The organism is Vibrio sp. CB1-14 (genome assembly GCF_040412085.2).
GTDB classification, from domain to species: Bacteria; Pseudomonadota; Gammaproteobacteria; order Enterobacterales; family Vibrionaceae; genus Vibrio; species Vibrio chaetopteri.
In genome coordinates, this window is record NZ_CP115920.1 from 1,960,830 (window position 1) to 2,018,500 (window position 57,671).

At 45.3% G+C, this 57,671-nt stretch carries 53 protein-coding genes and 2 pseudogenes (2 of these 55 cut by a window edge); 28 read left to right on the plus strand and 27 right to left on the minus strand.

Going from position 1 to position 57,671, the window contains the following annotated elements:
• The 4 genes from ttcA to PG915_RS08800 all read right to left on the minus strand — a co-directional run.
• A protein-coding gene (gene ttcA, locus PG915_RS08785; RefSeq protein ID WP_353496180.1) for a tRNA 2-thiocytidine(32) synthetase TtcA crosses the window boundary here: on the minus strand, positions 1-123 show its start. 771 nt of this gene lie to the left of the window's left edge; only the first 123 of its 894 coding nucleotides appear in the window; its start codon is at positions 121-123; the stop codon falls past the left edge of the window.
• 153 nt (positions 124-276) lie between these two features.
• Positions 277-933 carry a DUF2987 domain-containing protein gene (locus tag PG915_RS08790; protein ID WP_353496181.1) on the minus strand — a complete coding sequence of 219 codons (657 nt, stop codon included), beginning with the start codon at positions 931-933 and terminating at the stop codon, positions 277-279.
• Between the two features lie 17 nt (positions 934-950).
• A complete protein-coding gene (locus PG915_RS08795) occupies positions 951-1,745 on the minus strand; it encodes a glucosaminidase domain-containing protein (protein ID WP_353496182.1) in 795 nt (264 codons plus the stop codon).
• Positions 1,738-2,598 (minus strand): hypothetical protein, encoded by an 861-nt coding sequence (locus tag PG915_RS08800; protein ID WP_353496183.1) that lies wholly within the window; start codon positions 2,596-2,598, stop codon positions 1,738-1,740. Before PG915_RS08800 ends, PG915_RS08795 begins: the two co-directional genes overlap by 8 nt.
• 297 nt (positions 2,599-2,895) lie before the next feature.
• Between PG915_RS08800 and potA the strand changes: the two genes are divergently transcribed.
• The 5 genes from potA (at position 2,896) to PG915_RS08825 (ending at position 8,059) form a co-directional block, all read left to right on the plus strand.
• Complete coding sequence (potA, locus tag PG915_RS08805) at positions 2,896-4,041, plus strand: spermidine/putrescine ABC transporter ATP-binding protein PotA (RefSeq protein ID WP_353498694.1); 1,146 nt, start codon at positions 2,896-2,898, stop codon at positions 4,039-4,041.
• Positions 4,025-4,882 (plus strand): spermidine/putrescine ABC transporter permease PotB, encoded by an 858-nt coding sequence (gene potB, locus PG915_RS08810; RefSeq protein WP_353496184.1) that lies wholly within the window; start codon positions 4,025-4,027, stop codon positions 4,880-4,882. Before potA ends, potB begins: the two co-directional genes overlap by 17 nt.
• Complete coding sequence (potC, locus tag PG915_RS08815; RefSeq protein WP_353496185.1) at positions 4,882-5,652, plus strand: spermidine/putrescine ABC transporter permease PotC; 771 nt, start codon at positions 4,882-4,884, stop codon at positions 5,650-5,652. The genes potB and potC overlap by 1 nt, the downstream gene beginning before the upstream one ends.
• Before the next feature lie 94 nt (positions 5,653-5,746).
• Entirely contained in the window at positions 5,747-6,781 is a 1,035-nt protein-coding gene (locus tag PG915_RS08820) for an extracellular solute-binding protein (protein ID WP_353496186.1), read from the plus strand.
• 240 nt (positions 6,782-7,021) lie between these two features.
• Positions 7,022-8,059, plus strand: a complete 1,038-nt coding sequence (locus PG915_RS08825; RefSeq protein WP_353496187.1) for an extracellular solute-binding protein — start codon at positions 7,022-7,024, stop codon at positions 8,057-8,059.
• A 227-nt stretch (positions 8,060-8,286) separates the two neighbouring features.
• On the opposite strand, the gene cobB is transcribed toward PG915_RS08825, so the two are convergent.
• From cobB to PG915_RS08880, 11 genes are all read right to left on the minus strand, one after another.
• Positions 8,287-9,021 carry a Sir2 family NAD+-dependent deacetylase gene (cobB, locus tag PG915_RS08830; protein ID WP_353496188.1) on the minus strand — a complete coding sequence of 245 codons (735 nt, stop codon included), beginning with the start codon at positions 9,019-9,021 and terminating at the stop codon, positions 8,287-8,289.
• Between the two features lie 132 nt (positions 9,022-9,153).
• Positions 9,154-10,374 carry an ammonium transporter gene (locus PG915_RS08835; RefSeq protein WP_353496189.1) on the minus strand — a complete coding sequence of 407 codons (1,221 nt, stop codon included), beginning with the start codon at positions 10,372-10,374 and terminating at the stop codon, positions 9,154-9,156.
• Between the two features lie 352 nt (positions 10,375-10,726).
• Positions 10,727-11,158 carry a hypothetical protein gene (locus PG915_RS08840; RefSeq protein ID WP_353496190.1) on the minus strand — a complete coding sequence of 144 codons (432 nt, stop codon included), beginning with the start codon at positions 11,156-11,158 and terminating at the stop codon, positions 10,727-10,729.
• A 16-nt stretch (positions 11,159-11,174) separates the two neighbouring features.
• A complete protein-coding gene (locus PG915_RS08845) occupies positions 11,175-12,251 on the minus strand; it encodes a formate dehydrogenase subunit gamma (protein WP_353496191.1) in 1,077 nt (358 codons plus the stop codon).
• An 11-nt stretch (positions 12,252-12,262) separates the two neighbouring features.
• The gene (gene fdh3B / locus PG915_RS08850; protein ID WP_042501521.1) at positions 12,263-12,871 is read right to left on the minus strand and encodes a formate dehydrogenase FDH3 subunit beta; all 609 of its coding nucleotides are present in this window, start codon (positions 12,869-12,871) and stop codon (positions 12,263-12,265) included.
• Between the two features lie 11 nt (positions 12,872-12,882).
• On the minus strand, positions 12,883-15,738 hold the full coding sequence (locus tag PG915_RS08855; protein ID WP_353496192.1) for a formate dehydrogenase subunit alpha: 2,856 nt from the start codon (positions 15,736-15,738) through the stop codon (positions 12,883-12,885).
• A gap of 9 nt (positions 15,739-15,747) precedes the next feature.
• Positions 15,748-15,966, minus strand: coding sequence for a twin-arginine translocation signal domain-containing protein (locus PG915_RS08860; RefSeq protein WP_353496193.1), 219 nt, complete (start codon positions 15,964-15,966; stop codon positions 15,748-15,750).
• A 57-nt stretch (positions 15,967-16,023) separates the two neighbouring features.
• Positions 16,024-16,647 (minus strand): TorD/DmsD family molecular chaperone, encoded by a 624-nt coding sequence (locus tag PG915_RS08865; RefSeq protein ID WP_353496194.1) that lies wholly within the window; start codon positions 16,645-16,647, stop codon positions 16,024-16,026.
• Between the two features lie 12 nt (positions 16,648-16,659).
• Positions 16,660-18,321, minus strand: coding sequence for a 4Fe-4S dicluster domain-containing protein (locus PG915_RS08870; protein WP_353496195.1), 1,662 nt, complete (start codon positions 18,319-18,321; stop codon positions 16,660-16,662).
• 254 nt (positions 18,322-18,575) lie between these two features.
• Complete coding sequence (locus PG915_RS08875) at positions 18,576-19,187, minus strand: DUF3306 domain-containing protein (protein ID WP_353496196.1); 612 nt, start codon at positions 19,185-19,187, stop codon at positions 18,576-18,578.
• Positions 19,177-19,668 (minus strand): DUF3305 domain-containing protein, encoded by a 492-nt coding sequence (locus PG915_RS08880; RefSeq protein WP_353496197.1) that lies wholly within the window; start codon positions 19,666-19,668, stop codon positions 19,177-19,179. Before PG915_RS08880 ends, PG915_RS08875 begins: the two co-directional genes overlap by 11 nt.
• A gap of 134 nt (positions 19,669-19,802) precedes the next feature.
• Between PG915_RS08880 and PG915_RS08885 the strand changes: the two genes are divergently transcribed.
• The 3 genes from PG915_RS08885 (at position 19,803) to PG915_RS08895 (ending at position 21,496) form a co-directional block, all read left to right on the plus strand.
• The gene (locus PG915_RS08885; protein ID WP_353496198.1) at positions 19,803-20,627 is read left to right on the plus strand and encodes a formate dehydrogenase accessory sulfurtransferase FdhD; all 825 of its coding nucleotides are present in this window, start codon (positions 19,803-19,805) and stop codon (positions 20,625-20,627) included.
• A gap of 156 nt (positions 20,628-20,783) precedes the next feature.
• Positions 20,784-21,140 carry an acyl-CoA synthetase gene (locus tag PG915_RS08890; RefSeq protein ID WP_353496199.1) on the plus strand — a complete coding sequence of 119 codons (357 nt, stop codon included), beginning with the start codon at positions 20,784-20,786 and terminating at the stop codon, positions 21,138-21,140.
• A gap of 8 nt (positions 21,141-21,148) precedes the next feature.
• Positions 21,149-21,496 (plus strand): GlpM family protein, encoded by a 348-nt coding sequence (locus tag PG915_RS08895; RefSeq protein ID WP_353496200.1) that lies wholly within the window; start codon positions 21,149-21,151, stop codon positions 21,494-21,496.
• Between the two features lie 113 nt (positions 21,497-21,609).
• Here PG915_RS08895 and PG915_RS08900 read toward each other — a convergent pair.
• Both PG915_RS08900 and PG915_RS08905 read right to left on the minus strand, forming a co-directional pair.
• A pseudogene (locus PG915_RS08900) lies at positions 21,610-22,768 on the minus strand (IS3 family transposase).
• 210 nt (positions 22,769-22,978) lie between these two features.
• Positions 22,979-24,571, minus strand: coding sequence for an ABC-F family ATPase (locus PG915_RS08905; RefSeq protein ID WP_353496201.1), 1,593 nt, complete (start codon positions 24,569-24,571; stop codon positions 22,979-22,981).
• Between the two features lie 187 nt (positions 24,572-24,758).
• Here PG915_RS08905 and PG915_RS08910 point away from each other — a divergent pair, with 187 nt between their 5' ends.
• A complete protein-coding gene (locus PG915_RS08910) occupies positions 24,759-27,101 on the plus strand; it encodes an ATP-binding protein (protein WP_353496202.1) in 2,343 nt (780 codons plus the stop codon).
• A gap of 23 nt (positions 27,102-27,124) precedes the next feature.
• Complete coding sequence (locus PG915_RS08915; protein ID WP_353498695.1) at positions 27,125-28,003, plus strand: mechanosensitive ion channel family protein; 879 nt, start codon at positions 27,125-27,127, stop codon at positions 28,001-28,003.
• A gap of 36 nt (positions 28,004-28,039) precedes the next feature.
• Here PG915_RS08915 and PG915_RS08920 read toward each other — a convergent pair whose 3' ends face one another.
• Complete coding sequence (locus PG915_RS08920) at positions 28,040-28,285, minus strand: Rho-binding antiterminator (protein ID WP_353496203.1); 246 nt, start codon at positions 28,283-28,285, stop codon at positions 28,040-28,042.
• Between the two features lie 32 nt (positions 28,286-28,317).
• A complete protein-coding gene (locus PG915_RS08925; RefSeq protein ID WP_353496204.1) occupies positions 28,318-28,764 on the minus strand; it encodes a YHS domain-containing (seleno)protein in 447 nt (148 codons plus the stop codon).
• A gap of 116 nt (positions 28,765-28,880) precedes the next feature.
• On the opposite strand from PG915_RS08925, the gene PG915_RS08930 reads away from it, so the two are divergent.
• Together PG915_RS08930 and PG915_RS08935 are read left to right on the plus strand one after the other, a co-directional pair.
• Positions 28,881-29,060 (plus strand): hypothetical protein, encoded by a 180-nt coding sequence (locus tag PG915_RS08930; RefSeq protein WP_353496205.1) that lies wholly within the window; start codon positions 28,881-28,883, stop codon positions 29,058-29,060.
• A gap of 192 nt (positions 29,061-29,252) precedes the next feature.
• Positions 29,253-29,627 carry a thiamine-phosphate diphosphorylase gene (locus PG915_RS08935; RefSeq protein WP_353496206.1) on the plus strand — a complete coding sequence of 125 codons (375 nt, stop codon included), beginning with the start codon at positions 29,253-29,255 and terminating at the stop codon, positions 29,625-29,627.
• A 62-nt stretch (positions 29,628-29,689) separates the two neighbouring features.
• Here PG915_RS08935 and PG915_RS08940 read toward each other — a convergent pair whose 3' ends face one another.
• Together PG915_RS08940 and PG915_RS08945 are read right to left on the minus strand one after the other, a co-directional pair.
• The gene (locus PG915_RS08940; protein ID WP_353496207.1) at positions 29,690-31,705 is read right to left on the minus strand and encodes a sensor histidine kinase; all 2,016 of its coding nucleotides are present in this window, start codon (positions 31,703-31,705) and stop codon (positions 29,690-29,692) included.
• Positions 31,698-33,152, minus strand: coding sequence for a sigma-54-dependent transcriptional regulator (locus PG915_RS08945; protein WP_353496208.1), 1,455 nt, complete (start codon positions 33,150-33,152; stop codon positions 31,698-31,700). The genes PG915_RS08940 and PG915_RS08945 overlap by 8 nt, the downstream gene beginning before the upstream one ends.
• A gap of 305 nt (positions 33,153-33,457) precedes the next feature.
• Here PG915_RS08945 and PG915_RS08950 point away from each other — a divergent pair, with 305 nt between their 5' ends.
• From PG915_RS08950 to PG915_RS08985, 8 genes are all read left to right on the plus strand, one after another.
• A complete protein-coding gene (locus tag PG915_RS08950; RefSeq protein WP_418642279.1) occupies positions 33,458-34,249 on the plus strand; it encodes a substrate-binding domain-containing protein in 792 nt (263 codons plus the stop codon).
• Positions 34,249-34,947 carry an ABC transporter permease gene (locus PG915_RS08955; protein ID WP_353496210.1) on the plus strand — a complete coding sequence of 233 codons (699 nt, stop codon included), beginning with the start codon at positions 34,249-34,251 and terminating at the stop codon, positions 34,945-34,947. The genes PG915_RS08950 and PG915_RS08955 overlap by 1 nt, the downstream gene beginning before the upstream one ends.
• Before the next feature lie 102 nt (positions 34,948-35,049).
• On the plus strand, positions 35,050-35,772 hold the full coding sequence (locus PG915_RS08960) for an energy-coupling factor ABC transporter ATP-binding protein (RefSeq protein WP_353496211.1): 723 nt from the start codon (positions 35,050-35,052) through the stop codon (positions 35,770-35,772).
• Entirely contained in the window at positions 35,750-36,343 is a 594-nt protein-coding gene (mobA, locus tag PG915_RS08965; RefSeq protein WP_353496212.1) for a molybdenum cofactor guanylyltransferase MobA, read from the plus strand. Before PG915_RS08960 ends, mobA begins: the two co-directional genes overlap by 23 nt.
• 16 nt (positions 36,344-36,359) lie before the next feature.
• Positions 36,360-38,132: a bifunctional molybdopterin-guanine dinucleotide biosynthesis adaptor protein MobB/molybdopterin molybdotransferase MoeA gene (locus tag PG915_RS08970; RefSeq protein WP_353498696.1), complete on the plus strand. Its 1,773-nt coding sequence runs from the start codon at positions 36,360-36,362 to the stop codon at positions 38,130-38,132.
• 41 nt (positions 38,133-38,173) lie between these two features.
• A complete protein-coding gene (locus tag PG915_RS08975; RefSeq protein WP_353496213.1) occupies positions 38,174-38,449 on the plus strand; it encodes a DUF2960 domain-containing protein in 276 nt (91 codons plus the stop codon).
• 140 nt (positions 38,450-38,589) lie between these two features.
• Positions 38,590-39,606 (plus strand): DUF2817 domain-containing protein, encoded by a 1,017-nt coding sequence (locus PG915_RS08980; protein ID WP_353496214.1) that lies wholly within the window; start codon positions 38,590-38,592, stop codon positions 39,604-39,606.
• A complete protein-coding gene (locus PG915_RS08985) occupies positions 39,588-40,334 on the plus strand; it encodes an alpha/beta fold hydrolase (protein ID WP_353496215.1) in 747 nt (248 codons plus the stop codon). The genes PG915_RS08980 and PG915_RS08985 overlap by 19 nt, the downstream gene beginning before the upstream one ends.
• A 363-nt stretch (positions 40,335-40,697) precedes the next feature.
• On the opposite strand, the gene PG915_RS08990 is transcribed toward PG915_RS08985, so the two are convergent.
• A complete protein-coding gene (locus tag PG915_RS08990; RefSeq protein WP_353496216.1) occupies positions 40,698-41,333 on the minus strand; it encodes a LysE family translocator in 636 nt (211 codons plus the stop codon).
• A 151-nt stretch (positions 41,334-41,484) separates the two neighbouring features.
• Between PG915_RS08990 and PG915_RS08995 the strand changes: the two genes are divergently transcribed.
• From PG915_RS08995 to PG915_RS09005, 3 genes are all read left to right on the plus strand, one after another.
• Positions 41,485-42,966 carry a carboxypeptidase M32 gene (locus tag PG915_RS08995; RefSeq protein WP_353496217.1) on the plus strand — a complete coding sequence of 494 codons (1,482 nt, stop codon included), beginning with the start codon at positions 41,485-41,487 and terminating at the stop codon, positions 42,964-42,966.
• 219 nt (positions 42,967-43,185) lie between these two features.
• A complete protein-coding gene (locus tag PG915_RS09000; protein ID WP_353496218.1) occupies positions 43,186-43,641 on the plus strand; it encodes an outer membrane beta-barrel protein in 456 nt (151 codons plus the stop codon).
• 12 nt (positions 43,642-43,653) lie between these two features.
• Positions 43,654-44,442 (plus strand): hypothetical protein, encoded by a 789-nt coding sequence (locus PG915_RS09005; protein WP_353496219.1) that lies wholly within the window; start codon positions 43,654-43,656, stop codon positions 44,440-44,442.
• Positions 44,443-44,508: 66 nt separating this feature from the next.
• Here the strand turns inward: PG915_RS09005 and PG915_RS09010 are convergent, their stop codons facing one another.
• From PG915_RS09010 to PG915_RS09020, 3 genes are all read right to left on the minus strand, one after another.
• Positions 44,509-45,024, minus strand: coding sequence for a porin family protein (locus tag PG915_RS09010; RefSeq protein WP_353496220.1), 516 nt, complete (start codon positions 45,022-45,024; stop codon positions 44,509-44,511).
• Between the two features lie 173 nt (positions 45,025-45,197).
• On the minus strand, positions 45,198-49,118 hold the full coding sequence (gene hrpA, locus PG915_RS09015; protein WP_353496221.1) for an ATP-dependent RNA helicase HrpA: 3,921 nt from the start codon (positions 49,116-49,118) through the stop codon (positions 45,198-45,200).
• A 160-nt stretch (positions 49,119-49,278) separates the two neighbouring features.
• Positions 49,279-50,610 carry a MipA/OmpV family protein gene (locus PG915_RS09020; protein ID WP_353496222.1) on the minus strand — a complete coding sequence of 444 codons (1,332 nt, stop codon included), beginning with the start codon at positions 50,608-50,610 and terminating at the stop codon, positions 49,279-49,281.
• Between the two features lie 274 nt (positions 50,611-50,884).
• On the opposite strand from PG915_RS09020, the gene PG915_RS09025 reads away from it, so the two are divergent.
• From PG915_RS09025 to PG915_RS09035, 3 genes and pseudogenes are all read left to right on the plus strand, one after another.
• Positions 50,885-51,259, plus strand: a complete 375-nt coding sequence (locus PG915_RS09025) for a hypothetical protein (protein ID WP_353496223.1) — start codon at positions 50,885-50,887, stop codon at positions 51,257-51,259.
• 30 nt (positions 51,260-51,289) lie between these two features.
• A pseudogene (locus PG915_RS09030) lies at positions 51,290-53,211 on the plus strand (alkaline phosphatase D family protein).
• Positions 53,212-53,348: 137 nt separating this feature from the next.
• The gene (locus PG915_RS09035) at positions 53,349-53,795 is read left to right on the plus strand and encodes a TerB family tellurite resistance protein (protein WP_353496224.1); all 447 of its coding nucleotides are present in this window, start codon (positions 53,349-53,351) and stop codon (positions 53,793-53,795) included.
• A gap of 92 nt (positions 53,796-53,887) precedes the next feature.
• Here PG915_RS09035 and PG915_RS09040 read toward each other — a convergent pair whose 3' ends face one another.
• Both PG915_RS09040 and PG915_RS09045 read right to left on the minus strand, forming a co-directional pair.
• Positions 53,888-54,418 carry a 3'-5' exonuclease gene (locus PG915_RS09040; protein ID WP_353496225.1) on the minus strand — a complete coding sequence of 177 codons (531 nt, stop codon included), beginning with the start codon at positions 54,416-54,418 and terminating at the stop codon, positions 53,888-53,890.
• An 88-nt stretch (positions 54,419-54,506) separates the two neighbouring features.
• Positions 54,507-56,081, minus strand: a complete 1,575-nt coding sequence (locus PG915_RS09045; protein WP_353496226.1) for a sensor domain-containing diguanylate cyclase — start codon at positions 56,079-56,081, stop codon at positions 54,507-54,509.
• A 284-nt stretch (positions 56,082-56,365) separates the two neighbouring features.
• On the opposite strand from PG915_RS09045, the gene PG915_RS09050 reads away from it, so the two are divergent.
• Entirely contained in the window at positions 56,366-56,998 is a 633-nt protein-coding gene (locus tag PG915_RS09050) for a DUF2760 domain-containing protein (protein WP_353496227.1), read from the plus strand.
• Positions 56,998-57,671, plus strand: partial view of an Hsp70 family protein gene (locus PG915_RS09055; protein ID WP_353496228.1) — the 5' portion only. Its footprint extends 1,207 nt past the window's final position; 674 of the gene's 1,881 nt are visible here — the first part of the coding sequence; its start codon is at positions 56,998-57,000; the stop codon falls past the right edge of the window. The genes PG915_RS09050 and PG915_RS09055 overlap by 1 nt, the downstream gene beginning before the upstream one ends.

The window sequence follows — 57,671 nt, forward strand, 5'->3', positions numbered from 1 at the left end:
CATCACCACATCATTTTCTTCAATCATGTTGTAGTCGATAATTGCGTTGCCAACATTTCTTCTAAGACGCTTTTGAAGTTTGTTGAACTCTAGGGTTTCTTTTCTTGTATCTGTCTGATTCATCACGTGCTCTCACATTGCCGACAATGTCGACGATAGGATTTCCTACTGGGAATAATCTGGGGCGTGGATTATACGAGCTTTTTGATAAAGATTAAATGGTTGTTTGACCCCCTTTCGATTGGGAGTCAAACAATTCTAGAAAGATGCGCAGGCTTATTTAGCGCCAGGAAGGTAAGGTAGGATACGAAGTGTCTCTCCAGGGAGCGTCATGTAACCACCCTCACCGATATCACTGAGACGTACTTGAGCTTTACCGTTTTCTAATGCTACCGAGTCACCATTAGAATAAGAAATTGCACCTTCCATATCAGGCGCGAACTCTAGAGTAATACCTTCAACATCCGGAGTGAACCAACTGGCAAACATGCCTCCTAAATCTTCTAGCATCACCTGCATTTGTGGCAGAAGTCTTTCAACCTCTGCATAAGTCACTTTGCCTGACATAGGTTCGGTCGTCATCACCACCATAGAGAAGTCGCAGCGCTGATCTTGTGGAGTGTGTACAAACACCAACGGATTCGCTGACTTGAGGTTGTTATCTAGCGGCACCACGAGTTCATTGATTGGGCTCGCTGGCAACTCTTCATAATGCTCCTCTTTTTCCATCCAAGCTTTTTCAATAGGACACAAGGTTTTTGAGTCCGCATCGACAAAGAAGAAACCTACCTTCACATCCTCATGCCCTTCTTTCGCATTGTTCTTCATCTGTGAAAACAGTTTTGAATAGGTGAACATGTACTCTTGGGCAAGAGTGGGAACCGCAAATGTGGCTGCGGCAAAACCTAAAAGGGCTAACTTTACTACTTTCATGTTTAATTCTTTGATTATTATTGTGTTGTCCAGAACTTGTCATTATGTCGAATCATGGCTTGCAGGTCTTTGACGTATGCCTCACCCCGCTCCGAATAACGCAGTAATCCATTAGTGAGTTCCAGTGCAGCCGTCTCTGACAACAAATTTTCACCTCGATCTCTAATACCAGCACGAATATCACGCAATTCTTGGTAAGCGCGGTTGCGATTCACATTCATAAAGTAACCGTGGATAGATTGCTGAGGAGAGCTGAACTTAGCCACTTCATGCGACATTCCTTCGCTACGTTTTAACGGAACAAGGCCGCATCCCTTCGTATAACACCATTGACCAAAATAGTTATTGGCTTCGTTGGCAAAGCGCGATGTTCCCCATGCCGATTCGTTAGCCGCTTGCGTCAGTACCAGTGCTTCAGGAAGAACATCTACCCTTTCAAGCATTGCATTGACCCAATCATAGTTCACCTGTGAAGGCTCTAATGAATAGAGTTTACCAAGGCGCTTTGCCGTAGCTTGTTGTTCACTCGTCAGAGACTGCTCATCCAGCGCTAGTTTAATGCCAAGTAATCGTCTGCGCTCTTTTTCAATTCGCGCGTTTTCAATGGCGATTCCGGGTCTCAAGTAATCAAAAAAAGTCTGCTTCTTCTGATTGGTATCGGTAATGCTCGCGATATCTGGCTTGTCTTCCGCGATGGCAGGCAGCGTGATGGCTTCATCTTCATGGTCATCGGCGGATTTTTCAGAAAGGAACAAAAAAGCGCTCCCAGTCAGGAGCGCAGCTATAGATAGAAATTTATGCGAACTACGCATCAAATACCTCAGGGTTCTTATTAGGCTTATCGTCGTTTCTTGGCGGTGTATTGTCGTTGTTATCGTCGTTGCTGTCGTTACCAGAGTCGTTTGAGCCATTACCTTCAGTGGCAACAATCTTTAGGGTGATACCAAACATCTCGCGATAAACAATGCCTTTTACATGGAAGAAAAACGGCAATACAAAGATAAGGCCAATACCGTAGAACATCGCGCCGACAATGAACATCAACATCACTAAGGTGTAGATACCTGCCAGAACGAAAATCTTCTTGTTTACCGCACGCAGTGATAAAAGCAAAGACTGGAGTGGCGGAACCTTTTTCTCGCAGATAAGCAATATAGATTGGCTAAACGCAAGAGATAGGTACATCGAAAGGAATGGCAAAATCATGCTCACCACGCCTTGCAACATCAAGCTAAACAGCGTAGCGATAATGACAGGCACGGTAAACTGTAGACCTTTGCCGATGTGTCTGGTTTTCGTTGTAAGACCCGCTGCGTGGCTCATTGCCATAAGTGAGATACCTGCAAATACAGGTGCACTCACTACTTCATAACTAAAGTTGGCAACAAAAATAGCTTGAAAAATGCTCTGATCTAGCAAGCTTGGGTCCTGGAACGCTTGCAAGATAACGGATGGATCGCCAAGTTGTAATTGCAGTGCGATATAAAAAATACCCACTTGCACAAAAATGAGGGCAATAATTGCAGGAGAGAAAGACAAAAAATGCTTGATGGTTTGCTGCCACGCTTCTTGGAACACAGCCCCAGCCTTGAGGTCATATTTCCCTGAGATAGCGCGCTCAATTGAGCCACCTAAGTTGAAGTCTCTTTCAAAATCGTTTTTCATATGTTTTCCAAGTGACACTCTATACGAGTACATTTCTTCGTTGAAAAGGCTGCGACATTATAGCGGTAACGAGATTGTATTATCACTGTTATCACCTTGCTTTTCAGTCTTTTTGGGTGATAATTAACCAATTGATAAGGCAAAATATTCAACTCGACGCGCTCTAAACCTAGTATGGTAAATAATGTTTAGTTTTACCTGCAAAATTTTTTCGTTTCGGGATAAGAAAATGCTTTGATTTCACCCAATTGGTGATTATGATGCGCGCCTTAAATGTGTATAGCAACTGGCCGCTAAATTTTCGGCCGAGGTGGAGAAAAACAGACGTTGAACGCTAAACATTCAGAAGGAACACCAGTCGTACAGCTTGCTGGTGTGAGTAAAAGTTTCGATGGTAAGGAAATCATCGCAAATCTTAACTTAAACGTTAATCATGGTGAGTTTCTCACTATTTTGGGTCCTTCGGGCTGCGGTAAGACCACAGTACTAAGAATGATCGCCGGCTTTGAAACCGTCGACAGTGGTAGACTCAATCTCGCTGGCCAAGATGTAACGGAAGTCCCCGCTGAACAGCGACACGTCAATACTGTTTTCCAGAGCTATGCCCTCTTTCCTCATATGACCGTTTTCGAAAATGTGGCATTTGGTTTGCGTATGCAAAAAGTGCCAAATGCTGAGATTGAACCTCGCGTTCTCGAAGCATTGAAAATGGTTCGCCTAGAGAAAATGGCTCAGCGTAAACCGCACCAGCTTTCTGGTGGTCAGCAGCAACGTATTGCGATTGCTCGCGCTGTCGTGAACAAGCCAAAGGTTCTACTTCTTGATGAATCACTGTCTGCACTTGACTACAAACTGCGTAAGCAAATGCAGATTGAGCTTAAACAGCTTCAGCGCCAACTAGGTATTACTTTTATTTTCGTTACTCACGATCAAGAAGAAGCATTGTCGATGTCGGACCGTATCATCGTAATGCGCGATGGCGTGATCGAGCAAGATGGTACCCCTCGCGAAATCTACGAAGAGCCGAAAAATCTGTTCGTTGCTCGTTTTATTGGCGAGATCAACGTGTTTAACGCAACGGCCATCGACCGCATTGACGACAAACGTATCAATGCCGAAATAGAAGGTCAGAAGAGCATTGTTTACTACGACAAAGCGTTTGAATCTGGTGAAAAGCTTCAAGTATTGCTTCGCCCAGAAGATTTGCGTATCGAAGAGATCAAAGAGTCAGAAAATAGAGGCATCGTTGGTCACGTAGCAGAACGTACCTATAAAGGTATGACGCTAGATTCTGTCGTTGAACTAGAGTCTGGTATGCGTGTAATGGTGAGTGAATTCTTTAACGAAGATGATCCAGATGTCGACCACTCTCTAGGTCAAAAGGTTGCCGTTACTTGGGTTGAAAGCTGGGAAGTGGTGCTAAAAGATGAGCAAGAAGTTTAATCTACAGAACGCCATTATCACTCTGATTGTCGGTTGGTTGGTACTGTTTGTGCTGATTCCCAATGTGATGATCATAGGTACGAGCTTCCTAACTCGAGACGAAGCTAACCTGATTGAAATGACGTTCACGCTCGAGAACTACGCTCGATTACTTGACCCTCTATACGCTAAGGTCTTATTCCACTCGTTCTACATGGCGATCGTGGCAACCTTTATCTGTTTGGTGGTTGGTTATCCATTTGCGTATATCGTAGCGAAGATGCCAGAAAAATGGCGTCCGTTTATGCTGTTTTTGGTGATAGTTCCGTTCTGGACTAACTCGTTAATCCGTACCTATGGTTTGAAGATTGTTTTAGGTACTCAAGGCATCTTAAACAAGAGCTTAATAGCCTTAGATATTATCGATAAACCTTTGCGCATTATGTACACCGAGACCGCTGTAATGATCGGCTTGGTCTATATTCTGCTGCCTTTCATGATTCTTCCGCTCTACTCAGCGATTGAGAAACTGGACGGTACCTATATTGAAGCAGCGCGCGATCTCGGTGCTAACAAATGGCAAACACTAACGAAAGTAATCTTGCCATTAACTATGCCAGGAATTATCGGCGGCTGTCTGCTTGTGCTACTTCCTGCATTAGGTATGTTCTACATCGCTGACCTATTGGGCGGCGCGAAGAACCTTCTAATTGGTAACGTGATTAAGAGTCAGATACTCAATGCTCGTGATTGGCCGTTTGGCGCGGCGACGAGTATCGCCCTAACTGCCGCGATGGCAGTGATGTTGTATGCCTACTACCGTGCAGGCAAGCTCTTAAACCGTAAAGTGGAGCTCGAATAATGGGACGCGCTGTAAGATTTAGCTTTATGACGGTAGTGTACGTGTTCTTGTATCTACCGATCATTGTTTTGATCGCTAACTCATTCAATGCCAACAAATTTGGAATGAAATGGGGGGGCTTTACGACCAAGTGGTACGACGCTCTGGTTAACAACGACAGCTTGATGCAAGCCGCTTGGCACTCGCTCAATGTCGCTGTTTTTTCGGCAACCGCTGCAACCATTATTGGTAGCTTGACCGCGGTTGCGCTGTTCCGTTACCAATTTAAGGGTAAAGGCGCAGTAAGTGGCTTACTCTTTATTGTGATGATGTCACCAGATATTGTGATGGCCATTTCGTTGTTAGCGATTTTCTTGGTGCTTGGTGCCCAACTAGGCTTCTTTAGCTTATTGATCGCGCATATTACATTCTGTTTGCCGTTCGTAGTTGTGACTGTTTACAGCCGTTTAAAAGGCTTCGATGTAAAAATGCTTGAAGCGGCAAAAGATCTTGGTGCTGGTGAATGGACTATTCTTAAACAAATTATCTTGCCACTCGCTAAACCGGCAGTGGCGGCAGGTTGGTTATTGTCATTTACACTATCGCTAGATGACGTGATTGTGAGTTCGTTTGTGACAGGGCCGACGTACGAGATTTTGCCACTTAAGATTTATTCAATGGTAAAAGTCGGTATTTCACCAGAGGTGAACGCCCTTGCGACCATTATGTTAATTGTCTCTCTTGTCTTGGTTGTGACCTCTCAATTACTGGCAAGAGAAAAGGTTAAGTAAACCGCTATTTTACTAATGGAGCAGAATGGCGTTGTCATTCTGCTCTTTTTCTATCTATGCCTTAAAGGCAGCGTTTGTTTTGGAGCTAACGTCAATGAAAAAATGGGCTACTTTTTTAGCTGGTAGTGCATGCGCACTTTCTCTTCTATCTGGAGCAGCTAGTGCAAAAGAAGATAAAGAATTGGTATTTATGAACTGGGGGCCTTACATCAACAGTAATATCCTAGAGCAATTTACTAAAGAGACTGGCATCAAGGTTATCTACTCTACCTATGAGTCGAACGAAACCTTGTATGCAAAGCTAAAAACGCACAATAAAGGTTATGATCTTGTCGTTCCATCGACCTACTTCGTAGCGAAAATGCGTGATGAAGGTATGCTACAAAAAATCGATAAGTCAAAGCTATCGAACTTCAGCAACCTGGATGTAAACTACCTAGACAAACCATACGATCCAAACAACGACTACTCTATCCCGCACGTTGTCGCGATCACCGGTCTTGCGGTAAATACAGACATGTATGATCCTGAAGAATTTACAAGTTGGGCTGACTTGTGGAAACCAGAGCTTGAAGGCCAGCTAATGATGATGGATGACACTCGTGAAGTGTTCCACATCGCGCTACGTAAATTGGGCTACTCTGGTAACACGACTGACAAAGCACAAATTGACGAAGCTTACGCAGAACTGCAAAAGCTAATGCCAAACGTATTGGTGTTTAACTCAGACAACCCAGGTGCACCATACATGTCTGGTGAAGTTGGCCTAGGTATGCTTTGGAATGGCTCAGCAGCGGCTGCGCAAAATGAAGGTCTACCAATTAAGCTTGTATTCCCGAAAGAAGGCGGTATTGGTTGGGTAGACAACTTCGCGATCAGCTCAGGTGCGAAAAACGTTGATGCAGCACACAAGATGATCGACTTTTTGCTTCGCCCAGAAATTGCAGAGCAAATTTCTCGCGACACTGGCTACCTAACAGCAGTAAAAGCGTCAAACGAGAAGTTTAAAGACAGCCCTGCTCTATTCCCATCTCAAGAAGATTTGGATCGCGTAGAATGGCAAGATGCGGTTGGTGACAGCACGGTAGTTTACGAAGATTATTTCCTAAAACTAAAAGCAGGTCAGTAATCTTTACTCCTTCAGTGTAAAAAGGTGGCAGTAGCCACCTTTTTTTATGGCTGACGTTCTATATCCTTCTAAACGTTTAATTTTTGTAAACTCCAACATAGAGTATTCAATCATTGGCTGATATAATGTTGTGATGCACATCAAATAATGATGGCGTGCAAAGTAGTGTGGGAAGCCCTACTTTCCCATATCGTCATGTCTCTTAGAGACTCTTTGTTTACCAAAACAAACGGAAAAGTAATGAAAAGCAAATTGTATGCAGGCGCACTATGTGCGGCGACTCTCTTCACTACCCCGGCGTTTGCAGCCAACGAAGAACTTTACTTCTACAACTGGTCTGAATACATTCCTAGCGAAGTACTAGAAGACTTTACTAAAGAAACTGGCATTAAAGTCATCTACTCTACTTATGAATCCAATGAGAGCATGTATGCGAAATTAAAAACGCAAGGCTCTGGCTACGACCTCGTGGTTCCTTCTACCTACTTTGTATCTAAGATGCGTAAAGAAGGCATGCTTCAAGAGTTAGACAAAGAAAAGCTAGCTCACTATCAAGATCTGGATCCAAACTATCTAGACAAGCCTTTTGACCCAGATAACAAATTCTCGATTCCTTATATCTGGGGCGCAACCGGTATCGGTATCAATACAGATATGCTAGACCGTTCAGCGGTAAGCTCTTGGGGTGATTTATGGGATCCTCAATGGGACGGTCAGCTGATGATGATGGATGACTCACGTGAAGTATTCCACATCGCACTAACGAAACTTGGTTACTCGCCAAACACCACTAATCCAGATGAAATCAAAGCTGCATACGAAGAGCTTAGAAAGTTGGTACCAAATGTATTGGTGTTCAACTCAGATTTCCCGGCAAATCCATACCTTGCAGGTGAAGTATCACTGGGTATGCTTTGGAATGGTTCAGCATATATGGCTCGCCAAGAAGGCGCTTCTATCGAGATCGTATGGCCTGAAAAAGGCACGATTTTCTGGATGGATAGCCTAGCCATCCCATCAGGTGCGAAAAATACAGAAGCCGCACATAAGATGATTGATTTCCTACTTCGTCCAGAAAATGCTGCAAAAATTGCAGTGGAAATTGGTTACCCAACACCAGTTAAAACAGCTTATCCGCTACTACCAAAAGAATTTGCTGAAGATCCAAACGTGTTCCCACCTCAAAAAGTGATGGACTCGGGTACATGGCAAGATGAAGTTGGCGAAGCTGGCGCGCTTTACGAAGAATACTTCCAAAAGCTAAAAGTCGATAACTAATTTCTAGTATTGACTAAAGACAAAGCCCTCCTACTGGAGGGCTTTGTTATATCTAGTTTTCCTAAAAGTCGTCATCCCCTTGAAAAAGGGGATCTTCTATAGCGCGCTTTAGCCAACTTCAATGACTGTTACCACCCTGCACGCTTCGGGAGATCCTCGATGTCTCGAGGATGACGTAATGGTGGTATAGCACAATACACTACAGGTAATACGTAGTAGGTTTGGTTTTAAGCAGTATTACCTTGAGTCTGCAACTCTAAAATCTCTTTGACCAACTTAGGCACTTCAATACTCGCCTTTCCATATCGCTTCTCTTCAAACTCACTCTGTACTGCGCTTGGCTCTAGATTGACCTCTATGGTGTGAGCGCCATGCATTTTAGCATCATGAACAAAACCCGCAGCTGGATACACTACGCCTGAAGTACCAATGGAAACAAACAGGTCAGCTTTCTCAATAGCGGCGTAAATATCACCCATTCGAAGAGGCATCTCACCAAACCAGACGATATGTGGTCTCATTTGCGAAGGAATTTGGCAGCAGTGGCATAAATCTCCAGTAAGGATATCGTCTTTGGTATCGATCACCTGCCCAGACTCTTCACAGCGTGCTTTAAGAAGTTCACCATGCATATGAATGATGTTTTCGCTTCCGCCGCGCTCGTGGAGATTGTCGATATTTTGAGTAATAACAGTAACCGTGCCGTCTAACTCTTTTTCAAGGTTTCCTAACGCGATATGAGCGGCGTTAGGCAAAATAGACTCCTGTTGGAGTTTGCTACGACGCTGATTATAAAAATTTTGGACAAGTTCTGGATTGCGTACAAAACCTTCTGGAGTGGCCACGTCTTCAATTCGGTGGTTTTCCCAAAGTCCGTCTTGTGCACGGAATGTTTGAATACCTGACTCCGCAGAAATACCCGCACCGGTCAAAACAACGACATTTTTGTAGGGAAACTTCATAGACCTTCCTTGTGCTGACTTATTGTTGTACCAACAAGAGTAACATGGAACGAATAACATCAATAGTATTAGGGATTAGACCATGGTCTAATCCCTACGTGATTTCAGTTACTTAGAAGCAATAGGATAGTATTAATCTTCGTTTGTGGCTGAGATCTTGTGAATCGCCAAGTCCGCGCCTTTGTATTCATCTTCTTCAGATAAACGCAAGCCAGTGAGCTTATCAAGAATGCCGTACACAAGACCAGCACCAATCATGGCAACAACGATACCAGCAGCTGTGCCAACTAATTGGGAGGCGAAGCTTACACCACCCATACCGCCTAGTGCTTGCTGACCAAAAATACCTGCCGCGATACCGCCCCAAGCGCCACAGAGGCCATGTAACGGCCATACACCCAATACGTCATCAATTTGCGTTTTATTCTGTAGATAAGTGAACACCCAAACAAACAATGCGCCTGCTACACCGCCAGTAATCAGAGCACCAATTGGATGCATCAGATCCGAACCCGCACAAACCGCTACTAAGCCTGCTAACGGTCCATTATGGATAAAACCAGGGTCATTTCTACCCGCAAACAGAGAAGCTAAGATGCCGCCTACCATTGCCATCAGTGAGTTCATCGCAACAAGACCACTAATTCCTTCGAGCGTTTGCGCAGACATCACGTTAAAGCCAAACCAACCAACACTTAGGATCCACGCCCCCAAAGCCAAGAAAGGAATATTTGACGGAGCAAAGTTGGTATGTTTACCAGCGCGAATACGCCCTTTTCGCATACCAAGGAAGATCACTGCAACCAAAGCAATCCAACCACCAACGCCATGCACCACCACTGAGCCAGCAAAGTCATGGAAACCCGCACCAAAGCTTGACTCTAAAAGGCTTTGAAAGCCAAAGTTACCATTCCAAATCATCCCTTCAAACAACGGGTAGACAAGACCCACGGTAAAGAAAGTCGCTAACAACACAGGGTAGAACCTTGCACGCTCTGCAATACCACCAGAGACAATGGCTGGAATTGCGGCCGCGAACGTCAACAGGAAGAAGAACTTAACCAGCTCATAGCCATTTCCTTGCGACAAGGTTTCCGCATCCGCGAAAAATGTACCACCATAAGCTACCCAGTAGCCTATGAAGAAATAAGCAATAGCTGAAACACCAAAATCAGCCAAGATTTTCACTAGAGCATTCACCTGGTTTTTATGCCTTACCGTCCCCACTTCAAGAAATGCAAACCCAGCATGCATTAAGAACACCATAATGGCACCCAATAGTAAGAAAAGCGTATCTGAGCTCTGAGTGAGTGTTTGTACTGCACCATGTACGTGCTCTACAGAGGGGGTCATAAGTCGATTACTCCTTTATCGTTTAGTTATGACGCGCACCAAAAACGTGCCACAACTTCTTGCTTTACACCAATTTGGTGAGAGCGATTTTTTATTGAACGACAGTTAGAGCAAAGAACGTTCCAAGTTGACAGAAATAACAGATACGCATCTAAGTTATTGATTAATAGTAAACCTTGATGGCATTGGTTTTAAAGAATTACGACGTAGCACGTTTCTATTGCACCATGGAAGGGATGACGCACCAATTTGGAGTGCACTAATAAGTTGCAATTATGTTGCAAAAATAGGTAAGACAATAAAAAAGGAGTTGTAGTTAGCTACAACTCCTTTTCGATAGGACTACCAGTATTTACGGTAGATGCTTAATTGGCTCAGCAGTTTCACCAAACGTCATTGGTATGTTTTGCTTCAGTTTGTTCATGCCAGCAAACATACGAATAATCCAGACCACAATTGCGACCGAGGCAAACAACATACCAACATAGGGAATGAAGTTAGCAATCTGGTCGAGCCACGTTGCCTGATACCAATAGTGCGTGACGCCTTTGAGCAAGCCGTTAGAGGTTGCTACAGTGACGATTAACACAACAAAGAAGGTCAGATTGAGAAAGAAGGTTCTAATCAACCCGTAGTAATGAGAGTTAATCACATCACTATCCTCACCTTTGTCCAAACGATAACCAGCATAGACAATAGCAATAACGCCTGAGATTAATAACGTAAAAGGCGTAAAGAGGCTAAGAATGTAAGCTATCCAAATACCTTTGTGTTGTTGGTGCATATCTTAGTATTCTCCTTTAGCTTAGATCGCTTCGCGTCTTGCCATCAACGCCAGATGAAACTGACTCTTCTTTAGGCTTGGGGTTGTCCAGCTCATGTTTGACTTCCTCATACCAAAGATCGTGATGCTCTTTCGCCCACGTTTCGTCAACTTCACCCGTCACCATGCCTTCCAACGCTCCTTCCATCCCGAACAAGCCGATGTAAATATGGAAAATGAAACCACAGATCAGTATCAGTGCAGCCAGCATATGGATTAAGTTCGACCATTCCATATCACGACGTGTTTGACCAAAAATAGGGAAATCGAGAATAAGGCCACTGGCGGCGACAACAGCACCAACAATGATCAGCATCCAAAACAGAACCTTCTCACCCGCATTAGAAAAGCCAGCAGAGGGGTGACTGCCTTTATGCTTGCCTGCCATACCGCCAAACTTCATAAACCACTGTACATCCACCTTAGTGAAAATAGATTTACTCCACCACTTAAAGAGCAGGGCAACGAGTAGCACTAAGAACATTGGCCCCATATAGTTATGGTACTGCTTCGCCAAATAAACGGTCCAGCCCCATAAGTCTGTAGGTACATAAGGCTTCATAAAGTGCTTACCGTAGACCAGCATCAGACCACTGAAGGCAAGCGTTAAGAAGACAAACGCCATACTCCAGTGAAGCGCTCTGTCCATACGGCTCCATCTTTGCAGTTTACGCCCAGTTCTCGCGCCAGATAGCTTCATTGGGCCACCAATGAAATACGCGAGCATCACAAGGGTAATACTACCGAAAATGGCTACTGCACCAGCAGGAGACATCCACTTTTCTTTCAAGATATACCACGTTTCACCAGGCGTACTGATTAACACACCGTGCTCAGGAGACGCCGAGGTGGTTGTCCCCTCTACCCCTTCTTTCACCATGCGCCAATAGTCAGCACCAGCAAGCTGTGTCACCTCACCTTGAACAACTTTATTGCTCTTACTTTCTTCAGCATGAACGCCAAACGACATTACAAGAACCACTGCTGCCAACACTGGCAGCAGCAATTGGAAGACAGAGCCAAGCAAACCTTGTTGTTTAGACAAAATAGCCATCGCTCTCTCCATTAGCTTTTAGTCGCATCGTAAGCGAGGTCATTCCCATCGGTCCAACCTGCATCTTTCGCACCACGCTCTACTACACGTTGACGAAAGATATCCGATACTTTCGCAGCGTCACCGGCTAGTAGAGCTTTTGTTGAACAAAGCTCGGCACACATTGGCAGCTTACCTTCAGCAATACGGTTTGCGCCGTACTTAGCGCGCTCTTCTTCTGAATTGTCTTCAGTTTCAGGGCCGCCCGCACAGAAAGTACATTTGTCCATTTTACCGCGTTCACCAAACGCAGCTTGTTTCGGGAACTGAGGTGCACCAAATGGACAGGCAAACAAGCAGTAGCCACAACCGATACAGAGATCTTTGTTGTGAAGCACAATGCCATCTTCTGTACGCTCGAAGCAATCTGCAGGACACACAGCCATACATGGTGCGTCGGTACAGTGCATACAAGCCACAGAGATCGAGTTTTCACCGGGAAGACCATCGTTCAAAGTAACAACACGACGACGCTGGATACCCCATTGAAGCGCGTCATCATTTTCGTTTTTACATGCCGTGACACAGCCATTGCATTCAATACAACGTTTGGTATCACATAGGAATTTCATATTAGCCATTAGGTGACTCCTTACGCTTTCTTAATGTTACAGAGAGTGACTTTGGTTTCCTGCATTTGAGTCACTGGGTCATAACCATAGGTGGTTGCTGTGTTAGCGGCTTCACCGATGACGTAAGGCACGGTACCCTCTGGATACTTATTAGTGAGGTCTTCACCTTGGAACTTACCGCCAAAGTGGAATGGAATGAACGCCAGACCCGGTTTCACACGAGGTGTCACCATCGCTTTCACCTTAATACGCCCTTTCTCTGCACCTTCAACCCACACCATGTCACCATCTTTGAAGCCAATGTCATTGGCATCTTTCGGGTTCACCTCAACAAACATTTCACGCTGAAGTTCGGCTAGCCATGGGTTAGAACGCGTTTCTTCACCACCACCTTCGTACTCAACCAATCGACCTGACGTTAGAACGATTGGATACTCGCCCGACACATCTTTGTCTTGAATTGATTTGTACATGGTAGGAAGACGGTAGATAGACTCACTGTCATCCCATGTTGGGTAATCTGCTACTAAATCACGTCTTGGCGTGTAAAGTGGCTCACGGTGCAAAGGCACTCTATCTGGGAAGGTCCAAACAATGGCACGCGCTTTGGCATTACCAAAAGGCATACAGCCATGCTTAATCGCTACGCGCTGAATACCACCAGATAAGTCCGTCTTCCAGTTTTTACCTTCTGCTGCTGCTTTTTCTTCCGCAGTTAAGTCATCCCACCAACCTAATTGTTGGATGAGTTTATCCGTAAACTCTGGATAGCCATCTTCAAGTTCACAACCCAAGGAATAACTATCTTCAGCGAGTAGACTATTGCCTTCGAACTCAACACCAAAACGAGCACGGAAGTTACCACCACCGTCAGCGACTGCTTTAGACGTATCATAAAGAATGTGGGTACCTGGGTGTTTCATCTCTGGCGTGCCCCAACATGGCCAAGGTAGACCGTAGGTTTCGCCATTGATTGGGCCGCCTTCCGCTACCAGTGAAGTTTTGTGGAACGTATGCCAGTTTTGTTGGTGCGCTTTAATACGCTCTGGGCTTTGGCCGGTGTAACCAATCGTCCACATGCCTTTGTTAAATTCACGCGTGATGTCTTCGATGTTCGGCTGATTGTTCTCAACCGCAACGTTTTTGAATAGCTCATTCTCGAAACCCAACTTCTTAGTAAGAAGGTACATGATCTCGTGGTCAGGCTTAGAGTCGAAAAGTGGTTCAATAACCTGATCGCGCCATTGTAGTGAACGGTTAGATGCTGTAACAGAGCCATGCGTTTCAAACTGAGTGGTTGCAGGAAGCAGGTAAACACCATCAGTACGGTTATTCATAACGGCTGCATGTGTTGGATACGGGTCAACGATCACCATCATATCCAGCTTCTGCATCGCTTTTTGCATCTCTACGCCACGGGTTTGCGAGTTAACCGCGTGACCCCAATAGAACATGGCACGAATGTTATCGTTCTGCTCGATATTGTCTTTGTTCTCTAGAACACCATCAATCCAACGGGACACTGGAATGCCCATGTTGTTCATTGGCTTCTTGCCGCGGTATTCATTCTGGTCAAATCGCTCTTTGATCCACTCGTAGTCAACATCCCACACTTTTGCCCAGTGTTTCCATGAACCATCTGCTAGACCATAGTATCCAGGTAGAGTGTGAGAGAGAACGCCAAGGTCAGTAGCGCCTTGAACGTTGTCGTGACCACGGAAGATGTTGGCACCACCACCAGACTTACCAATGTTTCCCAGAGCAAGCTCGAGTACGCAGTAAGCACGTGTATTGTTATTACCTGTAGTGTGCTGAGTACCACCCATACACCAAATGATACTGCCAGGGCGGTTTTCAGAAAGGATCTTCGCCGCTTTGTAAACATCCGCTTCGCTAACGCCAGTAACGCGCTCCACTTCTTTTGGATTCCATTTCGCTACTTCAGTACGGATCTCATCCATACCGTAAACACGCTGGCGAATGAACTCTTGATCTTCCCACTTGTTTGCGAAGATATGCCACAAAAGACCCCAGATAAACGCTACGTCGGTACCAGGGCGAAGCGAGCAGTAGTGGTTGGCTTTTGCTGCGGTGCGAGTACGACGAGGATCTGCAACCACGATCTGACAGCGGTTTTTCTCTTTTGCAATCAGGATGTGCTGCATAGCCACCGGGTGGGCTTCTGCCGGGTTTGAACCAATGAACAGCATCGACTTACAGTTATGCATGTCATTGAAAGAGTTAGTCATCGCCCCATAGCCCCAAGTGTTAGCAACACCGGATACTGTGGTCGAGTGACAAATACGCGCTTGATGGTCGACGTTGTTAGTGCCCCAAAGCGATGCCATTTTACGGAACATATACGCTTGTTCGTTGCTGTGCTTCGCACTACCCAGCCAGTAAACAGAATCTGGGCCTGATTCTTTGCGGATCTCTAAAACCTTGTTACCGATCTCTTCAATCGCATCTTCCCAGCTAAGTTTTTTCCACTTGCCGCCTTCGAGTTTCATTGGGTACTTAAGGCGGCGCTCACCATGGCCGTGCTCACGCAAGGCTGCGCCTTTCGCACAGTGACCACCAGCATTAAATGGGTGGTCAAACGCTGGCTCTTGGCCGGTCCACACGCCGTTTTGTACTTCTGCATAAACGCCACAGCCCACCGAACAGTGAGAACAGATGGTGCGCTTAACTTCCGTCTTAGCATCTACAGGAACCGTTTCAGCCTGTGCTTTTCTGATCATACCTGGTGCGAACGTATAGGCACCCGCAGCCAAACCACCTGCAGCGATAGATGAATTGCGCATAAATGCACGGCGGCTAAGACCGAGCTTGTTTTCATTTTTGCTCACATTGTCGGAGCGTTTCGTTAATTTCATGCTTTGCTCCTACAATGTGTCGTAATAATCTTTAACGTGCTGCGTTTCACGATAACCGGTTTTCTTCTCGTTATCGGGCTTTGCTTCAACTAACTCAGTATTAGTCGTGGCATGTGCAGTACCTGAAATAACAACGCCGGCGACAGCCGCAGTAGTCAGGCCTTTTAGTAGGTTTCGACGATTTTCGTTAAAATCACTTTTATCGTCACGTTTGGTTTGTTTACTCATAGTTTGCTCCCTGAGTGGATACCTATCCGTTGTGATGGCATCTCTCGTTAGCTGACATTACTTAGTGGTTATATTTTTTACGTCTATCTTCATTTTCGCCTGCGTAGTGCCTGGGTTTTGCGCATAGCTCACCTGCTCTACATCGAAAAATGCTTGCATTAATACCGCAACAGATGGATAAAACTGACCACTCGGCGCAGTTTCAATCTGGCGGCATAAATCTGTGTACCAAGGAGAAAGATGGTGGTTAAAGAAGGCTTTCGCTTCTTGCTCTTTCTGTTGGTCAATCAAGTGCGCTAACACTTCGCACACGGCTGAAATATGATCTTCTGGCTCTTTAACTGACTCTTCACGCTCTAGGCCTAAATGGCTAAGATCTTGGCGAAGCGCCGCCAGCGGCTTATCCATCAGAGAGCCGGTCAAATGCCATGAAGCAAAAGGAATCACCTCACCTTTTCCGACACCTATGAACAAGTCTTGATACTCATCTTCAAGCGCACTGACTTCAGCGACTTTTGCAGCCTCAGCTAACCCTTGCCATGCACTAGTCATTTGATTAATGCCCGACTCGATCTCCAATGTTGATAGAAAATCAAGTAACTCACGCTCGGGCGCCCCACGGCATAGCGTTGAAATGAGTAGGTAGATGTCACTTCTTAGTTGGTTATTCTCGTTATCCATTGACATACGTTCCTAGTATTTAAGTTGTTGTTCAGGGTTTTCAGCCATATTTTCAAACATATCCACGACTCGACAATCTTCACACATCGCAATACGACGCAGTGCCGCTTCATTGTCAAAGTGAGAGTGACCGCGTAACTTATCTTGCAGCATCGTAATCATGGATTGCGGTGCAAATGGCTTACCACAACTTAAACATTCCGCCGCTTTCTCTTCATGAAGCGCGACGACTTTGGTGCGCGCTTCTTTGTCCCAATTGATTTGCTGAGTAAGGGATAACGCAGATTCTGGACACGCTTTTTCACACATGCCGCACTGCACACAGTCTTGCTCAACAAAGTCTAGCGCAGGTCTATCACCCTTGTTGTAAAGTGCCTTCGTTGGGCAAACCGCTACACAGCCCATACACAAGGTACATTTGTCCGTATCACATTGAACAGTGCCATAAGGTGCGGTCGTCGGGAGTGGCTGAATGTTGTCAGTCACGCCTTGTTTGGCAGACAACACATCCAAAGAATGGAATAGTCGTTGACGTTTGTTGCCTTCAACATCGCCAATACGAAGCTCAAGGTCTAATTCAACTAATGTCGGCATACCTTCGCGCAATGACTCAAGGTACAAGATGTCGATGGTCTCACGTGCTAGACCTAGGTTTTCTAGAAGCTGCTGCGCCATACCTACTTCACGATTAAGTACCGTTTGAATGGTTTCTGGCATATGACGACTTGCAGCAAACATGACTTGAGTCGCGCCATTGGCCAACGCAGCGAACCAAGTATCAATTCCTACCGATGGTAGCTCTTCGACCACTAATGGAATCACATTGTCTGGCAATACTTTCAGCGCCATCACGTTATAGCTTTCATGACGTGAGCTACAGATTAGAACAATGGCATTCTCACCACCCTGATGATGATAATTTGCCAGCGTACGTTCAATGAACTTTTGGGTATCTTGTGGTGTAGGAAGTGCGTAGTGGATCGCTTCCGTAGGACATGCTGTAGCGCAAGTACCGACACCTTGGCAAAGGTAAGGGTTTATTTCGATCTTATGACCAATTTTGTCGTTACCTTGGCTGCTAAGCGCTCCAGCAGGACAAGCGTCTACACATCGCTCACAACCTTTTACACCTCGTGAGCTGTGGGCGCACAAATCCGTATCGAGTCGAAAATACTTTGGCTTATCAAACGTCCCCATTAAGCCCGGAATTTCTTCCAGTGCATCGGCAAGTGTTGGGTAACCACGACCAACTGGGTAGTAACCAGGTACGGGTACTTCTTCAGACATACAGCCGTTGAGAGAGTGATCCAAAACAATGTCGAAACAGTCTCGAACGATAGAAACTTCCGCTAAATTGCTATGCGTGTGTTTATTTTGGATATGAACGCTAAACGTACCCAAGAATCCTGAGATTTCGATGCTATCAGCATAGTAGAGGTTACTATGCTCAGAGGGCTCGCCATCAGTCGACAGTAGTGTCACCGAATGCATCGTCGTCAACTGCTCTGCTGTACTGGTGATAATCGCCGTAGGCCCAATGATTAACGTATCACCATGACTTTCATAGCTCACCGTTGGTGGTATTAAGTTCGATAACTCAACGGTGTTTTCAAAAGCAAAGCTACGCGCGCGTCCGTTTTTAGATGTCGCTTGTTGTAATAGTTGTTTTATCATCGCTTGTTTCCAGTGTTGGAGTCTTTGCGCTCCGTTTTTTGGTTTCATATGAACCAACTACACAGGTTTGCAATTACTGTTCCAACTATAAAGACGATAAAAAAACGCTATTAATTAATACATTACCTTTATTTACCCTCAGATCGTTGAGGCTATTTGTCGCGTGAGACATTTTGTCTCATTCATTAAGAAACTAAAATGAGACAAAATGTACCTACTTTCTATGTGGTAAATTTTGTCTCAATATCAGTTTGTTAGGTAGGTTTTGTGCCGGGCTTAGTTTCGGAACAAATGTCATCATCCGATTTGGATTCATGATCTGCTTTATGGTATTCGACAGATGCACTCTGAGCAGACTCACTATATTCCAAATCAACATCTTCAGCACTTTGTTCGGCATCACTAGCTACCTGTGCTGTTGATTCCTGCAACTCTTCTCCCATTTCTAATTTCTCATCAATCTCTTTTACCCAACCCCTAAGTGTTTCCGCTACTTCTGAAGCTAGGGGCTTAACCGCTGAATAGTCATGGTCATAGTCATTTAAACCATCGACTACATTGAACTCTGGCTGCATAAAGAGCTTTCTAAGCGCGGCTTTTTTAACCGCCCTGTCCACTTCAGTATTAGCAAGTAATTGCGATATAGAGAGCTCGTCTTCTTCTGTATCGACGGTGGTTTTTATCTCTGCCTTAACCTCAGACTCTGCTTCCAATGAGTCAGTAGGTGCATTCAGTACAACATCGTCTTCAGTGGCTGAGAGCTCTGCTTGCTCACCTTCAACAGTCGATACTTCAGGCTCAGCCTGTTGTTCGGACTGCTCCTCTAATTTACGCTGAGACCAACGTGATAGAAAACTATTTGCCACTTGAACGCCCCGCTCCTTTACGTTTTTTCCGTCTTACTTCGAGCAGTTCACCATGCCGACCGATGAACGCTTCCATCCACGCTTGGATAGGCAACGGAATAGGTTTAGAAAGCACTAAGTAGTCACCATCCATAAAAGAGCCGGCTACAGCTTGTGACGCTGTGACGACAATCGGCTTTAGGCTGAGCTCATCATGGCTATCCAAAACAACGAACAACATTGGGTTCTGGGAACTTAGATTAAATCGGTAATCGGTACGCTCATCTCGATAGAGTTCTAAGATGGCATGAGGCTTGCTGTTATCCGTGACTTCTAATTGAAAACCCTCAAGCTCGCGCTGGGTGCTTGTCCAGCGTCCTACTTGCTTTTCAACAACAGACAAGTCGATTTGTATCGGCCATTGATGCTCGTTTTTTTCAATAAGCTGAGCATCAAAAGTAGAAGAATGGTTAGGAATGGATTCAGGAGTTTCTGACTGCATTTCATATCCCTAAATTAGCGTAAGTTATTTGCGCGCCAAAACTTTATTGGTAATAATCGTTTAAGCATTAGTGAAAACTAAGCAAATATCAAGCCAATAGCCAAGTGCTACTGCCAGACCAAAAGGATATACGCGTGGTTAAACCCAACATTATTAGAACAAGCGAAAATCCCCTTCAAACCATCGAAGTCGACGTGTTTGACGAATATGGTGAAAAGCTCACCAAGCAAATCGCCTGCGAACGCCCTCTTACTGTCATGCTGAACTGGAAAGAGATCGTGACGTTGATGACGCTCGGCTCAAGGCCTGACTCTCTTGTATTGGGCTACTTAAAGAACCAAGGTTTTCTGTCTGACCCAGCAGCCATTGAGTCATTAATTATCGACTGGGAAACGCATTCAGCGGCCGTGATCACCAAAGAAAATACGGACTTTCTTGAAGAAGCCTTGAAAAAGAAAACCGTCACCTCAGGCTGTGGTCAAGGCACCATGTATGGCAACGTTATGAAGCAACTTGAAGGCTATCAAGTGCCACAAACGCCCCTCAAGCAGTCTCAGATTTACGCGACGCTCGAAGCCCTGACCCATTACAACGATACCTATAAAAAAGCTGGCGCAGTTCATGGCTGTGCGATTTGTAAAGGTGACGAGGTTTTATCGTTTGTTGAAGATGTGAGCCGCCACAACGCAGTCGACACCCTTGCTGGTGAAATGTGGATCAATGAAGAAACGGGCGATAACAAAATCTTCTACACTACGGGTCGATTGACCTCAGAGATGGTGATCAAAGTAGCGCAGATGGGGATCCCAGTGCTGCTGTCTCGCTCTGGTGTGACTCAAATGGGGTTAGATCTCGCTAAACAGTTTGGCATCACCACGATTGCAAGAGCTAAAGGCTTGCGCTTCCAAGTGTTTACTGGCGGTGAAAAAGTCGATTTTGATGTTAAAGGCAGCAGCTAAGCTTGGTGCCAGTCAATTGAACCAAACAGCCTCCTAATTTAGGGGGCCTTTTTAATGAATTTGTCACCCAATAAGAATCGCCTCGCAGCCTTCACTCGTCTACCCAATACAATCAAATTACTCTGTAACGAAACACTCAACTATTGCAGAGTTAGCATGAATCTTATCGTCAATGTTCACAAAGGTGTCCGTAAACTCGGATTTGAATGGGCCACGCGCCAAGCGTGGAAATGCGGCATGAAAGCCAACCTAGTAACACGAGTTGTGGGTGTTGCCAAAGGACAAGTCGTTTGTGTGATTGAAGGCGTGCGCGCAGAACTTTCTACAGAGATCAACAACCCACATCACAATGATGAAAAGCAAGGTCGATATGTATTTATTGGTGGTGAACTTTGGGAACCCAATAACCTACTTGCCCCTGCGTTTCCAAGTTTTATGTTTATGCATGTGCGCAATCTCGGCAATAAGCATAAGTACATGACGGATGATGAACTGCTGTTTAACTTGGCGTAATCCAAAAAATGGTCGCTCTATTTCTCAAATGCTTAATTGGCGCAGCGGCTGTGATGCTGATTGCCATTCTATCTAAAAGTAAGAACTTCTTTATTGCAGGGTTAGTGCCACTATTTCCAAGTTTTGCTTTGATCGCCCACTACATCGTCGCAACCGAGCGTAATATGGAAGCGCTTCGTATGACAGCGCTGTTTGGGCTTTATTCGCTTATGCCTTATGCGGCTTATTTGATTGCAGTTTATTACTTTAGTTATCACTTGTCTGTTGTTGGGACGCTATTGTCCGCGGTGTTGGTTTGGGTGATGTTTGCGTATTTGTTGTTGATGGTTTGGGTTCGGGGTGTGGTTATGGGTTGATTTTGACCTCGAAAGGACAAAAGAGCACCCCTCCTAGCCTCCCCTTATAAAGGGGAGGAACAGAAGGCTCGCTATCGCATCGCCTTAATTCTTAGTGCAACGTTATGTAGTGGTCAACAAATTCCGGACACTAACTTAAGCCGATTTTCGGCAGTAACTGGCGATAGCCCATCATTTGCTTGATGAGGCCGTTGCCTATTGTAGTAATCCATCAAGTAATAGCTGATATCCTTCTTTGCCTGAGTTTGGGTCAGGTATCCAGTAGCTGGTATCCATTCGGTTTTTAAGCTTCTAAATAGCCTCTCCATAGGAGCATTATCCCAGCAGTTACCTCGACGACTCATGCTCTGAGTTATGCGATATCGCCAAAGCCTTTGACGGTATTTAAGGCTACTGTATTGGCTTCCTTGGTCTGAGTGGAACATCACGTTGCTAGGCCGTCCTCGTTGTTCCCAAGCCATATCCAAAGCTTTGCAAGTCAACTCTGCGTTGGGTTTGTCTGATAGCGCCCAACCCACTACTCTGCGACTAAATAAGTCGAGTACAACAGCCAGATAACTCCACTTTGAACCGGATCAGATGTAAGTAATATCGCCACACCAAACGTCATTTGGAGTGGAAACTGAGAACTCACGCTTCAATCGATTGGGGATATCTGGTCGCTCTAGCTTAGCTTGCTTATAGCGATGCGAGCCTGGTTGTTTGCTCATCAGCCCGGCTTCTTGCATAAGCTTGCGTACTTTGAAGCGTCCGACATCGAAGCCTTCAGACTGCAGCATAGAAGCAAGAGTCCGACTTCCGGCAGAGCCACGACTCATGTTAAAGAGCTGCTTAACTCGGCTGACTAACCGAATACGATTGGCATCCGGCTTTCGTTGTTTAAACTCGTAGTAGCAGGAAGAAGCTACATCGAACAGCTCACAAAGAACTTTGACCGGTTCATGCTCCCTCAACTGGTCAATTAGCGAGAACGTTCGAGTTCGTCCGACATTAAGAGAGCTGTGGCCTTTTTTAGTATGGATTTTCTCTTTCCAAGCGATTAATCCTAGCTTCTAACTCTTGGATCTTCTGCTGTTCTGGCGTTAGAGCTTTAACCGCTGGCGTTTCTCCGCCGCGCTCAATCTTTAGTTGATCTACCCAGCGTCGTAAGGCTGTATCGCCGATATCTAAGGATCGTGCCGCCTCAGATATTGAGTAACCTTGATCAAGAACCAAGCTTGCGGCATCTACTTTGAACTCAGGAGAAAATGTACGTCGTTGTCGTTTTGTCATTGAACACCTCATTTACGGTGGAGACTTTACCACCTAATTTGGTGTCCGGGATCATTAAACCACTACATTACGCAGTAACGAGCAGTAGTTCTCCCCCTTTATAAGGGGGAGCTAGAGGGGGGTGCTCTTAAGATCTTTAACGCTAACACCCTAAAACAAATACAAAAAAGCCCCGCATCCGCGAGGCTCCTATCAAAGCAATCTACCTGATTACCCATCAATCCCTTTCGATTTCAAGAACTCAGCATACGTGCCGCGGAAGTCATTAATCTTCCCGTCTTTGATCTCTAGAACACGAGTCGCTAGCGAGTCTACAAACACACGGTCGTGCGATACGAAGAATAGCGTGCCTTTGTACTGCTCAAGTGCGTTGTTCAGCGATTCGATAGATTCCATATCCATGTGGTTGGTTGGTTCGTCCATCAGAAGCATGTTTGGTTTGTGCATCATGATCTTACCAAGAAGCATACGACCTTGCTCACCACCTGAAAGTACTTTTACAGACTTCTTAATGTCGTCTTGACCAAATAGCATACGCCCTAGGAAGCTGCGGATAACTTGCTCGTCATCGCCTGCTTGACGCCATTGACCCATCCAGTCCATTAGGTTCATGTCTTCTTCGAAGTCATGTGCGTGATCTTGTGCGTAGTAACCGATGTTGCTGTTTTCTGACCACTTGTACTCACCAGTACGAGGCTCAAGTACGCCAGCAAGTGTGTTAAGTAGCGTAGTTTTACCCACGCCGTTCTCACCGATGATAGCAACACGCTCACCCACTTCGAAGATAGCATTGAAGCCAGTAAATAGATCGTTTTCGAAGCCTTGGCTCAGGTTTTCAACGTTTAGTGCGTTACGGAATAGCTCTTTCTCTTGGTCAAAACGAATAAACGGGTTTTGACGGCTTGAAGGTTTCACTTCTTCAAGTTGGATCTTATCAATCTGCTTAGCACGAGATGTTGCTTGCTTCGCTTTAGATGCGTTTGCAGAGAAACGCGCTACGAAGGTATTTAGCTCAGCGATTTGTGCTTTCTTCTTCGCATTGTCTGCCAATAAGCGCTCACGAGCTTGTGAAGCCGCAACCATGTATTCATCATAGTTACCTGTAAACAGACGAAGTTCACCGTAATCCAGGTCAGCCATGTGCGTACACACAGAGTTTAAGAAGTGACGGTCGTGCGAGATGATGATCATGGTGCAGTTGCGTTGGTTTAGCGTTTCTTCTAGCCAACGAATCGTGTCCATATCCAGGTTGTTGGTTGGTTCGTCTAGTAGCATGATATGCGGGTCAGCAAAAAGAACCTGAGCCAATAGCACACGAAGTTTCCAACCTGGAGCTACTTCACTCATTAGGCCAAAGTGCTGCTCTTCGGGAATGCCTACTGCCAATAGTAGCTCGCCAGCTTTCGCTTCTGCCATGTAACCATCGAGCTCTGCGAACTGAACTTCAAGATCAGCCACTTTCATACCATCTTCTTCGCTCATCTCTGCTAGCGAGTAAATACGGTCACGCTCTTGTTTGATTGCCCAAAGCTCTTTGTGACCCATGATAACAGTGTCGACAACCGTGAACTCTTCGTAAGCGAACTGGTCCTGGTTTAGCTTAGCTACGCGTTCGTTCGGATCATAAGAGACGTTTCCGCCCGTTGGTTCCAACTCGCCGCTCAAGATCTTCATGAAAGTTGATTTGCCACAGCCGTTTGCGCCGATGAGGCCATAACGGTTGCCTTCGCCAAACTTAATAGAGATGTTTTCAAACAGTGGCTTAGCACCAAACTGTTGAGTGATATTTGCGGTCGATAGCACGAGCGTTACCTATGTGAATGAACAAAACTGCGCAACCCTACAGTCTCTTGCTCCGAGATGCAAGTAAGAACCGCTTTAACGATAAAAACAGGAGGTTTTTTCTGTTCTCAAGAGCAGAGCGCTTATAGTCAAACTACACTAATAACAAATCAATAAGACTCAATCAGTTACGGGAGGGAAGCTGACCATGATAAAACAGACATTCTGGTTATGGTTAATGGTGATAACGCTGAGCTTCCCCTGTCACGCGCGCTGGGATTATCAAGACGATACGCTACCCACAGCATCGGAAGATGCGCTTTCTTTACAACAAGAAATTACCACCCTCCCAAAAGCGCTGTTTATGACGCCCTCCGATATCAACAAAGTACGGCGCCTACTCTCCTACACCTTAGATCAACAAGATCGTAGCATTATTGAGTTTAATGAAGCACTCGCAGTGTATAAAGATGAACCAAATGATGACCATTGGTTTGATGTTCAAAGTGATTATTTAACTTTAAACAGTTTAAGTTTGAGCAAACAGTCTTTATTGGAGCTGGCCTCAGAAAAGACCTTCGCCCAGTTAACTGGCTTTGGCCCCGACGGTGTCACGCAGTTCAAACAAGAGTGGCGAATTACGCAGCTCAATGCGGAATACTTCCTGTTCTTTCAGCTTCGCAGTCTCAAGACTCTGATTAAAGAGATATTCATCTCTCCTGTCCCTGTTATTTGGGTTGGCGTACAGGTCTTTATCATCTATTCATTACTCATGTGGTGGTTAGCTAACCAGCGTAGGTTGTTTGAGCAATTCAAGGCCCATGTCTCAACCTCAATGAACAAACCTCCTATATGGGTACGCTTGATCTGGTATATAGGGCGTGCAAGCAACGCGATCGCTTGGTTGATGGCTATTACCGTCTCTTTGCGAGTACTCAGCAGTATCGAAGCACTTTCACAGCTTTACTACATCGAACTGTTTACTTGGTGGATACTGGGTGGCTCAATTGCCATCTCGTTTATTCTTGAGTTTGTACAGCGCAATAGTCTTGCCACCAATAAAACCGTGGCTGCACTGAGGTTGTCTACGGTTAGACGCTATGTATGGAGCTTTATTGTTGTTGGCCTAGTTCTTCAAATTGCCTCACAGACGCTTGGCAAAGGCACTATCTATTATTGGATAACCAGTGTCTTTTCTTTCTGGTTTGCACTCATCACTCTCAGCGTCATCATCATGTGGAAACAGGTAGTGTTCGAATCGTTAGACAAGATCTCCGAGAAACCGATCATTGTTGTCTGGGCTGCGGCAAAAAAAGACGTATTCATTATCGGATGGATAGCAACCGCCATTGCGACTTTATGGATCGCTTTGCATCATTTGAAAAATCGTCTCATTGGGCTTTTGTCCCGTTACACTATGTTCAATCAAGCGCTCACCTATCTGTTTAAGATTGAAGTGGCTAAGCAAACCAGCAACAGCGCCGACGAAAACCTAGTGCGCATTAAAGGTGATGCTGCTTTTGAATATATCCTCCCGGGTGATGACAGTAGCCCTTTGGTCGACTTTGCAAAACAGGAAATACAGCAACTTTCCAAATACCTGCTAACCAATAGCCCAGCGATTTGTATCGTCACTGGTGAGCGCGGTATCGGTGCTACCCGCTTACTTACTCAAATTCTTAGCAAAGTAAAAAACGCTGAGCCGATTTACATAAACTGCCCTAACTCCGGTTACAACGATCTGCTGATCCACTTGGCGGTAAGCCTAGGGCTAGAAGAAGAAACCAGCGAAGTAAAAATTCTCAGCCACCTAAGAAAGAGCGACACACATTACCTAATCGCAATTGATAACTGCCAACGAATGGTAAAACCAAAGGTGGGAGGATTAAACGACTTAATCCGATTCACCAATCTACTTCGCCGTTCCAAGAAAAGTCATCGAGCAGTATTTTCTATTGAAAAAGCCAGTTGGCGCTTTATCGACAGAGCGCGCGGCGAACGTTTGCTTTTCGACTGGGTGGCCTTTTTGCCAAGGTGGAACGAGGAACAAATGTCGGCGCTTCTCGACAGCCGTATTAATCCTAATATTAGCCACTCAGTAAGCTTCGAAGGGCTTGTCGTACCTAAACAGTGGGACAACGACAGTGAGTCTGAAGAAGACCGCGCGAAACAAGGCTTCTATCGAATCTTGTGGCATTACTCAGACGGCAATCCAACGGTAGCGTTACGATTTTTCCGTTTCTCGCTAAATCGAAACAAAGAAACGGAGCAAGTTGCAGTTCGCCTATTCCACGCTCCTGAATCCGAGGAACTCGATAAGATGCCCAAACCAATGTTGGCTATATTGCGCTCCATCGTCCAGCTTGAATCCGCTTCGCCTGAAGATGTCTCTGATTGTACTCAGCTCACCATATCTGAAGTCATCGGTTCTCTGAGATATTTCCAGAGCAGAGGCTATATTGAATGGCGCGAAGATAAAGCAAGGATTTCCGATCATTGGTTTAGACATATCACCAACGTATTAGACCGTCAGCATTTACTGGTTAAGTGAGCAGCTCAATGATGAAAAGAATGATGATAAAGCGTCTACTCCTACTTCCTTTGGTTTTGCTCGCATCGATAACTTGGGCAAGTGAGGAAATCCCATCTGTGGACAGTATTTCTCAGTTTGCCTCACTCATTCGCTGGTCGGGTGTACTGGCGAGTATTCTTATTATTATGGCGACGTGGCTGCTGATTAAGTTCATGAACTCTATGGTAGACAGTATTGGCGGCCAGTTTGTTCAATATCGAATGCTACTGCAAAAGCTTCAATCCTTTCTACAATTCTTTATTTACATGACTGCGGGCATCGTGGTTTTCATGCTCAGCTTTCGGATAAACGACCACATACTCGCCCTGATTGGTGGAACATTAGCAGTGTCTGTTGGTTTCGCGATGAAAGATCTCGCCGCCTCTTTTATTGCCGGATTAACGGTCATGATTGACAGGCCATTCCAAGTTGGTGACCGCGTCACATTTGAAGGCAATTATGGTGATATTTTGACGATAGGTCTTCGATCAGTTCGAATGCGAACGTTAAATGATGACATCATCACCATCCCAAACAACAAGTTCTTAAACGAAGTCACTGTCAGTGGTAACTATGGTGCGCTTGACATGCAGGTTGTGATTCCATTTTATGTAGGAATGAACGAAGACATCGTATTGGCACGCAACTTAATTCAAGAAGCCGCCTCATCGAGTCGTTATATTCACTTACCCAAACCCGTCACCGTGCTCGTCAAACAGACTATTACCGATAACTATCTAGCGATTCAGCTGACCTGTAAAGCCTACGTCGTGGATACCGCGTATGAGAAGCTATTCGAAACGGATATCACGCTTCGGGTCATGAGCGAATTTCAAAAGCATGGTATCCATCCACCACAGATAGCAGTTAAGAATAGCTAATAACTACACGGGCCTAATGCATAGGCCATTTAGCCCTCATGAAAACACTTTAGTAACAAAGTGAGGGTTTGCGGTTAATACTTCTATACTCGCGATCTGATCGAGTTCGACTAGTCGCTCACCGCTTTGCTGGCTAAGCTTAATACACTCGGCTTTAACGTCATTCCGAGTGGTATCGAGCGCTGTACCTTCAATTTTTTGACCATTTTTCATAGATAACCTTACCGGATATCGATGCATGCACGCGATTTCTACATAGTCATAATCACTACAGCTAATCATTAGAACTCCTTGTTTATGAGAACTTGACTTAGTTATTGCTTTAACAGGCTCGGCCAGTTTAGATCTGCGCTGGCAATGTTGCCCGGAATATTCTGCTGCCATGTGCTTTGCACGGACTTACTATAATTTAGATACAGCTTGTCGTCGTGAATGTACCACGCATTAGGGTCGATTTTTGCCGTATAGCCTTTACTCACTGCCCAAGCGCAGTAACCACCGTACTGGGGTGAGTAGCGGTCTGGATTGGCAGTGAACAGGTCTTGGTTTTGCTTGGATGAGAAGTACCAAGTCGCGTCATTCCAATCATAGGTGTAGTCACTATTACCTTTGACAGGTTTGCCTTGTGTAAAGTAAGCCACTGGATCATAACCGCGAATCGCCTTACCAAAAAAGTCGCTATAAACAGGCTCGAGAGCATACGCGCTAGCGGCTAACACCAGCCAAAGATATAGAGAAGCAAACAGTTTGAATAGTGGCATGGGCTCTCCTTGTTTTGAATACGTATCAGCATAAGTAGACAGAACGAGATAGGATTATCTTTCAGCAACAATGGAGTTTCGCTGCGTACTATTAAGTCACGTTTCAGGAGGCAGTTATGAAGTGGTTTTATATACTCGCGCTCACTATATCGAGCACTGCATTTGCAGGGGGAAACACAGGTGGTACCCCAACCGTTCCCTGCTGGGTCAATGGGGATTATCAAGGCAATATGTTGATCACTAAATGCTGGGATATGGGTGGTTTACCTAATAGAAAACGGTCAATGGAAAACTAAGGAACGTTTATCAAGGCAATTGCTCGAAGTGATCACGTTCCAACAGACCCCTGCTAAAAACAATAAAATTTGTCGTTTTCACAAAAACATCAAGTTGATACCTTGTGGTGCGCTACCTACTATTCCACGCACGTAACGCTGCATTCTTTACCCTTGGATGCAGCGTCGTTATAAAACTTTGGAGTAGTTGACTTGAACAAGTTATCACACATAAATTTCGATAAACTGGGTAAACAACGTATTAAGCGTGAGCACGATCTGTTGATGCTAAACCGTGTTACCGACCGCGAATTCGAATCTAGAATGGCCATCTGGGATACGCTTTCTCTAGCAAGCGCACCACTTGGTGAAGCAAAACAGTTTATCGAAACAACCTTCAATAAACTTCAAAATGACATTATCCAAGCGCGCAAAGAGTTCACCATGAGCTTCAGTGATTTTGAAGTCATGGCGACCGAGGAGATTAACTACATTCGCGTCAATGTCGCCGATACCAAGTCTCAGAAAATTTGGTATGCCCTAATTACAGTAATGGTGCTTGGCACCGTTGCTATTTGTATGCAGTAAGCTATAAGCACGTATTAAACTTATCGCTACTGATAAAAAAACGCGAGGCTTACCTCGCGTTTTTATGCACTCACCAACAGATGATGGTCAGTTTTGTTCGGCAAATACAAAGTAAACTGACTGCCTTCCCCTTCCACTGACTGTACCTTTATCTCACCGCCGGTTTGACTCAAAATGCTTTGCGACACAGACAGACCAAGCCCAGTGCCGTCACGCTTTGTGGTAAAGAATGGGTCAAAAATACGCTTAAGATTTCGCTTCGAGATACCACAGCCCTCATCAATCACGTGAATCAGTGCGCCTACGCTCTCTTTGCCTTCAATCCAATCTTCAGTGAGTACTGTCAAGCGCCCTTTACCACTCATTGCATGAATAGCGTTCATTTGTAAGTTCACCAATATTTGCAGCAGTTGATGACGATTCACCTCTACTGGCGTTTTGGCATGCAAGTCCACCACAAACTCAACATTGCGCTTTTTCGCGCCAGTTCGGACCAAGGTGACGCTCTCATCAACGATTGGATTCACGTGCTGCCAGGTGATTTCATCCTGAACGCCCCCCTGACGACTATATTGCAAAAGGCTTCTTGTGATATTTCTGATGCGATCAATCTGCGCCAAAATGGCGTCGACTTCCTCTTCGACCCGATCGATGTCGGAGCCAAGCTCAAACTTAATCAGCTCAACGTTACCTAGGATTACAGCCGTCGGGTTATTGATCTCATGCGCTATACCAGCGGTCAATTCACCCAACGCCGCTAACTTTTCATTGATAACGAGTTTATCTCGGGTCTGATTCAGAAGTTGAATGTGCAGTTCAAGCTGCTCGGTTTTCTCTTTGAGACTAGCAGTACGAGAATGAACCTTAGCCTCAAGTTCATGGGCAGCTTCTTGAATCTGTTCGTTTCGATATTGGAGCTGATTGAGCATATTGTCGAACTGGGTAGCAAGCTGACTTAGCTCGTGCTTAGAGTTCAACCCCAGCTCTCCAATACGTTCTTCATCCTTGCCAAGCTGCACCATTTTTACAACGCGGTGTATTTGCTCAATAGGTCGGAACAGATCTCTTGCACCTCGATACACAATGAACCCAGAAATGAGCAATAGCGACAAAATGATGGCGGTGACTTCGCCTAAGTTAGTGATATAGGTTTTAATCAAAGGCCAGACTAAGTACCCGGTGTAGGTGATGCCCACTGTATTACCATGCCAATCCACAATGGGGTTATAACCTGCGATATACCAAGAGTCATAGACAAACGCTTTATCAATCCAAATCTCACCGCGCTCTAGTACCGACTCCCTAACCTGCTCTGACACAACCGTACCAAGGGCTCGCCTACCTTCGTAAGAGTCCTCCATAAAAACGTTGGTCGCGATCCGCAAGTCATCAAGAAACAGCGTCACCGTGCCCTTATAGCTATTGCTTGAATAAATAGTGCTCTTTATCTCATCGACAAGCGCCAAATTATTATTCATCAGCACGCCACCATCGAGGTAACCAAGTAACTTGCTATTGAAGTCATACACTGCGGTCACTGTCCGACTAACAAGGGCGCGAGTTTCATTGATATGTTTAGCTTGGTGCCATACTTCTGCATGATCAGAGAGCATAGGGTCGATAGCAACTGCTTGCGTACGCGTCAGCACATCGAAGAAGCTCTTTTGCCTCGCCATCTGCGCATAATCGGTCAGATTGTTGATTTTTTGCTTAGGTATCCAACGTAAGTAATCCAGGCTATAACGCTCACGTTGAGAGCTGACCCAAGAGTCAAATTCATCGTGGGTTTGTAGGTGGTCTAAACGGGTTCGAAACTCATAAGAGGAAGCAAATGCATCCAGATGGTCGTACTGACGGGTTTGCAAGCTTTCTATCTTGTCCTCAACGATGTTGAGGCGCTCTGCCACATCAACTAAAGCACTTTGCCAAGTGTAATGCACGGACCAATATGCAGTGATGCCAAATAGAGCAATCAAGGTCAAAAATATCGGTGCTGAGGTGAGAAACAACAGGCGATATCGCACCATCGAGGTGACACGGTAACGCCACTTGCTGATAAAGCGATTTTCTCTATTCATCGAACCCGCTCTCGTCCCATTCTTTGAACTTGCGCTCTAAAGTCTTACGTGCAACACCAAGATCACGCGATGCAGCAGATTTATTACCAGAGTGAAAGTCCACTACTTGTTGAATGTGTGACTTTTCAACGTCCTTTAATGACCAAGAATTTGGATAACCAAAATCTCCCTCAACCACTTCGCTGGTGCTAGGCATAGTGGTGAGGTCGTTTACCGACATAGTGATGGATGTATTCACCGTACCACCTTTCATTTCGTTGAAATGGTGAGCAGGTGGTTTGTTAAGCAAAATGCAGCGCTCAAGCATATTTTTAAGCTCTCGCACATTGCCAGGCCAATCGTAGTCTTGCATCGCATGCATGTCTTCGTGCGCCCATTTGGGCTCCACAACACCCAACTCTCTCGACAGTTGGCGAGTAAAAAATGGGACAAGATCGGATAGATCAGCAAGACGCTGTCTTAGTGCTGGTACATCTATCTTGAGTACATTCAGTCGATAGAAAAGATCTTCACGAAACTCTCCACTGGCCACTTGTTCGCGCAAATTTCGGTTAGTGGCTGCAACAACACGAACATCGATACTGATCTCTTTCTCGGTACCAACAGGTCTGACGGTTCGCTGCTCCAACACCCTCAACAACGAGGCTTGCATTGCTAAAGGCATCTCACCAATCTCGTCAAGGAACAAAGTACCACCACTGGCCACGCGAAATAGACCCTCTCGGCTTTTCTTAGCGCCGGTAAAAGCACCCGCGGCATGCCCAAATAGCTCACTTTCCAATAACTCAGGAGCCAAAGCGCCACAGTTCACAGCAACAAAAGGGCCTTGTCTTTGACTGGCAGTATGAATTCCTCTTGCGACGAGCTCCTTGCCCGTACCCGATTCCCCTTCAATCAACACCGATGCACGTGAAGGAGCATATTGAGTAATCAGTTGCTTCAGCTGTTTGGTTTTCTCTGAGCTACCAATTAAGTCTTTGCTAACGCGGCGACTAATGTCATGGCTAAGCGCTAAATTCATTCTTTCGGTCAAACGCTTGTCCATACAGCGTTTAACCGCTTGGAGCATCTGCTCCAGATTAAAAGGCTTTAAAATAAAATCAGAGGCGCCAAGTTTTAACGCACTAATCGCGACTTCTAAGTCAGCATAGCCCGTCATAAATATCACATCCGCTTTGCGCTCTTGATCGTTAAACGCTTCTTTCCACTCAATACCAGAGCGACCTGGAAGATTGATATCGAGAATGATCAGATCATAGTGGTTCTGGATACGAAGGCTTTCTGCTTCCTCTACACTATTCGCAGTGTCAACATGGCCAAAGCCTTTACTGAGCGCCTTTTTAAGAACGGTTTGCATGCCGACTTCATCATCGACAACAAGCACCGAGAAAGCCAAATAAGGCGAAGATTGTTGGTTGGGGACATCAGAGGTTTGAAATAAAGTCATAAAGCGTTGTTATTGTTCCTATTTGAGACAGAGTGTACCAATCTATAGCAAAACATCATGGGTAAAAGTGCGACATTTTGTCCCAGCTCAAATTAATTGTAGTTTACCCTATGAAATTTTTAGCAAAATGTCGCACTTTGCCTCTTTTTTCCTATGGAAATTGTGGCATTGTCTTTGCTTAAGGATAGGGCTCGCAAAGAGCACATGGTTTTACGATAAAAACAACAATGGACAATACTATGACCACCTCTCTATCAATTGCCTCTCGTTTGAAGGCTCCTCAATTAATAGTGACTGCAGTATCAATGGCAACACTGTCTGTTTCGGCTTATGCAGACAATGGCGAACAATCCCGAGTCCGCCTTGCTACCACCACGAGTACGTATCACTCAGGACTGCTCGATTACCTATTGCCGGAATTTACCCAAGAGACCGGTTACCAAGTGGATATCATCGCCGCGGGTACAGGGAAATCACTCAAAATGGGTGAAAATGGCGATGTAGATGTCGTGATGACCCACGCTCCCAAAGCAGAAGCGAGCTTTGTCGAGTCAGGCTTTGGCATTGAACCTCGCAGTGTCATGTACAACGATTTTGTGATTGTGGGTCCAGAGAAAGATCCAGCAGACGTTCACGACCAAAAAAGCATTGAAGAAGTCTTTGACCATATTGCCAAAACCAACGCGATTTTCATTTCACGCGGTGATGACTCAGGCACACACAAGAAAGAGCTGCAGATTTGGAAACAAGCCAAGATTGAACCAGACTTTGGCGGCTATCGCTCTGTAGGCCAAGGTATGGGGCCAACACTCAATATGGCGTCAGAAATGCAAGGCTACACCATGACCGATCGTGGTACCTGGCTCGCTTATCAAGCTAAACTTGAATTAACCGTCCTTTTCCAAGGTGATAAGCAATTGTTCAACCCTTACCAGGTTATCGTCGTCAACCCAGAGCGTTACCCTACCCTCAATACTAAAGGTGCTCGCGCACTCAGCAATTGGCTGGTGTCAGAGAAGGGACAATCGATGATCAATAACTACCGCAAAATGGGCGAACAACTGTTTGTCGCTGATGCTGAGAAAAACAACAGTTAATGAGCATTACTGAAACAACAATGGAGGCGTTAAGCCTCCTATTTAGCCTAGACAGAGACCTGTGGCGCATTGTGGCTGTCTCGTTCAGTGTATCTATCTCTGCGGTCTCTCTCGTCGTGTTGCCTGCGATAATCGCTTCCTACTTTTTGGCTTACACCAACTTTCCGGGTAAGTGGTTTTTGTTATCCCTAGTAAATACCATGCAAGCAATCCCAACGGTGGTGATCGGTCTTCTGCTGTATATGCTGCTATCTCGTTCTGGACCACTGGGTGATTGGGAAATGTTGTTTACACAGCGAGCGATGATCGTTGGACAGATCTTAATTTGCTTCCCTGTGTTGGTTTCTATGATGCACGGCGCACTGCAAAGTACCGATAAACGCGCACTTGAAACTTCGGTCACGCTTGGCGTATCACGTTTTCGCACCCTCATGACCTTGATTTGGGAATCGCGATTTCCTCTTATGGCAGCGGTCGTTGCAGGATTTTCACGCATAGTGACCGAAGTCGGCTGCTCAATGATGGTGGGTGGCAATATTATGGGGCTCACAAGAAACATCCCAACGGCTATCGCGATGGAAAGTCATAAAGGCGCATTTGCTCAAGGTGTTGCTCTTGGCATCGTTCTGCTCGTATTGGCTTTAGTGCTCAACTTCCTACTGTCTTCGATGCGAGGTAAAGGCGTACTTCGATCCTAGAAAATTCTCTATATATACAAGCCTGACTTTGCCTCTCAGGAAAAACGTCAGTTTTTGATACCCAAACTATAATTAACCCAAGACACTGCTTAAGGGACAACAATGACAATACAATTAAAAGCAAAGCAGGTTTCGATGCGGTTTAAAGATCGTGTCCTTTTTCATATTCCCAGTCTCACTATTGGCCCTAATGAAGCTGTGTACCTAAAAGGTGATAACGGCGTTGGTAAAACCACTCTACTAAAAATTCTTGCCGGACTTCTTAAGCCGACTTCCGGCACTATTGAACCACGCAGTCAGTCAATTGTTTCACGACTAATTAGTGGTTCTGGCCGAAAGGATGTTACCTATCTTCATCAGTCTCCCTATCTGTTTGATGGCACTGTCTATCAGAACGTCGTCTATGGTATTAAGCACAAACGCATCGACATTCACGATAAGCGCGCTGAAGTGATTTCTGCGTTGCGACTCGTTGGTTTAGAGACGTTAGCGGATGAGCATGTCTCTGTATTGTCTGGTGGTGAAAAGCAGCGGGTTGCGATGGCAAGAGCGTGGGTATTAAAACCGTCTATATTGCTGATGGATGAACCCAGCGCCTCTCTCGATCAAGAGTCGATTGAGCGCTTGGTCTTTATGGCACAAGACCTATTGGAACATGGTTCTAGCATCGTGGTGACCAGCCACCAAACCAACGCCCTCACCCGCTTGTGTCGAAAACAATGGTGGATTAAAGACTGCACCTTGATAGAATCACCGCTGCTTCAAATCATCGATAAAAAACAGAAAGATAAAGAGAGTATTTATGTTGCATCCAACTCAGACTAGTTGGGTTATTCTTGCTGGTGGACAAGCTTCTCGCATGGGAGGTAATGACAAAGGGTTAATTGAGTTCAATGGGAAGCCGCTTATTGAACATGTGATTGAACGCCTAAGCGCGCAAACCAATAACATCACTATCAATGCCAACCGAAACCAAGAGCGTTATCAACAATACGCCCCCGTCATTAGCGACTCGTATCCTGATTATCCCGGTCCGTTGGGTGGCATACATGCCGGACTTAAAAATTCAAACTCAGATTGGGTTGGTTTTGTACCTTGTGACAGTCCCTTTATTGATGCTGCGGTCGTAGAGCGATTCTGCCAATCTGTGACGGAGCAATCCGACATCCTAGTCGCTCACGACGGCGATTTTCATCAACCTGTATTCACTATGTTCCATAAACGTGTGCTTCCAAAACTAGAAGCCTTTTTGGAACGTGGCGATCGCAAAATCATCTTACTCTACAAAGAATGCCACACCGACTATGTCGACTTCTCAGACAGCCCCGAGTGTTTTGTGAACCTCAACACGCCGGAAGAATTGGCGAAACTTGCGACATCAAACGATCATCATTAAAGAGCGCACTATGACCATTAAGTCTACCAACAATGTTCCCCTTCTCGGTTTTGCAGCCTACAGTGGTACCGGTAAAACCACGTTACTTGAAGCCTTGCTGCCAAAGCTAACAGAAACTGGCCTGCGCATCGGTGTATTAAAACATGCTCACCACAATTTTGATGTCGATAAGCCAGGTAAAGACAGCTACCGCTTGAGAAAAGCTGGGGCGAGCCAGATGCTGATTTCATCTCGCAACCGTCACGCGCTTATGACTGAAACACCCGATGCTGAAGCGGATTTTGAACACTTGCTATCGCGATTTGACCATCAAGCACTCGACCTTATTTTGGTCGAAGGCTGTAAAAATATCGCTTTCCCGAAAATTGAGTTGAACCGCCAAGAAGTTGGAAAACCTTGGCTACACCCAAGCGATGACAATATTATCGCAATCGCTTCTGATAGTGAGCTTGATGTAGCAATCCCAACCATGAGCATCAATGATCTCGATGCTATCAAACAGTTCATCTTAGATTATGTGACATCGCGGAATGCAAGTTCACCAGTCGCTGCTGCTTGTTGCGATACACTTTCCCCTGCATTTCTATCTGTTGTGCAGGGACAGCAAAAGATACTAGAAGCCATATCTCCTATTGATGCGACAGAAACGATTACACTGGAACGCGCATACGGTCGCATACTGTCCGAAGATATCAGCTCGCCTATCAATGTTCCGGCTTACACCAACTCGGCGATGGATGGTTACGCTATTCGGGGCGAAGACATTGCTCATGAGCAATTTGATGTAGTAGCGAGCATTATGGCTGGGCACGGTTACGACAAAACTCTGACTAAAGGCCAAGCTGCCCAAATAATGACAGGCGCACCTATGCCGGAAGGCGCTGATACCGTGGTCATGCGTGAGCAAGCGATTGTAGACGGCGAGCGCGTTGGTTTTGCTAATGCCTCAATTAAATTGGGACAAAATGTTCGCCAAGCGGGTGAAGATTTGGCGGTAGGTCAATCCGTATTTACCACCGGGACATTAGTACAAGCACCAGAGATGGGTATGATTGCGTCTTTAGGCATGAATGCCGTTAAGGTAAAACGTGCACTGCGCGTTGCCGTATTCTCGACTGGGGATGAAGTGCAAGCACCAGGTACGCCCCTTAACGCCAACTCGATTTATGACTCGAACCGCTACACCATTATGGCCATGCTTCAAAAGCTTGGTTGTGAGATCGTTGACCTAGGTATTCTAGAAGATAATGAAGCCGTTATGGTGCAAGCCATTGTTGAAGCGAGCAAGAGTGCTGATCTTATTATTACGTCCGGTGGCGTCTCCGTGGGTGATGCCGACTTCATCAAAAATGTTTTAGAGAAACGTGGCAGTGTCGATTTCTGGCGTATTAATATGCGTCCAGGTCGCCCGCTTGCATTTGGTGACATCAGTGATGTGCCATTCTTCGGTCTTCCTGGTAATCCTGTTGCGGTCATGGTGTCGTTCATTAACTTTGTTGAGCCAGCCATTAAGAAAATGCAAGGTGTACTGAACTTTGAACCTCTTAAGGTACCGGCAATCGCGACAGAATCTCTGCGTTCACGTCAGGGTCGCACAGAGTTCAGCCGTGGGGTTTACGAAATCGATAGTCTTACAGGTCAGTTGAGCGTTAAAACAACCGGTAAACAAGGCTCTGGAATTCTGCGTTCAATGAGTGAGGCGAACTGTTTGATCGAAATCGCCCCGCATATCGATACAGTAAAACCGGGCGAAAGCGTGACAATCATCCCGCTTCAAGGCAGAATCTAGCGCTTAGATTTGTCAGGTAGCAATTTTAATAGGTAAACCTTATGGCTCGTACCATCATTTATGAATACAAAAACGAAGAGAAAACTCTGCTGTTTTCTTACCAGCAACATCGCAACATCCATGAGGCTGTCGCTGAAGCAGAAGGTATCGACCTGACAGAGTTTCTAAAGATGGAGCAACAAATTGAAGCCATCTCTGACACTAAAGCGGTTCGCAACTATCGTGACAACCACTTTAGAAAGCTTGGTTTTGGTAAGATCACGCTGATGCAGAAAGAAAACTTTGGTTTAGGCAAAAAGCCAAGACAAGACACCTAAAAAGCACTCTATTCGAAAACATCCAAACACCGAGCTGAAGCTCGGTGTTTTTTTATCCGTCATAAATCCTTCACGACACTCTTCGTTTTGCCACGCTAAACTCAAACTAATGTCATGAAATGCGTGGTATTTAACGAATCATGTTTGCTGCAACTCCAAGAGAGCTAGGTCATATCCATGAGTATGCCGAGCGCTACTCTGAACTGTCACTCTCAACTCTAACTCACATTGAGCATCAAGGTTTTGAGATGCCAATACAGCAGCTTTCTCTTGGCTCAAGTCACCCCTCTGCACCATGCTTGATCCTCACTGGATCGATCCATGGAGTCGAGCGTATTGGTAGCCAAATCATCTTGGCGTTCATTAGAAGCCTGCTAAAGCGTCGACAATGGGACAGCCAGTTGAATGATACACTCAATAAAATTCGTATCCTCACCGTGCCCGTAGTAAATCCCTGGGGCGTCGCACTAAAAACGCGCTCCAATCATCGTGGTGTGGATCTAATGCGCAATGCGCCTATCACTGCCAGTAACCCTCGCTATCAACTGCATGCAGGTCAAAGCATTAGCCCAAAGCTGCCTTGGTATCGAGGGAACAGTGCCAAAATGGAGCAAGAGCTAATCGCCGTTTCAAACAGCATTCTAAAGACCACACAGTCAGCGTCATCAACTATAGTGCTCGATTTACATAGTGGCTTTGGAACCAGAGATCGATTGTGGTTTCCATTTGCCCACCACAACCGTCCGCCAGAAACACTGCATCAGTTCTATTTAATTTACTCACAGTTTCGCAAAAGCTTCCCGCATTACGAGCTGTATCAGTTTGAACCTCAATGGCACCAATACACTACGCATGGCGACTTTTGGGACTGGATGTACTTACGCCACTATCAACAATCGACTTCGCCGTTCGTCCCACTCACATTAGAGCTGGGGTCTTGGCTCTGGGTTAAAAAGAACCCAATGCAATTGCTGAGCTTTAGCCAATTATTTCATCCCACTAAGCCACACCGAATTAAGCGCGTACAAAGAAGACATAGCACACTTCTAAGCTATTTAATGCAAGTTTTGTATAATGAGTTGTTAACACAGGTAAATAACAATGACCGTCTGATGCTGACGAAAAAGGCAAAAAAATTATGGTACCCATCGTATTAGTGAGAGGTTTACTACGTGAAGCAGGCCACTGGCATTTAATGGTGGATGCATTAAAGCGCCTTGACGACGAGCTACTCATCGTAACGCCTAATGTACCGGGAAATGGCTGTTTATATCAACAGACAAGCCCAATGAAAATAGAGCAGATGCTTGACCCTTTGCTTGAGCAACTACCCAAACAGTTCGAACGCTATCACGTTGTCGCCATATCCATGGGATCCATGTTGGCTTCTCACTGGGCGCATTTAGATAGCGATAAGGTTGCCAGTTTAACACTCATCAATCCAAGCTTTGCCCGATACAGTCCAATCCATGAACGCTTTAATCTCCGAGCTATTCCAAAACTGTTGAGCGCAAGGCTTCGCGGTCGAGATACCTTTGAAAAAGCGATTCTAGATGTCACCTTTCCTGATCATGTCACAAACCCAAGTATTTTGGCCTACCACCTCGCTCTAAACAGCAAGCACCCGGTTCGTTTTAGCAATGCTCTGCGTCAGTTGATAGCGGCAGCTAAGTTTGTCGGTCCTAATCAACCTCCATCCTGTCCTACTCAGGTTATTACCAGTAAGCATGATAAGTTAGTGCGTAGCCGAGCCGGGCAAGCTGTTGCCAGTAATTGGAATGTCCACCATCGTTCATTTTATAGTGATGCTCATGATCTACCGGCCGATTCACCCAACGAACTTGCCGACTATTTGTATCAATGGCTAAAAAAATTGAAACTCTAATGGAACTTGTGGCGCAAAAAGGCAACTAAATTCTCATTGAATCGCTACTATGCATTAAATGTTGAACGACTACCGGATCACGATGATTAAAACCCCAGTTACTTTCGCTCTAGCTGCAAGTTTACTTTTAACTTTGTCTGGCTGCGCCACTCATAACGAGTTCGCTTCGGAAGCAGATCTTCACTACCACAACCAGCAAGCGCGTGATTTTTGCAAACAGCTTAATGACGGAGCGGAGTATTATCAGTGCTTTGATCGATACATATTAAAAGCATCGTCAGTCACCGTACACAAATTGAATACCACCCAGCGCTCACTGCAACGAGCGATAGAAACCCGTTCGAGTTAATACTTAGAGCCACGTTAGACCGCAGGCTCCTCCATCAGCAGTTTCACGCCCAACCCAATCAAGACAACGCCGGTAGTCGCCTCCATCCATTGCGTAAATTTCGAACTCTTTAGCAGACATTTAGCCGAATTTAACATCCCAGACAACCCGCACTGCCAAAGCATAGCAATAACAAAGTGGATCGTCGCCATTAACATCGATTGTGCGAATGGAGAAAATTCTGGGTTAATAAATTGTGGGAGAAAGGCGAGATAAAACACGGCGGTTTTAGGGTTTAGCACATTAGATAGAAAACCTTCACGGAGAGAACGTTTACCAGAGACTTTGTTCACTACCGATTGTTCGACGGCCATAGACGATCCGTGTCTAAATGAACGCAAACTAGAAAGCCCTAGCCAAATCAGGTAGGCCGCACCGATTGCTTTAACCACTAAAAACAGCTCTGCAGATTGAGTCAAAACAACCGAAATGCCGAGTGCAGAAAACGTCGCATGGACAAACAGTCCTAGGCAAATCCCTAAGCTCGTAACGGCGCCATCTTGGAAACCACCACGTGTTGTGTTTCGAATCACTAACGCAGTGTCCAGTCCAGGAGTCAATGTGAGGATAGTGATAGCGACAATAAACGCTTCGAAGTTTTGAATGTGCATAGTTAATAACTGTTTTCTAGGACAATTACCTGATTCTGCTTCAACTCACCGCAAAAAGCGAATGTCTTTTAAGCGTTATATAGCATTAACCTTTTCGCAACTCATTGTTAATGTTAACGTATAGCCCTCGTTCATACGATAGGTCACAGACATGGAATACTACAATAAACTGGTTGAACACTATAAAACGATTGCTAATTTTGGCCACCTTTCGGCTATTTGTGGTTGGGATGCCGCGGCGATGATGCCCTCTGGTGGTAACCAAGCTCGCTCAGAAGCGATGGCTCAGCTGTCGTTACACATCCACCACCTATCCACCGCTCCACAGCTTGGCGAATGGTTTGATAGAGTTGAATCCGACTCCCTCGATGCAATGCAAAAGGCCAGCCTTTCTGAAATGCAACGACAGTGGCGTTTAACGACAGTAGTCCCTGAAGATCTTGTCAAAGCTAAATCACTAGCTGGCTCTAAGTGTGAGCATGCGTGGCGCACTCAGCGCGGCGAGAATGACTGGAGCGGCTTTTGTTCAAACTTCGAAGAGGTTGTGAACCTGTCTCAACAAGAAGCGCAAATTCGCGCAGAACAAGCCGGCCTAACACCTTATGATGCAATGCTCGACATCTATGAGCCTGGAGTGAACTCTGCTCAGCTCGATGAATTATTTGGCGACCTTATTTCATGGTTGCCAGATCTGACCCAACAAATCATTGAAAAGCAAAAGTCTGAATCAGTTTATACCACACAAGAAAGTTACTCGACCGCTCAGCAGAACGCACTCGGCTTAGAGATAATGAAGCTGCTGAACTTTGATTTTGAGCACGGCCGCCTTGATATCAGTTCACACCCATTCTGCGGCGGGGTACCGCAAGACGTGCGCATAACTACCAGATATGATGAGTCTGATTTTGTTCAATCTTTAATGGGTATTGTCCACGAAACAGGTCATGCTCGATATGAACAAGGCCTACCAACCGCCTACGCAGGCTTACCCGTTGGTGAAGCGCGCTCAATGGGTATTCATGAATCCCAATCGCTGTTTTTTGAAATGCAGTTAGGTCGTAGCGACGGTTTTATTCACCATCTATCGCCTTTGGCACAGAAGCATTTCGCTTCCAATGACGCTAAGGTGTTTGAACCAAGTAACCTGCAAAATATCTACACTCGAGTTCAACCGGGCTACATCCGCGTCGACGCCGATGAGCTAACCTACCCTGCTCACGTTATCCTACGCTATGAGATTGAACGTGATCTTATGAACGGTAAGATATCATACAAAGATATCCCAGAACTGTGGGATCAAAAAATGCAGCAGTACCTTGGTTTATCGACCAAAGGCAACTTCAAAGATGGCTGTATGCAAGACATTCACTGGACAGATGGCGCCTTCGGTTACTTCCCATCCTACACGCTTGGCGCTATGTATGCGGCTCAGTTTATGGCAGCAATGAAGCAAACCGTTAATGTCGATGAAGCGATTAAGAGCGGTGACCTAAACCCAATTTTTACTTGGTTAAGTGACAATATTTGGTCAAAAGGTAGTTCATTGTCGACTGAAGCTCTTGTTAAACAAGCGACGGGTGAGACGTTAAATGCACAGCACTTCCAGTCTCATTTAGTAAATCGATATTTGTAGTAGAAACGATACGCAGGTGTCGAAACACGTCTGCGTATAAATCTCTTTGACACCACGGCCAGCATTACCAACATCAATAACTAAGGCTTCTGTATTTCTGGCATTTATTGTTTCGCACAACAATTAAGCTATCGATTAATAAGACCCATTAAAAGGTTGGATTAATTGATGATAAGTATATTATTTGCCTGAACCTTTAAGTTATATGGAAATATTCCCTTGCGAAAACTTCTTATTATATTAGCAACGTCGTGTGCTAGTTTTGAGTCTCATGGATTTTGGAGTCTTGGTCTAAATGGTAGCATGACAGATGTAAATGGTGTCGCCAGCCACGGCTATGGTATTCATGGTAGCTTTCACATCTCCCCATACTTAGGATTTGAGCTTGGTTACAAAAAACTAGGTGAAGACCACTCCTCCGGGGTTGAGGTCTCCTATGACTCACTATCTTTTCTCGTACAGCCTAACTATCGGCTGTCTCTGTTTAATGTATATGCTAATTTGGGTACACATGTTTATGAGGGAGAGTCAGACCTTCAAGCGCAGTTTGTCTATGGTATCGGAGCAGAATTACCCATCTCAAATCAATTTACGTTGAGCACTGAATACAACTTCTATAATGTTGGTGCAACAGATATTGAAGCTTTAACTTTTAAAGCAAACTATTATTTTTAGGGTTTATGTCCGATGAAGATTAAAACACATCATAAACACCTATTAGATAGTGCAATCATATTATCTTTTTCCACTACGATGCTGCTTGGATGCTTGGGTATTACTGAAGAGACAGAAGGCGTTGTAGAACCAGAAGAGTTGGTGAATTTACTCACTAGCTCAAATAAAGCAGTCAATGGAAATCCGGGGTTGTGGGGTAACGATGCAAATACAACAGTGCGTTTTGATACCAGCTCGGATATTCCTGTCTACTTCGTCAGCAATGGTGGAGGAATGGTACCGGATGTTATTCAAGAATCAGTTAACGTAATGAGCAATCAACTTGGTGTTCGATTTTCAAAGTTTGTTGTTCTTGATGAAGATCTAAGTCAGTATCGAGACAACAACTATCCAAACCAAAACGTCGGAAACTACCGTTTTAGCAAAGGCGCATTTCAATCAAAACATGGCATCAATGGAGGTATCGTATTTGCTATCGATACTGCATTCTATTCTCACCAATATTCGTTCAGTCCATCGACTATGTGTGCTAACGCAAGTCATGCGCCCTATGATGGTGGGATGGCTATCGACATCGACTACAATACGCAAACCTACCAGTCAGATACATTGCTGTGGGTGAACCTGGGTAACCGCCAATGTAGCTGGGATAAAGCCATTGTACTGCATGAAATGGCGCACGTTTTGGGACTGTTCCAACACTTTGAGTACTATGGCTCTTGGAATACGACCTCCATGGCCGTACTAAAACTCCTTTATAGAAACCATCCTGGTACACCTTTCCATTCCTTATCCATGTAGGTCGGTATTTACAACAAAGGCGACATTTTTGTCGCCTTTGTAAATCTTAACCACGTTTAGTAACGCTTAGAAAATATGAAGCGTTGCGTTGATGGTGAAACTATCTAGATCTTTATCGTTTGAGAACGATGTCTTAATGCCGTTAAAACGCTGCCAGCTCGCACCCACAGAAAGCATGTCTGTTACGAAGTACTCAGCACCTACGCCGTACATGAAGTCAGTACCGCTGTCGCTGCCGTTTAGGTTGCCTTTGTAATCCGCGTTGTAGTAGTGGAAACCACCTTTTGCGTATAGCTGGATTGGACCGATATCGATACTCGGCTTAAGTGCCGCATACCATGAGCCCATCTCCGCGTAACCTGTGCTGTTACCTTCAGCCATATCGTAGTTACCGTGCTTCCAGTAACCACCTTCAATACCGATGATAGGTAGGATACCGGTACCCACATGGAAACCCATTGGTGTGTCGCTGTTACCATTGTAGTCTGCACGACCTGCAGAAACACCACCATACAACCAAGCATCTGCAAACGCAGATGTTGAGGCACCAACAAGCGCAAGCGCTAAAAGTGTCTTTTTCATTTGTAACCTTCTTGTTTAATAGAATGCGGCGAATCCAATCAAAGCCACCGCGGAGCTTTATATATCACACACTATATCTCTTGAGAAACTCATCCGTTTTAATTTTTGGTAAAACCTGACGGATTCTCAGAGACATAGATCAAAATTCTTGAAGCTAACCCAGTAAATAGCGATTAACAGGCATCGATAGCGTTTAACACTCGTTTATCCGACACAGGGTATGGCGTACCAAGCTGCTGAGCGAAATAACTGACACGCAGCTCTTCGAGCATCCAACGGATCTCTTTGACGTTTTCCGGTATTTTCATGCCTTTCGGGATCTTGTTAAGCAGCTCTTTGTAATCCTGTGTTACTGATTCCACTTTTAGCATGTGCATGCGGTCTCGGTTTGGATCGATCGGTAGCTTTTCCATGCGTTTTTCAATGGCTTTAAGGTAGCGAAGAATATCTGGCAGACGTTTCCAGCCACACTCCGTTGCAAAGCCTTTGAAGATCAAACCCTCAACCTGAGCTTTAATGTCGGAAAGGGCGAAGGCCATTGTCAAATCAACGCGACCCTTGAGCTTTTTAGTGATATTAAACGCCGTAGTAAGAATGGTTTCAACCTGCTTGGCAATATCAACTACCGTGTCACCCAACTCGGCTCTTACGTGCTCTTTTAACTGCTCGAACTTGTCAGCATCCCAGACAAGACCACCCTGTCCTTCAATGAGCTTGTCGATACCGCACGCTATACAGTCATCAATTAAGTCTAACACTTTACCGTAAGGGTTAAAATACAAACCGAGCTTAGATTTGTTCGGTAAGTTGGTGTGCAAGTATTTAATTGGAGAAGGTACGTTAAGCAGCAGAAGTCGACGCTGACCTTCTTTCATGACCTGCTCTTGTTCTACCTCGGTCTCAAACAGCTTAATCTCAACGCTGTCTTTGTTATCCACCAGCGCTGGGTATGCTTTGACATCAAAACCACCACGTTTCTGAGAATACACTTTTGGTAGTTCACCAAAACTCCACGTGTGCAGGCCTTGCTGCTCAATATCATCATCAGCCACTTTAGACAGTGTGGCTTGGACTTTATCTTTCAAGCTTTCTTTCAGCTCATAAAGATTCCGATTCTCTTTCAGCTTACGATTGCGATGATCCACTGCGCGGAATGTAATGCGCAGGTGTTCAGGTAACTGGTCAAGTTTCCAATCATCACGAAGCACTTCAACACCCGTCATTCGACGTAGCTCTTTTTCCAGCGAATCGAGTAGCGGAGCTTCCATCGGCGTAGCACGAGCGAGGAAGGCATCGGCATAGTTTGGTGCCGGTACAAAGTTCTTACGCAGCGTTTTTGGTAGCGCTTTGATAAGACTTACTATCAATTCATGACGCAAACCTGGGATCTGCCAATCAAAACCATCTTGGTCAATCTGGTTCAAAATTGGAAGTGGGATATGTACGGTCACACCATCGTTATCTTCGCCCGGCTCAAACTGATAGCTTAACTTCAGTTTGAAACCACCTTGGTGCCAGAAGTTCGGATAATCTAAGTCCGTAACGTGGCTAGCATCGCCCTTAAACAGCATCTCTTTTTCAAAATTAAGGAGCTCTTTGTTTTGCTGACTTGCTTTCTTCCACCAAGTATCAAAGTGTTTACCGGACACGACCTCCGTTCCAACGCGCTGATCGTAGAATTCAAACAGTTCATCATCATCGACCAAGATGTCGCGGCGACGTGATTTGTGCTCTAACTCTTCGACTTCTTGGAGCAGTTTTCGATTTTGCTTAAAGAATGCGTGCTTGGTTTCCCAATCGCCTTCTACTAAGGCACTGCGAACAAACAACTCACGACTAATTACTGGATCGATGGCACCGTAGCTGACCAAGCGTTTAGGAACAATCGGTACCCCATAAAGCATCACTTTTTCGTGTGCCATGACCGCAGCACGTTTTTTAGACCAATGTGGCTCACTGTAACTACGCTTGATTAGATGCTTAGCGACCGGCTCAATCCATTCTGGTTGGATCTTGGCAATAATACGACCCCAAAGCTTGGACGTTTCCACCAGCTCTGCCGACATGATCCATTTCGGTTGCTTCTTAAACAAACCAGAAGCAGGGAAAATATGGAAACGAGCGTTACGTGCACCTTGATACTCGTTTTTCTCTTGGTCTTTGACACCAATATGCGATAACAATCCAACAAGAAGTGCACTGTGAACAGCTTGGTAGTTGCCTGGCTCTTGATTGAGCTTGGCATCCATTTCACGCATTGCTTGATGAATTTGGAAATAAACGTCCTGCCATTCACGAACGCGCAAGTAGTTCAGAAAATCCTGTTTACATTGCTTGCGGAACTGGTTTCCAGACAGCGTTTTTTGCTGCTTTTGGATGTAATCCCATACATTCACAAACGTTAAGAAGTCAGACTCCTTGTCGAAAAAACGGCGATGCTTGTCATCAGAAGATTGCTGTTTATCGCTTGGACGTTCGCGTGGGTCTTGGATAGATAGCGCCGATGCAATCACCATCACTTCTTTCAAACAACCAAGACGCGGTGCTTCAATCACCATACGAGCAAGTCGTGGGTCAATGGGTAAGCGCGCTAGCTGACGACCAATTGCTGTCAGGCGTTTTTTGGGATCTTTGGCTTTATCGTTAATAGCACCTAGCTCTTCAAGAAGACGCACACCGTCTTGGATGTTGCGTTTATCTGGCGCTTCAACGAATGGGAACGCTTCAATATCGCCAAGACCTAACGCCGTCATTTGAAGGATAACCGATGCCAAGTTGGTTCGTAGGATTTCTGGATCAGTAAACTCTGGACGCGATTCAAAGTCTTCCTCAGAGTACAAACGAATACAGATGCCTTCTTCAACACGACCACAACGACCTTTACGCTGGTTCGCACTCGCTTGCGACACTGGTTCAATCGGTAGACGCTGAACCTTAGTACGATAGCTATAGCGACTGATACGCGCAGTACCCGGATCAATAACGTATTTGATGCCAGGAACGGTCAATGACGTTTCAGCGACGTTAGTGGCGAGAACAATACGACGACCCGCATGAGGCTGGAAGATTTTATTTTGCTCACCGGCCGATAGGCGCGCATACAAAGGCACGATTTCGGTATCACGAAGATTACGTTTACTCAGCGCATCCGCGGTATCACGAATTTCACGTTCGCCGTTCATGAAGATTAGGATATCACCCAGCCCTTCATCACACAGTTCATCAACCGCTTCAAAAATACCCTCTAGCTGATCACGATCGGTATCGTCATCGCCACGCAATGGACGGTAGCGGGTATCCACTGGATAGGTTCGACCCGACACTTCGATAATTGGTGCATTGTTAAAGTGCTTTGAGAAGCGCTCTGGATCGATGGTCGCAGAAGTGATGATTACCTTCAGATCGGGACGCTTTGGTAGTAATTCACGCAAGTAACCAAGAATAAAATCAATGTTTAGACTGCGCTCGTGCGCTTCATCGATAATGATGGTGTCGTATTGATTTAAGAAACGGTCGTGCTGGATCTCAGCCAGTAAGATACCGTCTGTCATCAACTTAATTTGGGTGTTGTCAGAAATCTGATCGTTGAATCGTACTTTATAACCAACAAACTCACCCAAAGAGGTTTCCATCTCTTCGGCGATACGGTTCGCTACCGAGCGTGCAGCAAGGCGCCTTGGCTGCGTATGGCCAATTAGGCCAAATTTGCCGCGCCCAAGCTCTGAGCAGATTTTTGGCAGCTGAGTTGTCTTACCTGACCCCGTTTCACCAGCAACGATAACCACTTGGTTTTCTTCAATTGCTTTGGCAATGTCGTCTTTCTTTTGACTGACCGGAAGTAACTCGGGGTACTCGATGTGTTTTGATTGATTAGCGCGCTGCTCACCTTCCATCATCGATTTTGCGATATCTACGGCGATTTCATCGAATACGGCGGCTTGAGCCTCAGGCTTCTTAATTTTTGCTGCGCCAGCAATACGTTTACTCAGGCGAAAACGGTCGCGGATCATGCAGTCTTTTAATGCTTTTTTCAGTGACTGAGCGTTGTTCGCTTGAGCCTTGGCTGGCTGATTTGATTGTTGTGAGGAAGTCAAAACATTCCCTGCTATTTTTCTTATTTAAAACTGGCGAGATTGTAGCACAGCTACCAACCTTGGGTTAACTGACGCGCCAACAAAAAAGCTCCGCTTTCGCGGAGCTTTAGTAACAGTTTTTGATTTAGTATCAAGGTTCAGTTTAGCAACAATATTCAGCTTAGAAGTGATATTGCAGGTAAACCGTGCTGTAGTTACTACCGCCTTTGATACGACCAAACTGAGAAGACGCTTCAAAGATAGCACTGCGGTGGTGTAGAGAATAACCTAACCACAAATCTTCAAGCTCTGGCTTGCGAATTAAAGAACCAATGCTGAGATCGTAAGAGATATCGATATAGTTCATTAGATGACTCGCACGCTTCTCTTTCTTATCCATCTCTTGCTGCTCGATATGAGTAATGTTGTCGATGTACGACAGACCGTTACCCACACCTAAGCGCATTTTAATTGGCCATTCAATCGTGTAGTACGCCTTAATCAGAGTGACAAACTCTGTTGCACCGTTCTGCACTTCTGAGCTCCAGTGATGTGCGATACCTGGGCTTAGATAGATGTCCAGTGGTAAACCAAACAACTCGTCTGTCAAAGGATGACCATAGAACACCGATGATACTTGGTTGTTATAAGGGTCACGTTTGCCATTAAAGGTCAGGATGTCACCCATGTCTGATGGCGACGCCCAACCATGAGCAACTCGAACATAAGGCTTAGTGCTGATGTCGCGGCTTACTTGTTTCGCTTTAGAGGTACTCTTTTTCTTCTCATTGAAGAAGCCAACACCCACGAACACTTCACCTTCAAAGCGCTCTTTGATGACTGATGAGTGATACGCTTGGTTATCCAACATACGAATATTAGTAGAGCCCAACAAGTACAAGTTAGATGTAACGTGATAACGAGCATCCACACCCATAGCGTAATCCACGCCACCGCCTAGGTTATCAACCGTGTCACGGTAAGTACCGTAGTATTGCGTATTAAAATCCGCATCTTTAAAACGCAGTGTTACGTTAGGACGAACTTCTAAGTCGCCATAATCTAACAAACCTTGAAGTCTAAAGTTGGCGTGAAATCGGTCTTCTCCATCCGTCATCAACTCAGCATCATAGTGCCAAACTGGATCAAAGTTATAACGCATTTGCAAACCGTAGTCTGCTGTGTCACCACCCACTGCGTTTTGTTCATCTGCGGGTATGTCGATATGTCGCATACGTGTGATCGCATTGAACTCTAATTGTTTATCATCCGTTTTATAGAGGTGGGCACCTGCCATGGTACCGTCAAGAAAGACATAGTCGTTCTTAAAGAACATCATCGGAATAAAGGTGCTAACAGTGGTGTCGCCCCCTTTTGTATCAAAAGGAACGTTGGCTGTACGCCACATTGCTGCAATACCCCATTCCGCTTCTTGCGCTTGCGATTCGGCTTGAACAACAGGGGATGTGATCAATGCTGCCGTAATCGCTAACGCGAGATTTTTCTTAATCATGTCTTGCAGTTTCTCCAACTGGAATAGTTATCAATCAGTAAATCGAATTAAGGGTACGTATATTGGCTAACTAATCACTCAGTATGTCTGGCTTCGTTGTAAAGTCTCTGCCAGTTTTTTTACTACTGTGCCGACCAACGCTATCTCTAAAGTGAAGAGTTGTTATATTATGTTGTTATTACACTTAATGTGTCACTAAACTGTGATTATTGAATATAGACTAATAAATAACCAACAGTTATCAAAGGCATAGTTTCCACTATTTAGACCTATCGTGAAAGTAGAAAAATTAAAAAATATCCTCAATAATTTACCAAAAGACCAAAATATTCAAATTGTCACCGGAGAGAAGTGGCTTCCTGAGCAATTGGTCAGTACTGAGCTCGATAACAATCTGTTATTTCTAGAGTTTGATAACGCCCCTGATGAAGGGGAACAAGCGATTGAAGCGCGTGGGTTCGTTGAGCACGAAGTAGAATTGCTTCGCCAGCGTCTCGGTCAAATCGTTGAACAAAGTGACGACCCGTCTCAATTATTAGACGCACTCACAGGATTTTTTGTTGTCGGGCACGAAGCGACAAGCGCGGAGTTCATTGAAATGCTAGAGCAGATGCAGCCGAATGACGATACCCTAGTTCATAGCGCCTGATGACATTATTGAAAAGGTGATTAGATCTGTATGACGACACTGCCCTCTCTATTAGCCGGTCCGGTTCTACGCCGCACTAACCGAAAAGAATTTACACTATGGTTTGCCACCTCGGTCGAACCAAGTTCACTTAGGCTTGATCTATGGGCGGAACAATGTCGTTCATATCCGTTTCCTAAAACGCAATGTGTACGGCTCAGTCCGAAACTTTGGCTGGTCAACTTTACTATCCAGCACCTACTGCCAACCCAAGACCTTATCAGCTACGATATTGTAGAAGCTGAAACCGGGATTTCTGTTCTACCAGAAGATATTCGCTACGCGGAACATCCTCATATCAAGGTACAGCTCACCGATACTGCTGACCATATCTTGCATGGCTCGTGTCGAAACCCGCACCATCAAAGCGCTGATAGCTTAGTGATGCTCGACGATCGAGTTAGCTGCGACATCGCAAAAAAACAAGACTCGGACACACCGGATTTACTGCTACTCACTGGTGATCAAATATACGCTGACCATATTGCAGGCCCCACCCTAGCAAGTATTCAGAAAGTCATAGAGCTATTAGCACTCCCTAACGAGCTATTCGAGCAAAGTTCGCTTGCGGATAGCAGTGCGCTTCACAGTGGCGAAATTGGGCTGTATGACCGCGATAGACTGCTTCCACACTACCAAGATTCAACAAGCCGCCTTAAAAAATTCCTAAATCAGCAGCAGGCCGCAATCTTCAGCTCGCGTGATTGCGAAAACCACCTGATCAGTTTTTCAGAGTTCATTGCGATGTATCTTCTCAATTGGTCCCCCGAACTGTGGAAAGCGATAGACTTTGACACTCTAGAGCCTGAAGTTATCGCCGATGAACACATGGAGACATGGAGACATGGACGAAGGAGAAAGAAACCCTTCGAGATTTTGTGCAAGGCTTACCTAAAGTAAGACGATTGCTCGCGCACATTCCGACCTACATGATTTTTGACGATCATGATGTGACAGATGACTGGAACTTGACGGTGGGATGGGAAAAAGCGGCTTATGAACACCCGTTTTCCAAACAAATCATAGGTAACGCGCTGTTTAGTTACCTACTCTGTCAGGCATGGGGAAATAATCCAAAACAGATGGAAGCTGACTGGAGCGGTGAACTCGACGCTTTTTTCTCTGAAGCGACAAGCGACAACTCGAATACATCGTATCTTAACCAAATCCAGCACAAAGAGCTTATTACCACACTGTTGCGCTATGAAAATTGGCACTACACGTTGGATTCTCACCCTAAAGTTGTGGTGCTCGATACCAGAACCCGTCGCTGGCGCTCAGAATCGAAAATGAATAAGCCATCCGGTCTTATGGACTGGGAGGGAATGGTGGAGTTTCAGCAAGAGCTACTAGGACTGGACTCCGTTGTCGTGGTGTCCCCTGCACCTATGTTTGGCGTCAAGTTCATCGAAACTTTGCAAGCAGCGGCGACGAAGCTCGGTAACCCACTTATCATCGATGCAGAGAACTGGATGGCGCACCCAGGAAGCGCCAATACATTGCTATCAATTTTTACCCACAGCAAAACACCTGAGAACTTCGTCATTCTCTCCGGCGATGTTCACTATTCGTTTGTCTATGACGTGAAGCTGCGATTCAAACAGAGTGATTCGCATATCTATCAAATCACCTGCAGTGGCATAAAAAACGAGTTTCCAGAGCCTTTACTCACCGTATGCGATTGGCTCGATAAGTGGCTGTACACACCTCGTTCACCACTCAACTGGTTTACCAAACGTAAACGCCTTAAAGTGTTTAAGCGAAAACCACAACCGAGCGAGCACAATCGATTAGTCAATCGAAGTGGTATCGGCCTGGTTAAACTCGACCCTTTTGGCAAGCCCGCTCACATTTCCGTGCTCCACGGTGACGGCAGTCAAACAGAGTTTCCTGAAACTTATTCTGAAGACTAAACTCTAAATACTTATCACTTTGCTTATGATCCAACTTGTGATCCGTAGTTGCGGTCACCATGTAATTACTGAAGTGACTACACTCATTTAGTGAATTGAAGTCATTATCGTCATTCAGCCAATAGTCAGGTACGCCTATGTTTAATGCCATCACCTCTCTTTTCAAACAGCTTATCGAAGGAGACGATCTGTCTAAAACGCACGGTGTCAGCCCAAACTTAGCCATTGCATCACTGCTTTGTGAAGTGTCAAAAGCAGATTACCAAGTCGATGAAGAGGAAGAAGCTGCTAAACGTCAGCTAGTGGTTCGTTTACTTGGAATAGAAGACAGCGAAGCTGAGGGGCTTCTCACACAAGCGACCGAGCAGACACAAAACTCGGCGTCGCTTTATGATTTTACGTCTAGCTTGCGCGAACTTGGCCAGGAAAAACGCTTCGAGCTTATCAAAGCGATGTGGGAAGTGGCCAACGCCGATGGGGTTATCGACCCGTTGGAGGATGCCGTAATCCGAAAAGTCGCAGAGCTTCTCTATGTTGACCACAGTGAGTTCATTAGAGCCAAAATTCAAGTGATCAACAAGTAACCAATAAAACTGAAGCCCGCAACAAAAAGCCCCAAGATGAAGCATCTTTGGGGCTAAAAATCTGGGCTCTATAGGCACGACTTTACAGCAGCTTACAGCATAGTGAGAGCAAGTTTTGCCAAGTTGTATGCATCAACAAAACCTGAGTGCTGTCGCCCTTCCCACTCAATCCCCTTCTGCTCTTGTGCAGCTTTGTGGCCGATACGTTTGTCCTTCAAGCGATTTTGAATACGGTACAACGTGGCTAGATTGACGAACTCATTGAAAGGCATGTCTATACCTTTAGACTCACATTCAAGCCTCAAGATTTCGTCATCACGCCCCCAAGAAGCGTAAATCTTATTGGTTCCACCGAAGTTCTTCACCATCGATTTGATAACGGACTCCAACGGGCGACCTTGTTTCTCTACTTTGCGCGGTGTAATACCCGTCAGTTCAGTACAAAATAGTGAAACTTCATCCTGCTCTGGCTTTACATAATACTGAGCTCGCTTAACGACCTCTTGTTTGACCAGATCGATCTCCGCTAAACCCACTTCAATGATTTCACCGGTTGTGCCAACGCCATCGACGTTCCAGCAGCACATTTCAAGATCAAAGCAAACGACTCGGTTGTAATTCATAGCGACACAGTAAACAGTTATTAACACGGCGAAATTGTAGCGTATTCAAATCAAAAGCTCGACCATCGATCTACTGATTGCTCTTTATTCAAGCAACATTCGCTCTATTTCGTCCGTTGGCCTTACTAATGTACAACTGCTCATCCGCACGATTGATAAGCTGCTCTATTGTCTCACCACGATATACTGCCGCGCCTACACTCAGCGAACATCTGAAATTGGAGTCAATAGCATCCCAACTCAAGGTTGCGATTTCCATACACATTCGAGTCAGATAGTGATGCAGTGTCCCGTAGTCAATACATCGACTTATTAGGGCAAACTCATCCCCCCCTAGACGGAACAGCATGTCATCAGGGTACATCTGCTCTTTAATGTAAACCGCTACCTGCATTAAGATTTCATCACCCACCACATGGCCATATTGATCGTTGATACGTTTGAAATTATCGACATCAATAATCACCAGGGAAAAAGGCTTGTGACAAGATATATGATATTCAGTCAATCGGTTAAATGCCCGGCGATTGTAGACTTCGGTAAGAGGATCTCGCTCAACTAAATATTGTAGATCTTTCGTTCGACGATTCACGATAACGGTGAGCCTACGCTGTTCACGGAGCATCAGGTATACGACATACGAAAGAAGAACTGAAATGAGCAGCCCGCCAGTACCAACGAAGAACAAAATTAGCTTGTCGGTTTTCGAAATCACAGCGTCGTGTTTAAATTCAATTTTCCACTGTCTGTCGTAAAGATCGATAACAATGTCTTTTGTTGGGGTATCCAGTAAACGCCACTGCTCGTTCTGATACAAGATAGGGTCATCTTCTGCATCAAAACCTAGGTCAACCACCCGTACACCAATATCTTTGCCAATCGAGGTTCTAGAAACGATTTGTTTGAAATAGGCAGTAATACGGATAACCCCTATGACAACACCTCGAAGCGAATCTGTGCCTGCTTCAAATACCGGCACGTAAACCAGCATGCCTTGTTTTGGAATTGAGCGGTCAAAGCCATCTTGCAATAAGCGAATCTTATCTGAGAGGCTTGGCTCGCCAGTCACACGAGTGTTGCGAATCACTCTTCGAACTCTTTCACGAGATGAGTAGTAACCCAAAGCTCGTAAATTGCCCTCGTTCACAGGGTAAATGTCACTCGCGACGAACATCGGCTCATCATCAGTGAGGATGTAGCCCTCAACGCGAGGTTTATCTTTAGGTACCGTGTAAATTTGATAGCTCGGAAAGCGCTCTCTCACTCGCGCAGTATGAGTATCATATTGCTCGGGATAGACTTTTTTCATCCACTGCATTGCAATCAAGCTTTGCGAACCATCGACCAAAGGTGCGGCAAAACTAGCAAAGTTATCCCATGCCGAAGGCTGGGTCGCGTGATAAAAACTCGCCCCCGCGCCGATAAAACTAATATCAAGCATCACCAGTTCTTTGATGTTTTCCGCTTGATTATCAGTTAAGAACTCAAAGTTTGACTCGGCAAGCTGTTGTTGCCCTCGATACACGATGTGAGTGATAAATATTGTAAGAATTAACCCTATTATTAAAACCAGTGCCGCATAGCGTTTAACGCCACGGTCTTCTTTCTTTAAGCCTGCAACCATTTTTTGTCCTGACTGACTAATTATTGTCAGTTTTCTCATTTATGATACTTATATCCAACTGACGTATCATATGTATTGCTACTTTATTATTTTAGTGATAGCCCAAACGATTCTACACACCCATCGATTTCCAAGAAGTTGATGCGTTGATTTATAAAACACAGATCACTATATTTCAGAAAAACATCATTATCTGCTGATTTAACGTCCAAAAAACTCACTTTGTAATGACAAATCTGCGAAAGCGTCGCGCTAAGAGCCTTGATTATGCTAGACTTCGCCCCAAAATTAATGACTAACGACTGACACATAGAGAACCCCCTATGAACTTCGATCTAAATGCTATCCCACAGACTTTCGATATGCTGCACGCAGGCCTCGCTGCCTCAAGCGTTTTACTACTCGCGATCGCCGTTTCTCGTAAGAGCAAAGTTGTCGAGAAAGTAGTAGAAAAACCAGTTGAAAAGATTGTCGAAGTTGAAAAGCCAGTAGAAAAAATCGTAGAAGTTGAAAAAGTAGTTGAAGTAGAAAAAGTAGTTGAGAAGGTTGTGGAAGTTGAGTCGAAGCTAGCAACAGCCTCTACCGATTCTGCAATGCAATTGCTATCACTCATGCAGCAAGAAGCGCGCATGGTCGACTTCCTACAAGAAGATCTCACATCATTCTCAGACGAAGAAGTTGGCGCTGCTGCACGTGTTGTTCACTCAGGCGGTAAAAAAGTCATCACTGAATACTTTGAGCTTTCTCCTATCCGTAATGAAGAAGAAGAGACCCGTATTTCAATCGAAGAAGGCTTTGACTCACAAGCTATTCGCCTAACAGGTAATGTAACTGGCAACGCGCCATTTAACGGTACTCTTGTTCACAAAGGCTGGAAAGCAGATAAAGTGACCCTTCCAAAACTGTCTGAGAACTACAACGCATCAATCATCGCACCGGCAGAGGTAGAGCTATAATGGAGCCTTCAGTGCACACTCAAGATCAACAGAAATCTCAAGATCAGCAGATTGCTGAATACAGTGTGGGTATCGACCTTGGTACCACCCACTGTGTTATGTCGTTTATCGACACTCAAAATGAAGACGCGCAAGTTGAAGTCGTGTCTATTCCACAATTGACGGCACCTGGTACCGTAGAGTCATACAAACAACTTGGCTCTTTTTTGTATCAGCCACACGAACATGAAATGGGTCAAGGCTCTCGCACTCTTCCTTGGACGAGTGAACCGAAAGCGCTAGTTGGTGCTGTGGCTCGTAACCTAGGCTCAAAGACACCCATTCGCCTAGTGGCAAGTGCCAAGTCTTGGCTATGCCACGGCGGCGTTAACCGTCGTGACAGCTTCCTACCACAAGGCAGCCCAGAAGAGGTCAGCAAAGTCTCCCCGCTTCGTGCAACTGAGCTGTACCTTGAGCACTTAAAAGATGCTTGGAACCACATGCACCCAGAGCATAGCCTGGAGCAACAGGATGTGACCATCACGGTACCGGCCTCTTTTGACCCAGCTGCACGCGACCTTACTGCAGAAGCAGCACGCAACGTCGGTCTTGCCCATTTGACTCTATTGGAAGAACCGCAGGCAGCACTTTACAGCTGGATTGACAACAGTGATGACAAATGGCGCGACGAAGT

Bases quoted from the DNA above. Each gene is read 5' to 3' on its own strand.
- PG915_RS08790 (WP_353496181.1), bottom strand. From the start codon at position 933: ATGAAAGTAGTAAAGTTAGCCCTTTTAGGTTTTGCCGCAGCCACATTT.
- PG915_RS08795 (WP_353496182.1), bottom strand. From the start codon at position 1,745: ATGCGTAGTTCGCATAAATTTCTATCTATAGCTGCGCTCCTGACTGGG.
- PG915_RS08800 (WP_353496183.1), bottom strand. From the start codon at position 2,598: ATGAAAAACGATTTTGAAAGAGACTTCAACTTAGGTGGCTCAATTGAG.
- potB (WP_353496184.1), top strand. From the start codon at position 4,025: ATGAGCAAGAAGTTTAATCTACAGAACGCCATTATCACTCTGATTGTC.
- potC (WP_353496185.1), top strand. From the start codon at position 4,882: ATGGGACGCGCTGTAAGATTTAGCTTTATGACGGTAGTGTACGTGTTC.
- PG915_RS08820 (WP_353496186.1), top strand. From the start codon at position 5,747: ATGAAAAAATGGGCTACTTTTTTAGCTGGTAGTGCATGCGCACTTTCT.
- PG915_RS08825 (WP_353496187.1), top strand. From the start codon at position 7,022: ATGAAAAGCAAATTGTATGCAGGCGCACTATGTGCGGCGACTCTCTTC.
- cobB (WP_353496188.1), bottom strand. From the start codon at position 9,021: ATGAAGTTTCCCTACAAAAATGTCGTTGTTTTGACCGGTGCGGGTATT.
- PG915_RS08835 (WP_353496189.1), bottom strand. From the start codon at position 10,374: ATGACCCCCTCTGTAGAGCACGTACATGGTGCAGTACAAACACTCACT.
- PG915_RS08840 (WP_353496190.1), bottom strand. From the start codon at position 11,158: ATGCACCAACAACACAAAGGTATTTGGATAGCTTACATTCTTAGCCTC.
- PG915_RS08845 (WP_353496191.1), bottom strand. From the start codon at position 12,251: ATGGCTATTTTGTCTAAACAACAAGGTTTGCTTGGCTCTGTCTTCCAA.
- fdh3B (WP_042501521.1), bottom strand. From the start codon at position 12,871: ATGGCTAATATGAAATTCCTATGTGATACCAAACGTTGTATTGAATGC.
- PG915_RS08855 (WP_353496192.1), bottom strand. From the start codon at position 15,738: ATGAAATTAACGAAACGCTCCGACAATGTGAGCAAAAATGAAAACAAG.
- PG915_RS08860 (WP_353496193.1), bottom strand. From the start codon at position 15,966: ATGAGTAAACAAACCAAACGTGACGATAAAAGTGATTTTAACGAAAAT.
- PG915_RS08865 (WP_353496194.1), bottom strand. From the start codon at position 16,647: ATGGATAACGAGAATAACCAACTAAGAAGTGACATCTACCTACTCATT.
- PG915_RS08870 (WP_353496195.1), bottom strand. From the start codon at position 18,321: ATGATAAAACAACTATTACAACAAGCGACATCTAAAAACGGACGCGCG.
- PG915_RS08880 (WP_353496197.1), bottom strand. From the start codon at position 19,668: ATGCAGTCAGAAACTCCTGAATCCATTCCTAACCATTCTTCTACTTTT.
- PG915_RS08890 (WP_353496199.1), top strand. From the start codon at position 20,784: ATGAATCTTATCGTCAATGTTCACAAAGGTGTCCGTAAACTCGGATTT.
- PG915_RS08895 (WP_353496200.1), top strand. From the start codon at position 21,149: ATGGTCGCTCTATTTCTCAAATGCTTAATTGGCGCAGCGGCTGTGATG.
- PG915_RS08910 (WP_353496202.1), top strand. From the start codon at position 24,759: ATGATAAAACAGACATTCTGGTTATGGTTAATGGTGATAACGCTGAGC.
- PG915_RS08915 (WP_353498695.1), top strand. From the start codon at position 27,125: ATGATAAAGCGTCTACTCCTACTTCCTTTGGTTTTGCTCGCATCGATA.
- PG915_RS08920 (WP_353496203.1), bottom strand. From the start codon at position 28,285: ATGATTAGCTGTAGTGATTATGACTATGTAGAAATCGCGTGCATGCAT.
- PG915_RS08925 (WP_353496204.1), bottom strand. From the start codon at position 28,764: ATGCCACTATTCAAACTGTTTGCTTCTCTATATCTTTGGCTGGTGTTA.
- PG915_RS08930 (WP_353496205.1), top strand. From the start codon at position 28,881: ATGAAGTGGTTTTATATACTCGCGCTCACTATATCGAGCACTGCATTT.
- PG915_RS08940 (WP_353496207.1), bottom strand. From the start codon at position 31,705: ATGAATAGAGAAAATCGCTTTATCAGCAAGTGGCGTTACCGTGTCACC.
- PG915_RS08945 (WP_353496208.1), bottom strand. From the start codon at position 33,152: ATGACTTTATTTCAAACCTCTGATGTCCCCAACCAACAATCTTCGCCT.
- PG915_RS08950 (WP_418642279.1), top strand. From the start codon at position 33,458: ATGGCAACACTGTCTGTTTCGGCTTATGCAGACAATGGCGAACAATCC.
- PG915_RS08955 (WP_353496210.1), top strand. From the start codon at position 34,249: ATGAGCATTACTGAAACAACAATGGAGGCGTTAAGCCTCCTATTTAGC.
- PG915_RS08960 (WP_353496211.1), top strand. From the start codon at position 35,050: ATGACAATACAATTAAAAGCAAAGCAGGTTTCGATGCGGTTTAAAGAT.
- mobA (WP_353496212.1), top strand. From the start codon at position 35,750: ATGTTGCATCCAACTCAGACTAGTTGGGTTATTCTTGCTGGTGGACAA.
- PG915_RS08975 (WP_353496213.1), top strand. From the start codon at position 38,174: ATGGCTCGTACCATCATTTATGAATACAAAAACGAAGAGAAAACTCTG.
- PG915_RS08980 (WP_353496214.1), top strand. From the start codon at position 38,590: ATGTTTGCTGCAACTCCAAGAGAGCTAGGTCATATCCATGAGTATGCC.
- PG915_RS08985 (WP_353496215.1), top strand. From the start codon at position 39,588: ATGGTACCCATCGTATTAGTGAGAGGTTTACTACGTGAAGCAGGCCAC.
- PG915_RS08990 (WP_353496216.1), bottom strand. From the start codon at position 41,333: ATGCACATTCAAAACTTCGAAGCGTTTATTGTCGCTATCACTATCCTC.
- PG915_RS08995 (WP_353496217.1), top strand. From the start codon at position 41,485: ATGGAATACTACAATAAACTGGTTGAACACTATAAAACGATTGCTAAT.
- PG915_RS09005 (WP_353496219.1), top strand. From the start codon at position 43,654: ATGAAGATTAAAACACATCATAAACACCTATTAGATAGTGCAATCATA.
- PG915_RS09010 (WP_353496220.1), bottom strand. From the start codon at position 45,024: ATGAAAAAGACACTTTTAGCGCTTGCGCTTGTTGGTGCCTCAACATCT.
- PG915_RS09020 (WP_353496222.1), bottom strand. From the start codon at position 50,610: ATGATTAAGAAAAATCTCGCGTTAGCGATTACGGCAGCATTGATCACA.
- PG915_RS09035 (WP_353496224.1), top strand. From the start codon at position 53,349: ATGTTTAATGCCATCACCTCTCTTTTCAAACAGCTTATCGAAGGAGAC.
- PG915_RS09040 (WP_353496225.1), bottom strand. From the start codon at position 54,418: ATGAATTACAACCGAGTCGTTTGCTTTGATCTTGAAATGTGCTGCTGG.
- PG915_RS09045 (WP_353496226.1), bottom strand. From the start codon at position 56,081: ATGAGAAAACTGACAATAATTAGTCAGTCAGGACAAAAAATGGTTGCA.
- PG915_RS09050 (WP_353496227.1), top strand. From the start codon at position 56,366: ATGAACTTCGATCTAAATGCTATCCCACAGACTTTCGATATGCTGCAC.